The sequence below is a fragment of the Halorubrum sp. FL23 genome, assembly GCF_052439115.2.
GTDB lineage: Archaea > Halobacteriota > Halobacteria > Halobacteriales > Haloferacaceae > Halorubrum > Halorubrum persicum.
Map to the genome: position 1 here is coordinate 164,299 of NZ_JBQVRO020000006.1, position 55,153 is coordinate 219,451.

The window sequence follows — 55,153 nt, forward strand, 5'->3', positions numbered from 1 at the left end:
CCATGTCGTTGAGCCGCTCGGGCAGATAGGTGTCGGTGACGAAGTCGAGCCCGCGGCTCGCGAGCGACTGCTGTTCGGACTTCTTCCCGATGTCGAGCTGGAGCTCGATCTGTTCCTCCCAGTAGTCGGTCTGGAACCGCGGGTCCTCGAGCTCCGATTCGAGGGCGTTCACGTCCGAGTCGGAGAGCGGGTCCGAAGGGAGATCGTACTCGACGATGTCCTCCGGTTGGATCCCGATGAACCGCGCCTCGGGCGTCGCGAGGTACTTCGAGAGGTGGGCGGACTTGATCGAGCCGTACGCGACGGAGCCGTAGATCCGGTAGGACCACGGGTCACCGTCGGTGAACACCACGACCGGGAGGTCGAGCTCGTCGCGGAAGCGCTTCGTCAGCCGGCGCGTGGCGCGGGCGGGCTGTCCGCCGAGGTGAACGACCAGCGCGTCGTGCTCCTCGTCGAACCCGTTCTCGACGAGCCGGTCGCGCATCCCGCCGGTCTCGACGCAGAGGACGAACTCGGCGTCGTTGTCGAGGAACTCGATGGTGTCCGGGTTGTTCGGGATCTGGTAGCCGCCCTGCCCCACGTCGAGCTGACAGTGGATCTCGCGTTCACCGCGGTTGGTCTGCTCGCGGAGGAGCAGCGGTCCCATCACCTTCGCGCCCGACTCCTCCGGGCGCATGTGGAAGTCCTCGCGGGTGACGCCGGTGACGATCTCCAAGTCCTCGACGAGGTCGTTCGACTCGTCCTGTGAGTTGAACTGCGCCTCGTCGTTGTTCCACGACTCGGAGAGGTAGTACAGCTCACGCAGCGTCGACGAGCGGTCGTCGTCGAGCTGGTTCGCGAGGAACTCGATCGTGTAGGCGGCCTTGAGCAGCTTGCGCGCGCCCCGGACCGAGTTGGCGCTGCGCGTCGAGGTGCGGTCGCCGTAGGTCCAGACGCCGCTCTCCTCGTCGTACTCGATGTTGCTCTTCGTCCGCGTCGGGAGCGTCATCTCCGGAATGTCGCCGGCGGCGAACTGGTCGTAGAAGTCCGCGGCCAGGTCGATCAGTTCGTCTCGTGCGTCGCTTTCTGTCGTCATTTACGCGTTCACCGTGAGTTTCTCCGTCTCCACGCCGCCGACGCTGACCTCGAAGTCGGGGTCACCGTCGACCGCGTACGTCAGTTCCCGCTCGTCGCCCGAGGGCACCTCGGGTTTCCACTGCACGAACCACTCGCCGTCCATGTCCACGACCGTCCCCTCCGAGAGGTCGGTCGGCTCCGCGGAGACGATGTCCGTGATCTCCACCTGCTCGTTCACGTCCGAGTGATTCTCGACGACGAGCGACACCGTCTCGCCGTTCACCTCGCGCTCGACGCTGACGTTGTTCATGATCCGCGCGAGCGCGCCGTCGATGTCGGGTCGCGGGCGCCCCGTGACCTCCGAGACCTTGTCGGCCATCTCCGGGAGGATCTTGCCGAGCACGTCCTGTTTCTCCCGGCGCTGCTGCATCGAGCGCCGCTTGTTGAGGTACGACTTCAGCTCGCGGGCCGCCTCGCGCACCGCCAGCTCGATCTCGTCTTCGATCGCGGGGACGTTCGCGAGCGCGTCCTTCGACTCGCTCGTGAACGGGACGTTCGTGGAGGCGACGTGGATGCTGATGACGGCCGGGCCGTTCGGGAGCCCCGACCCGCCGGGCTGGTCGAGCCCGTAGTTGCGCCACCCGATGTTCTTGATCACGTCGGTCGTGGCACAGGCGCCGCGCTGGTAGACGAGCGGGACCCGGTTCGCGAACCGGAGCAGCTCGACCGACCCCTCGGCCGGGATCTCGCCGCCGTAGGCGATGCCGGCCTCGACGATGAAGGGGTCGCCGCCGTGGACCTCGGCGTCGCGGGTCGCCGCCGCGTAGAAGTCGGCGTCGTACTCCTTGCGCAGCCCGGCCTCGACGAGCTCGGCCGTGATCGGCGCGAGGCAGTCGGTCGGCGGCGCGAGGATGTCTGTCGTCCGCATCGCCTCCAGCAGGTCGGCCGCGGCGTCGCGGCTCCCCGCGATCGCCGCCACCTTCGGCGGGTCGTCCGGGACCGTGCGCGCCCGCGACCAGAACGCCTCGACGACGTTCTCGCGGGCGGTCTCGCCGAAGGTCGCGTCGTGCTGCTCGGCGACGAACGAGGCCGCGTCCGCGACGAGGCGGTCGAGGTCGTCCGAGGTGATCCGGAAGGCGTCGCCGTCGAGGTTCCCGAACCGGCGCGCGAGCGCCTCGGCCATCGCCCGGACCGCGGCGTCGTCCTTCCGCGTCGACGTGGCGTCGTCGACGAGGGCGTACGCGTCGGCGACGAGCGGCGACTCGGTCGCGCGGTCGTTCTCGTCGTCGCTCGCCTCGCCGTCCGTCTCCTCGCCGTCTCCGGCTCCGGTGATCGCTCGCCACGCGGCGTTGACGGCGTTCTCGCGGACGGTCTCGCCGAACGTCTTGCCCGTGTCGTCCGCGACCGTGTCCGCGACGTTGTCGACGATCGCCGCGAGTTCGGACCGGGAGAGCCGGTCGTTGCTCGCCACCGTCTCGGCGACGCCCTCGGAGAAGGCGGTCGTCGCCTCCTCCCCCTTGTTCGCGACGGCGTCCGCGACGGCGTCCGCCACGTCGCGCTCGTCGTGGGCCCGCGGGGGCGACCACGCGAGTTCCCGGCCGTAGTACACGTCGCGGAAGTTGTCGATCACGTTGTCCGCGGTCTTCTTGCCGACCCGCGTGAACTCCCCTTGAAGGAACCCGGAGACCGAGTACGACTCGGTCGCCTCGAGCATCTTGATCAGCGCGCCCAGCTCCACGCCGTGGGGGTGCGGGCGGATCTCCTCCGTCTCCGCCGGCAGCTCGTCGGTCGCGCGCTCGAACTTCATCGGCTCGTCGAGCCCGGGCTCGCGCAGCTCGAGCCGCGCGTGCGGGTTGACGACCGCGGTGTGTTTCACGTAGTCGTGGAGCTGCTGGCGGGCGCGCATGTTCGCCTCCATCTCCAGTTCGATCCGCGTGCCGTGGGGGCGGTCCCACGTCGTCCCCTCGTCGGCCTTGATCTCCGGCTCGTTCGTGTCGGTGTCGATAATGAGCTCGAAGTACTGCGCCCGCGACTGCCCCTTCGGGCGCGAGGTGATCTTGGCGGGCTGGCCCGACGTGAGCTGGGAGTACAGCACCGCCGCCGAGATCCCGATCCCCTGCTGGCCGCGCGACTGCTCGCGCGCGTGGAACCGGCTGCCGTACAGGAGCTTCCCGAACACCTTCGGGAGCTGTTCTTTCGTGATGCCCGGCCCGTTGTCCTCGATGACGAGCCGGTAGTAGTCGCCCACCTCCTCGATCTCGATGTAGATGTCGGGGAGGACGCCGGCCTCCTCGGTCGCGTCGAGGGCGTTGTCGACCGCCTCCTTGACGGCGGTGACGAGCCCACGGGCGCCCGAGTCGAACCCGAGCATGTGTTTGTTCTTCTCGAAGAACTCGGCGATGGAGATCTCGCGCTGGCCCTCGGCCAGCTCCTCCGCGATCCCCTCCTCGTCGCCGATCGTCGACTGGAAGGACGTCATTCGGTGTCTGTCCCTATCCCCGATGCAGGTAAAAACGCACCGGCAGCGGGGCGAAAGTGAATTCCCGGTGGAGCGACCGTCTCGAAGTCGATCATGCAACTCGTTGAGACGGCCACCCCGCGATGGGGACCGGGCTCACACTGATTTCATACGTTCAGCAACCAAAAGAATCGGATATTTTCATATGAGTTGAATATAATGCCCCTCGTGTACCGTTAACAAGCAACACTCGCCGGAACCTCGATGACGAGGAGGAACGCACATGGATGACGACCATTCGACCCCGAGAGCGAACAGCGCGACTGATCGACCGCGGCGGCGGTTCCTCGAGACCGCGGCGGTGACGGTTTCGGCTCTCGCCGCCTCCGGGACGGCCGCCGCCGTCCCCGGCCGAGGCAAGGGAGGCGGCGGCGGAGCGGGGGGCGGCGGCTTCCCGCCGAGCGGGATCACGGCGTACGGCGACGAGGTCGACCTCGGAGCGGGGTCGGTGCGGACGTTCACCACCGAAACGCCGTCGGGGGTCCCGAAGTACCACGGCGTCGAGTTCGACCGGTCGGCCCTGGACGGACTCCCGGACGCCGACGAGCTCGCCGGCGCGCCCGACGAGTACCCGGATAAGTACGGTCCGACCGGCGAGGCGCTGACCGTTCACAGGAAGGCGTCGCTGGAGTTCTTCGTCCCCTTCCCCGACGCGTCGAACACCCCGTTCACGTTCCTCGGGCTGAACTGGAACCCGGAGGGACACCCCGGCGGCGCGGGCGCGTGGCTGACGCCGCACTTCGACATTCACTTTCACACGCTGGCGCCGGCGACGATCGACGCGATCGAGGGGCCGGCCCTCCCGCCGTACGACGAGGTCGTCGAACGGGACGAAAAGGGGCGCCCGACCGCGATCGAGACCGCGCTGGACCGATCGCAGATCCCGTCGGGGTACCAGCGCTCGCCGCCGGTCGCGGCAGGGGAACGGTACATCACCGACATGGGGGAGCACGCGGCGCCGGCCGACGCGCCCGAACTCCCGGACGGGCCGGGCGAACCGGGCGATCCGTCGGCGTTCTCGAACACGCTCATCCAGGGGTTCGTGGACGTCGGCGACGGGGACGATCCGCGGCTGGCGTTCGTCGAGCCGATGATCACCCGCGAGTTCTTCCGAAACCACTCCGGCACCGAACGGTACGACGTGCCACAGCCGGAGACGTACCCGTACGACGGCCCCCAGTACCACCCGACCGGCTACAGCGTCCGCGATGTCCCGAGCAGGGACGCGATCGTCGTCGCCGTGCAGGACTTCGACGCGGTCTGATCGCCGCCGCTGTCGCCGGCGCCGAACGTCTCCTCGGGCCCCCCGTTCAGCTCTCCCCGGCGACAGCTTTCTCCCCGTGACGCCCCTCCGTCCGACCATGTCAGGATGGACCACCGAAGCGATGCCGCGACTGGACGGGAACACGGTGGTCGTCACCGGCGCGAACAGCGGGCTCGGCTACGAGGGGACGCGCGCCTTCGCCGCGCAGGGCGCCACCGTGGTGATGGCGTGCCGGAGCGTCGAGCGCGCCGAGGCCGCGGCCGACGAGCTCCGCGCCGAGGCCGGCGGCGAGGTCGACGGCGACCTCGACGTGCGCGAGTGCGACCTCGCTTCGCTCGACTCGGTGGCGGAGTTCGCCGAGGGCCTGCGAGCGGAGTACGACGCGGTCGACGTCCTCTGTAACAACGCCGGCGTGATGGCGATCCCCCGAAGCGAGACCGATGACGGCTTCGAGACGCAGTTCGGCGTCAACCACCTCGGCCATTTCGCGCTCGCCGGACGGCTGTTCCCGCTGTTAACAGACGCCGAGGGTGTCGGCGGCGACGCGCGCGTCGTCACGCAGTCGTCGGGCGCGCACGAGAGCGGCGAGATAGACTTCTCGGACCTCAACTGGGAGGAGTCGTACGGCAAGTGGAAGGCGTACGGTCGGAGCAAGCTCGCGAACCTCCTGTTCGCCTACGAGCTCCAGCGCCGGATCGACGCCGCGACCCGGGAGGGCGACGCCGACCCCGGCGTCCGCAGCGTCGCCTGTCACCCGGGGTACGCCGACACCAACCTCCAGCTGCGCACCGCCGCGGAGAGCGGCAGCCGGCTCATGACGGTCGGGATGCGGCTGGCGAACGCGGTGCTCGGACAGGACGCCGCGACGGGCGCTCTCCCGATGCTGTACGCGGCCACCGCCGTCGACGTCGGCGGTGCCTACGTCGAGCCCGGCGGCCTCATGAACATGCGCGGGGCGCCGACGCTCGGCCGCTCCAACGACGCCTCCTACGACCGCGAGGACGCGCGCCGGCTCTGGGAGTACTCGACCGAGGCGACCGGCGTCGAGTATCCACTGTAACTGGCCGCAGCGAACTAGTGGAGCGTCCCCTCCCGCACGCGGTCGTCGTGCGCGAACAGCGCGTACCCCACGTCGACGGGCCGGGCGTCCGTCTCCCCGGCGATCTCGCGGATCGGCTCGATCATCGCGACGTAGTCCGCGGCGTCGAAGCGCTCCTTCCGCCCGTCGAGGTAGCCGAGTCGCTCCAGCGAGGCCCACACGCGGGTGTCGACGACCGCGTGGCGGTCGCCGTCGAGCGCGGCCAGCACGCACGACGCGGTCGGGGCCTGAAACCCCGACAACCCGGTGAGAAGGCGGATCGCCGAGAAGTCACCGTCGACCGCGCGGGCGTTGCGGGTCACCTCCCGACAGCGAGCCTCGGGGTTCCGTTCGACGTGATACGCGCTCCGCGTGGACGACTCGTAGGCGATCTCGTACAGCTGCTCTCGCGTCAGGAACCCCTGCGATCGGTAGCGCTCGCCGAACGCGGCGAGGCGCTCGGGGAGCACGCCCTGCGTCTCCGCGTACCGGTCGAGGTTCTCGGCGACGAACGCGTCAAGCTCGGGAGCGTCCATATCCGATCTCGCCGCTCGCCGACCAAAATCCCGGCGCCGCCGCTACGGCGTGTCATATACGCGAGACGCGTTTCGAGAGCTGTCCGCGTCGAACCGACGACGGTTACAGTCGGGTGAGGTTCGCCGCGCGGGGGCCCTTCTCGGACTCCTCGATCTCGAATTCTACTTCCTGTCCTTCCTCGAGGTCTGGGCCGCCGACGTCTTCCATGTGGAAGAACACGTCGTCGTCAGCGTCGTCAGTCTCGATGAATCCATAGCCGCCGGTGTCGTTGAAGAAGTCGACCTTGCCTGTCGCCATCGCGTCTGGACCAACTCCAGACTAACTGATAAGTGTTGTGTGCCACCGACACCCGGCGTGCGTCCCGGCTCAGTGCCCGCCTCAGATCACTGCTGTGCTCTCGCCATCTCCAGAGAGATGAAGAAGCCGAAGTACGCCGGGATCCCGGCGAGCATGAGCATGTACAACACCCACTGCGGCGCGGCCGAAAACAGGAAGTCGTACAGCAGCGACACGACCGTCACCCAGACGACGGCGAACGCGAGATCCTGTACCATCCCGGTGCCGTTCCCCCGAACGTGGGACCGGACTCGGTCGGCGAGGCTCTTGTCCGCATCGGCGTCGTCGATCTGATCGGTGTCGGTCATGGGTGAACGTCCGCGTCGAAATACGTTGGTGTTCCGGAACGGGTCAGTGCCGGCGCGCCCCCGTGTCGGAGCGCGCCCGGCGGTGATTCACTCCTCGTCGAGGTAGTCGACGACGAGGACGGGGACGTGTGTCGAACGCAGCGTGCGTTCGGTGACGCTCCCGAGGAGCGCCCTCCGGACCCCGGCGCGGCCGTGACTCCCCATCACGATCAGGTCGGTGTCGTTGTCCTCGGCGTAGTCGGCGATCACCTTGTGCGGGCGACCGCCCGAGATGTGTTCGACGATCTCGACGCCGCGCTCGGCGCCGCGCTCGGCGACCACGCCGGTCGCCTCGTCCGCCTGCTCTTTCAGCTCTCCCATCTCGTCGAACCGACCCTGTTTGAGCCGGTCGACCTGTTCGGTCCCGAGACTGAAGTTCACGGAGTCGATGTCGACCACGTACAGCGCGTGGACCTCGGCGTCGTACTTCTCCGCGAGGTCGAGCGCGTGGTCGACCGCGGCCTCTGCGACGTCGCTTCCGTCCGTGGGGACAAGAATGCGCTCGTACATTATCGCTCCTCCTCCGCGGTTTCGTCGTCAGCTGCGCGGCCCCCGTCGGTGGCCGCGTCGTCAGCTGCGCGGCCCCCGTCGGTCACAACGTCCTCACCGCCGTCCGCGGCGACGACGTCCTCGGCAGTCTCCTGTTGTCCCATCGGCTCGGGGCTGTGACACTGCCGCACGATCCGCTTCGTTTCGAGGGACGGTTCGTCGGTCGCCAACGAGACGGCGATGGTCACCAGGAACACGATCGGTAGCGTGATGAGCGCCGACCCGATGGCGGGCATCCACTGCGCCAGTCCCGCCGACAGCGGCGCCTCGAGCGACCCGATGTACGTCGGGACGATCTGGTTGATCATCGGGATCGACCAGAGGGTCAGCCCGGTCGTCATGCCGGCGAGCGCTCCCTGCCGGTTGGCGTTCTCCCACCACATGCCGAGGAAGAACATCGGGAACAGCACGGAGCCGGCGAGCGAGAACGCGTATCCGACGAGCGCGGCGATCGAGGACGCGGGGTTGAGCGCGGCCAGGGTGGTCAGCGCGCCCAGCGCGACGATCGAGAGGCGGCCGACGAGGATCTGCTGGCGCTGCGTCGCGTCCTCGTTGATGATGTTCGTGTAGATGTCGTGGCTGATCGCCGAGGAGCCGGCGATGAACAGCCCGGCGACCGTCGCGATCGCCGCGGCGATACCGCCCGCCGCGACGATGCCGACGAACCAGTCCGGCAGCCCCGACAGCTGCGCCGCCAGCACGACGATGACCTCGCTGGCCGCGCCCGTCATTCCGGGATCGCCGTAGGTCGGGCTGACCGTCTGCGAGTAGAGGTCGGTGCCGAACGCCGCGAATGCGGGGGCACTCCAGTACAGGATACAGATGAAGAACAGCCCCCACACCGTCGACCAGCGGGCCGTCCGTTCGCTTTCGACCGTGTAGAACCGAACGAGCACGTGCGGCAGCCCGCAGGTGCCGACGATCAGCGAGAACGTCGTGGCGACCCAGAGGTAGTAGCTCGACGAGGCGAACGGTTCGGAGAACTCGCTGCCGAGCTGGCTGATCAGCGCGCCGTACTCGAGCTGCGGCAGCACCGTGGAGTAGCCGTTGGTGTAGCCGACGACGAACAGCCCGACGACGAACGCGAGGATGAGGATCACGTACTGGACCGCCTGGTTCTTCGTGGCGCCCAGCATCCCGGACAGCGTCAGGTAGCCGACGGTGACGACCATCATCGCGACGACCATCACCTGGTACCCGTCTAAGCCGGGGATGAGGCCCCCGTAATCACCGAAGATGTACAGGCCGACGAGCGCCATCCCCTTCGCCTGCCCGATTGCGTAGACGAAGCCGATGAGGAACGTCGTCACCGCCGCGATGGCGCGCGCGGTGTCGGAGTTGAACCGGTCGCCGACGAAGTCCGGCGCCGTGTACTTCCCGAACCGACGCAGCTGCGCGGCGAGGAAGATAAGCAGGATGAAGTATCCCGTCGTCCAGCCGACGACGTACACCAGCCCGTAGAACCCCGCGAGCGCGATCGATGCCGCCATTCCGAGGTACGAGGCGGCCGACATCCAGTTCGCCCCGATCGCCATCCCGTTCTCGACGTTCCCGATGGATCGACCGGCGACCCACATGTTCTCGGTGTCGGCGACGCGGAAGACGAACCCGATAGTGAGGAACAGCCCCAGCATCGCGATCACGAGGATCGACGGTGCCAGCTTGAACGAGATGTCGAGAGCCTCCGGAAGGAGGTCGCTCTGCAGGAGGAGTGAGCTTCCCATCATTCGTCTGCCCCTCCGTCGGCCGCGGCGACCTCAGCACCGCTCGTGGTCTCCGTGGCGGTGCCGTGTTCGATACCGTACTTCTCGTCGAGCGCGTCCCGCTTACGGGAGTACCAGAACGAGAGAATCAGTGCGCTGGTCGGGGCGCCGAACGCGACGAGGAAGTAGTGGAGCGGGAACTGCAGGATCGGCATCGAGTTCGTCATCGTATCGGGCGCGAGCCGCGTCAGGGTCACCGGTCCCCACACTGCGATGACCCAGATGGCGAATCCCGTCCAGACGATACGGAGGTGATCGCGCATGTACGGCGTACTCGGATTCAGGATGTTCACCTCCGCTCCGAGGTAGTCGGTGTCGTTGTGCTTCTGTGCCGCGCCTGTGGCGACGCCGCCGTCGGTGGCCGCGTCGTTCGCTTCGCGGCCCCCATCGGTCGCCGCGTCGTCGGCTGCGCGGCCACCGTCAGTGACCGCGTCGTCCGAGCTTCGTGAGCTATTGTCTGTCATGTGTTGTGGTGTGTGTTGTCGTGGTGTGTTTATGCGATTTTATCGTGATATTTATTCGCGGTGTCGAGCGCGTCGTCTCTCGTCTAGTGTCTCGAAAACGGTGGTGTGGCGGTCAGTCGTTCTCCGCCTTCCGCTGGATCTCCTCGACGATCTCCGGGTTCCGGAGGGTGCTGGTGTTCCCCAGCTCCTTTCCGTCGGCGATGTTCTCGAGCAGGCGACGCATGATCTTCCCGGAGCGCGTCTTCGGCAGGTCGGGCGTGAACACGACCTGCTCTGGCCGGGCGATCGGGCCGATGGCGTCCTCGACGCCCGCGACGATCGCGTCGCGGAGCTCGTCGTCGCCCTCGTACCCGTCCTCGGTGGTCACGTAGGTGTAGACGGCCTCACCCTTGATGTCGTGGTTGCCGCCGACGACGGCGGCCTCGGCGACCCCTTCGACGCCGACGATCGCCGACTCGATCTCCATGGTCCCGAGCCGGTGGCCCGAGACGTTGAGCACGTCGTCGACGCGTCCGAGGACGGTGATGTAGCCGTCGTCGTCGATCTTCGCCCCGTCCTCGGGGAAGTACACCCAGTCGTCGGGGTCGTCGCTGTCGGTGTCGGAGTACTCCGCCCAGTACTCCTCGATGTAGCGCTCGTCGTTGTTGTACAGCGTCCGGAGCATGCCGGGCCACGGCTTCTGTACCGTGAGGTAGCCGGCCTTTCCGGGATCGACCTCGTCGCCGAGCGTGTCGAGGATCTGTACGTCGAGCCCCGGGATCGGCGGCCCGGCCGCCCCGGGCTTCATGTCCTTCACCCCGGGCAGCGTCGTTACCATCATCCCGCCGGTCTCGGTCTGCCACCAGGTGTCGACGATCGGGCACTCCTTGTTCCCGATGTGCTGGTAGTACCACTTCCACGCGCGGGGGTTGATCGGCTCGCCGACCGTGCCGAGCAGCCGGAGCGAGGAGAGGTCGTGTCGGTCCGGGAACTCCGCGCCCCACTTCATGAACGCCCGGATCGCGGTGGGCGCCGTGTACAGCTGGGTCGCCTCGTGGTCTTCGACGATCTCCCAGAGTCGGTCGCGCTCGGGGTGATCGGGCGTCCCCTCGTACATCACCGTCGTCGTCCCGAGCGCGAGCGGCCCGTAGACGATGTACGAGTGCCCCGTGATCCAGCCGATGTCGGCCGAACAGAAGTACGTGTCATCCGGCTTGATGTCGAGGACCGACCGCGAGGTCCACGACACCCACGAGAGGTAGCCGCCGGTGGTGTGTTTCACTCCCTTCGGCTTCCCGGTCGTCCCCGAGGTGTACATGAGGAACAGCATGTCCTCGGCGTCGCGCATGACCGGCTCGACCTCGGCGCCCTCGTGGTCCGCGACGAGGTCGTCGTAGTCGAGCTGGTCGTCGCCGAGGTCGTGACCGAAGCCGTCGCCGTTCGGACCGAGCCGGTCGACGACGACCGTGGTCGTGTCGTGCTCGACGCCCGCGAGCCCCTCGTTGGCCTTGTCCAGGTGGTCGAGGGGGTCGCCGCGGCGGTAGTAGCCGTCGCAGGTGACGAGATACTCCGAGTCCGCGGAGTTCATGCGGGTCGCGAGCGCGTCCGCCGAGAACCCGGCGAAGACGACGCTGTGGGGCGCGCCGATGCGGGCGCACGCCAGCATCGCGATCGGCAGCTCCGGAATCATCGGCATGTACATCGTCACCACGTCGTCCTCTTCGACGCCCTGCGCTCGGAGCGCGGCCGCGAACTCGTTCACTTCGCGGTGCAGCTCCTCGTAGGTGTAGGTCCGATCCTCCTCGTCGACGGGCTCGCCGACCCACTCGATCGCGGCCTCGTCGCCGCGGTCCTCGAGGTGTCGGTCGAGGCAGTTAGCCGACGCGTTCAGCTCGCCGCCCGTGAACCACTCATAGAAGGGAGGGTTGCTGTCGTCGAGCACCTGGTCGTACTCCGTCTCCCAGTCGAGCAGATCGGCGGCCGCCTCCCAGCACTGCGGCCAGTTCTCGTCGAACTCGTCGTAGACGCCGGGATCGGACACGTTCGCCTGCTCGACGAACGACTCCGGCGGCTCGAACACCTCCTGCTCTTCCAACCTCGCTTCCAGTTGACCGTCTCCCTCTGTCATGGTACGGGCATACCCAACCGATCTCACCATATAAACGCTGGCGCTAAATACGAAAAATCGTGAAGGATTCAGGGCGTGATTCGGCGCATCTCGGTCGTTTCACTCCTGTGTCGGGTGCCGGGCGCGCCGGGCGTCCTCGAAGAGCTCGTCGAGCAGCCTGCGCTGCGCCTTTCGGAGGTGATTGTGGAACGTCGGCGAGGAGACGCCCATGGCGTCGGCCACTTCCTCGGCCGTGCTCCCCCGCGGCCAGTCGAAGTATCCGCCGTGGTACGCGGCCGACAGCGCGGCCCACTGCCGGTCCGTGAACCGGTCCGTGACCCCCTCCCGCAGCGAGTCCTCGCTCCGCGGCGACCGCGGGACCGACTCCTTGCTGGCGAGCCGCGCGTCGGCGAACGCGGCCCGGAACCCGTCGGCGACGGGCCGGACGTCGGCCCCCTCCGGGAGGTCCGCGACGACCCGTACCAGTCCGTCCTCGGCGGTCGCGTCGCGGACGGTCGCGCCGTGCTCGGTGAGCGTCCGGACCGCGGAGCCGCCCTCCACGCGGGCGGACACGTCGCAGCCGTCCTCGCGCGTCTCGATCACGCGGAGGTCCGAGACGCCTGACGCGTCGGCGGCCACGTCGGCGAGCGCCTGGGGGTGCGCCCCCTCGACGGAGAGGTAAAAGCGAGAGGCGTCGTCGTCGACCGCCACCGTCGAGGCCAGCTCGATCCGACAGCCGAGCGCCGCGCTCGCTCGGGCGAGGAACGCCCCGTCGTCGCCGGTGTGGAACTCCACCTCGGTCACCGCGTCGGAGTGGAGCAGGTTTCGCCACCGCCCCGCGGTCACGGCCCAGCCGAGACACCGACCGAGTGCCGCGATCTCGCGCCGTTCGACCGGCGAGACGGGTGAGACGGCGGAGGCGGACGATCCCTCGTCGGCGACGACACACAGCGTGCCGTGAGTCACGTCGCGGTAGCGGACGGGAACCGCGACTGCCGGCCGGCCGGCGGTCGCGGTCGCCCCCTCGGTCGCGACCGGTTCCCCCGCCTCGGCCGCGTCTCGGCACAGGCCGTCGCCGCCGACGCCGCGGTCGACCAGCGTCTCCCGGTCGACGCCGGCGACGCCCGCGATCTCGACGCGATCGCGGTCCTCCATCCCGCGGATGACCCACGCCTCGGCCCAGCGGTCGGACGCGACCACGCCGCCGGGGACCGCCGTGAGGGGCGTCGACCGGTCGTCTCCGCTCGCGAGCGCCTCGAACCCCTCGAGGGCGGTCGGCGCTGCGTCCGCGGTGGGCCCGTCCGACGAGTCGGCCCGACGGCCGGCGATCGCCGAGGCGATCGCGTCCCCGTCGAGGGGTCCGAGGTAGCCGTCGAGCGTCGCCATCGTCTCCCAACCGCCGGCCTCGCGGACCGCGTGGGGGTCCACGCCGCGGTCGACGAGGAGCCGCCGCGCGAAGGTCCGCCGGAGGTCGCGGGGTGTCGCGTCGGGATCGACCGCCCCGTCGGTTCGCGCGGCGGCGCGCTCCGCGGTCTCGCTCACGATCATCTGGACCCGCCGGGGGGACACGTCGACGAACGGCTCCGACTCGTCGAGGTCCGCGCTCTCCGCGTACCGTCGCAGCTCAGCCGCCAGCGACGCCGGAATCGTCGTCTCGCGGTCGATCTCGCTCCGGTCTCTCGACGGAGGCTTCGCCTCGCCCTCGCCGCCCGCGGCCCCGGTTCCCGTGTCGTCAGCCGGGACGGCGAGGAGAGCGAGGTCCGCGTCGCTCTCCGTCTCTCGGAGGTGTCGCGGGGCGACGCGGGTGATCTCGCCGGTCCGGAGTCCGGCTTCGCCGCCGAGGCGGACGACCAGCGCGGCGCGGTACGTCTCCGCCGCGGTCACGAGCGCGTCGTACGCGTCGGCGTCCAACCCCTCTACCATACGTTTCGTATTCACACAGAGACACGAAGTAAATCTTTTGCTGAGAACGGACGATTTGCGGGTTTTGGCGGTCGCGCCGAGGTTGGGAGCGATCTACCGGCCGTGTCACGCCGCGAGAGCCGTCGAAACCGTTTCGCGTTTTCGAAGAAAGCCGAAACGAAAGCGGCACCGAACGGCGAACCGGGAGCACACCGCCCGTTACTCCCCGCGAACCGCCGACTCGATCTCGCCGACGACCTCGGGATTGCGGAGCGCGCTCACGTCGCCGAACTCGTCGCCGCGCGCGATGTCCTCCAGCAGGCGCCGCATGATCTTTCCGGAGCGCGTCTTCGGCAGGTCGGGCGTAAACACGACCCGGTCGGGGCGCGCCACGTCGCCGACCGCTTGCGCCAGTCGCTCGCCGATCGCGTCGCGGATCGACTCGTCCGGGTCGACGTCGCCCCGAGTCGTCACGTACGCGACGATCTGTCCGTCGCCGTCGCCGACGACCGCGGCCTCGGTGACGCCCTCGGCCTCGACGATGGCCGACTCCAGCTCCCCGGTGTTGAACCGGCGGGTGCGGACGTTGATCACGTCGTCGACCCGGCCGAGGATCGTCACGTAGCCGTCCTCGTCGACGGTGGCGCCGTCGCCGGTGCGGTACCGCCACCCGTCCTCGCCGTCCAGCCAGTACTCCCGTCGGTACCGCTCGTCGCCCTCGCGGAGCCCGCGGAGCATGCCGGGCCAGGGCGCGGCGATCGTGAGGTATCCCGGATCGCCGGGATCGACCGGCTCGCCGTCCTCGTCGACGACGCGCGCGTCGATCCCCGGCAGCGGCGGCCCGACCTTCCCGGGCTTCATCGGGGCGATCCCCGGCAGCGTCGCGAGGGAGATGGCGCCCGTCTCGGTCTGCCACCACGTGTCGACGATCGGCGCCTCCCCGCCGCCGACGTGCTCGCGGTACCAGCGCCACGCCTTCGGCGTGATCGACTCGCCGACGGTCCCCAGCAGCCGGATCGAGGACAGGTCGTGGCCGTCGGGGTACTCCGCGCCCCACTTCATGAACGACCGGATCGCGGTCGGCGAGGTGTAGAAGACGCTGACGGCGTTGCGCTCGATCAGGTCCCACACGCGGTCGCGGTCGGGGTAGTCGGGCGACCCCTCGTAGAGGACGCTCGTGGTCCCGACGGAGAGGGGACCGTACACGCCGTAGGAGTGCCCCGTGATCCAGCCGATGTCGGCCGCGCACCAGTAGGTGTCGTCGGGGCGCACGTCGAGCACGTTCCGGGTCGTCCACGCGACGTGCGCGAGGTAGCCGCCGGTCGCGTGCTCGACGCCTTTCGGTCGCCCCGTGGTCCCCGAGGTGTACATCACGAAGAGGAGGTCGGTGGCGTCGCGCGCGACCGGCTCGACCGTCTCCCCGTCGTGGGCGTCAACGATCGCCTCGTACTCGTGTTCGTCGTCGCCGAGGGGAACGTCGAGCGCGTCGCCGAGCCGGTCGACGACCACCGTCGCCGACAGGTCGGCGTCGGCCCGGAGGCGGGCGTTGTCCGCCTTCGACTTCTGGTTGAACGCGTCCTCCCGGCGGTAGTAGCCGTCGCAGGTGACGAGGTACGACGAGTCGGCGGCGTCGATCCGGGTCGCGAGCGCCTCCGCCGAGAGCCCGGCGAACACGACGTTGTGGGGCGCACCGATGCGGGCACAGGCCAGCATCGCGATCGGGAGCTCGGGGATCATCGGGAGGTACAGCGTGACCACGTCGTCCTCCTCGACGCCCAGATCGCGGAGTCCGGCCGCGAGCGCGTTCACCTCCCGGTGGAGGTCGAGGTAGGTGTACGACCTGCGCTCCCCGCGCTTGCCGAACCAGCGGATCGCGAGCTGGTTCCGGCGCTCGTCGAGGTGGCGGTCGACGCAGTTCGCCGCGGCGTTGAGCCGCCCGTCCGGGAACCACTCGTAGAACGGCGGGTCGCTGTCGTCGAGGACGGTCTCGTAGGGGCGATCCCAGTCCAGCAGGTCGGCGGCGCGGTGCCACGCCGACGGCCCCTCCTCGGCGAAGGCCTCGTACAGCTCCGGATCGCTCGCGACGGCCCGATCGCTGAACGCGGTGGGCGGCTCGACAGCCTCGTCGTCGCCGGCGGCGACCCCGTCCATCCGCCGGCCGTCGACTCCGGCGTAATCCATGATACTACCTCGCAATCGAAGGAATGTATACTTTGTCCGCGACCGCGGCACGCGAGCGGAGCCGAGGAGCGGCCCGTGGGATTACGTCGACTCCGCGGGGGCCAGCCCGGCCGCCTTCGACCGGGCGCGGGCGACGATCGAGGGTTTCGCCTCGAAGTCGAGGGTGACCTGATCGTCCGCGTACGCCTCCTCCTCGACGTGGCCGTGGTCGTGGATCCACGAGACGAGGCTCATGGCGTCGTCGGAGAGGGGGAGGACGAGGCGCTCGCGCTCCCAATCGGGGAGTTCGGACTCGACGCGGTCGCGGAGCTCCGCGACGCCGGCGCCCGTCTTCGCCGAGACGGCCACCGGGTCGGGAGCGACCCCCGAGAGCGCGGCGCGCTTGTCCGCCAGCTCGCCCGGGGCCAGCCGGTCGACCTTGTTGAACACGGTGACGATCGGGGCCTCGTTGCGCTCGTAGAGGGTGTCGTGACTCGTGACGAGCTTCTCGCGCATCTCCTCGACGGACTCGCTGGCGTCGACGACGAGCAGCACGAGGTCCGCGCGGTACACCGAGTCGAGCGTCGACTCGAACGACTCCACGAGCCAGTGGGGGAGGTCGGCGATGAAGCCGACCGTGTCGGTTAAGAGTACGTCGCGCTTCTCCATCTCGGCCCGGCGGGTGGTGGTGCCGAGCGTCGTGAACAGCATGTCCTGCGACTCGGCGGTCGTGTCGAGGTCGGGGTGTCGCTCGGCGTTCTCGTCGACGTCGATCTCGGCCGCGAGCCGGCGCATCAGCGTCGACTTGCCGGCGTTGGTGTACCCCGCGAGCGCGACCAGATCGAAGCCGGAGTCGCGGCGCTGCTCGCGGCGGGACTCCTCCTTCTCCGCGATCGACTCCAGCTCGTCGCGGATCTCCGAGATCTGCCGCTTGATGTCGCGCTCGACGCTCTCGTCGTACTCGCCGAGCCCCATGAACCCCGGGCGCTCGTCGCGCTTCGCGAGGCTCGCCTTCGCCTCGGCGCGCGGGAGCTCGTAGCGGAGCTCCGCCAGCTCGACCTGGAGCTGTGCCTTTCGGGTGTTGGCGCGCTGGCCGAAGATCTCGAGGATGAGCGTGAACCGGTCGATCACCTCGACGCCCTCGGGGAGCTCGCCCCCGATGTTGAACGTCTGGTAGGGCCCCACGTCGTTGTCGATGACGACGGCGGTCGCGTCGGTCCGGCGGACCAGGTCGCGGAGCTCGGCGACCTTCCCCTTCCCGAACATGAACGCGGCGTCCTCGGTGCGGGTCTGGGTGAGCTCGCCGACCACGTCGTAGCCCGCGGCGGCCGCGAGCTGCGTGATCTCGGTCAGGTCCGCCGATCCGGACTCGACGCGTTTGGCGACGACGGCGCGTCGCTCGGCGGCGCTCGGCTCGGTGTCGGTGGTCCTCCCCTCGACGCCCCCGGTCATAGCAGGAGGTCGCGAGCGGCGTACGCGGCGTGGTGTGCTGCCTGCACTGTTTCGCGTTCCCCTATGCTCTCGACGTATTTAAAGTCGGGTTGGAAGCTCAGCCCCACCCGATCCGCGGGCTCCTCGTAGAACTCGCCGCCCTCCGCGACGATCGGTCCCTCCGGCGGCTCCGGAAGGTTCCCGACCGCCTCGGCGGTGAGCGCGACGGTCGCCTCGAGGGTCGGCCCCTCGCGGACGGCGGCGAAGCCCATCCCTTCGACCGACCGGATCCGCGCCGAGTCGATACGCGCGTGGACCGCGGCCGCGACCATCAGGTACTCGCCCGCCTCCTCGTGGCGACCGCTGATGTCGACGCCGACGACCTCAGGGGCGGGCGCCCGCCACCTCAGTTCGATCGGGACGGGGATTCGTTCCGGCGGCTATCGGGTCCATACGTCCCCGTAGACCGCCCGTCGAATTGAACGTTTCCGTGGTCGACGTCGTCGCTCCCCCGGCGAGAGTGGCCACAAACATCTTCACCGGAGGCCGGTCAGTGTGGGTATGGTCCGCCGAATCCGAGGTCCCCTCCCCGCGGTAGCACTGGTTCTTGTCGTCCTCTTGGCTGGCTGTTCCGGGTTGCCTGCCACGGACCGACAGGAATCGGCTTCCGAACCGACGGTGGAGAACTTCTCGTATCCGTCGGGGTGGTCACAGGACGGGATCGCAGACGTCCCTGTCGCGCTGGAAACGCACGAGGCGACGGTGAACAACACCTCCCGCAGAAGTCGGTTGAGCATTATCGACGAGGACAGCAATCGCACGACGGTGAGAGCGGTAGACACCGAGTCCGGCACCGCCTCAGTGCGATGGAGCGATACGCTGTTCGGGAGCGACGTTCACTCCTACTACAGCGCCGAGGGCGTGTTCGAGTACGACCGAACGACGGGAGAGCTGACCCGGCGCCTCGACGAGAATTGGACACAAGACCGCGTCGCCTCGCACGAGCGGTTGCGACTGCAACGATCCCTCTCGGAACTCGAAGCGAACGCGACCGAGACGGTCACCGTCGAGGGGACGACGGCCGTCCGGTACAACGTGACCGGTATCAAGGACCCGCTCCGAGTCCCGGCCCACAACGCAACCGGGAACGTCGTCGTCACCGAGAAGGGATACATCGCGGAATTCAATATCACGAGGGGTAACGACGGGTTCACCCGGCAGACGAGACACGACGTTTCCGAGTTCGGAAACGCGACGGTGACCCGGCCCGCGTGGATGCCGGAGGAGTAGCGCTCGACTGCGTCAGGCGAGTCCGCTCCGGCTTACGCCGGATCGAACACCGACCGACTCCGTCGGTCGAGCACGACGAGGCTTACGCCTCGTCAAACAACGTCTCGCCCTCGACCATGTGCTCCTCGACGGTGTCCATGTCGAGCGTGAGGCCGATACCCGGCTTCTCCGGCACCTCGATGTAGCCGTCCTCGATGACGTCCTCCTCGACGAGGTCCTCCCACCAGCCGAGCTCGTAGGAGTGGTACTCGATCGCGAGCGAGTTCGGGATGGAGGTGCCGACGTGAGCCGCCGCCATCGTCGCGATCGGGGAGGCGACGTTGTGCATCGCGACCGGGACGTAGTACTGGTTCGCCACGTCCGCGATCTTGCGGGTCTCGCGCATCCCACCGACCTTCGGCAGGTCGGGCGCGACGATGTCGACCGCCTGGTTCTCGATGAGGCGGCGCTGTTCGGTGACGCGGTAGCGGTTCTCGCCGACAGCGATGGGCGTGGTCGTGCTCTTGGTGACCTCCTCCTGCACCTCGAGGTTCTCCGGCGGCACGGGGTCTTCGAGCCACCACACGTCGTGCTCCTCGATGGCGTCCGCGAGGCGCTTCGCGGAGCCGCCCGAGAACGTCCAGTGGCAGTCGAAGGCCACGTCGGCCTTATCCTTCACGCGCTCGGTGACCTGCTCGACGATCTCCGCCTTGTGGCGGATCTCGCCGGGGCGGAGGTGCCGGTTCGCGCGGTCCTTCTCGAAGCCGCTCGGCACGTCGAGGTCGAACTTCAGGGCGTCGTAGCCGAGCTCGTCGACGACGCGCTCGGCCTCGTCGGCGCACGCCTCGGGATCGGCCTCCTCCTCGGTGTGGCAGTCGCAGTACACGCGCATCTTGTCGCGGTACTTGCCCCCGAGCAGCTGGTAGGCGGGCACGTCGAGGATCTTGCCGGCGACGTCGTGCAGCGCCACCTCGATCCCGGAGATCGCGGTGACGGTGACGCCCTCGACGGAGCCCTCGCCCGACATCTTCTGGATGAGGTGCTCGTACAGCCGGTCGATGTCGAGCGGGTTCTCGCCGACCACGAACGGCTTCATGCGCTCGATGAGCTCCGGCACGCCGGCGCCCCAGTACGCCTCGCCGGTGCCGACGACGCCCGCGTCGGTGTACACGCGGACCAGCGTCCACGGGAAGTTCCCGTCGACCATCGTCGTCTGCACGTCAGTGATCTCGACGTCGCGCCCGCCGCCGCGCGAGCCCGTCGCCCCCATCGTCTCGGCGGAGAGCTCTCGCATCGTGTACTCCGCGTTCGGGTCGTGGAGTGACTCGTAGTTCCGGCTCATAGCACCCGATTTATTCGTAACAGGGTAAACGTTTATGTTCTTCCGGGGTCGGGTCTGGAGCCGTCGCGAACGCCGCGTTCCGCCGGCTACCTAAATAGGGAGTTTTTCATTGACGTACCCGCAACGGTCTGCATGGTCGAACTCACCGATTCGCTGAAGTGTCTCTTTACTGGAACCGTCGAAAAGCGCGGCGGCGAACACGTCGTCACGATCCCCGCCACCGAGATCGACCACGGCACGGTCGAGGCGGGCGAGTCGTACCGGGTCGCGCTCATCAAACGCGAGGGCGACGGCGGGTCGGCGGCGACCGTCGCGACCGACGGGGCCGCGGACCGAGCGGTCTCCGGCGACGGTGCGGGGGGATCGCCGGCGTCGACGACGCGACCGGCGGACGACGCCGGTGCCTCCGGCCCGCCGGTCTCCGAGGGCGACGTGCGAGAGGTGACGATCGAGACCCTCGGGGACAAGGGCGACGGGATCGCGAAGATCGAGCGCGGCTACGTCGTCATCGTCCCCGACTCCGAGCCGGGCGACGAGCCGACCGTCGAGATCACGAGCGTCCGGGAGAACGTCTCGTTCGCGGAAGTCGTTCAGGAGTAGGCAGCGCGGCTCGCCGGCGAGCGCTACCGCGGCGCGTCCGCGGGATCGCTCCGCGAGAACAGCTTCTTGAGGTGCGCCGGCGAGAAGAAGGAGCTCGGCCGGTCCATGTGCACGCCGATCTCGCCCGACAGCGCCCACAACCCGGCCCGCTGCACCGGCTCGGGGAGGGAGTAACACCGGCGGATCGCCGAGCCGAGCCGGATCTCGGTGCCGATCGCGTCGCGCCACCCCGACTCGTACGCGGCGAGCGTCGCCGGGTCCGCCGGGTCGATCGCCTCGGCCGCCACGTCGGCCGCGGTCATCCCGTAGCAGATCCCGCCGCCGGTGAACGGCTTCGTCTGCGCGGCGGCGTCGCCGATGAGGAACGCCCGGTCGGTCGTCACGCGGTCCGGCGGGCCGACCGGAATCGCCCCCGAGCAGAAGCGGTCCGTCGTCACGTCGTACGCGTCGGTGAGTCGGTCGAACATCGCGGACACGTCGTCGCTCGGCGGCGCGGCGAGCCCGTACTCGACGCCCGCGTCGCCGCGGGGGATCCGCCACGCGAAGAACGTCGGCGCGGTGAGGTGGACGTCGACGAGGTCGCCGTCGTCGGGCGCGTCGTCGAACGCGAGCACCCCGTGGAGGAGCTCGTCCGGCTCGGGGAGATCGAGCGACCGCCTCACGCGCGACGTGGGGCCGTCGCAGCCGGCGACCATCCGCGCCTCGACTTCCTCCACGTCGCCCGCTGGCGTCCGGACTTCGACGACGACCCGGTCTGAACGCTCCTCGACGCCGACGACCGTGTGGTTCTCCCGCACGTCCGCGCCGGCGTCGCGCGCGCAGTCGGCGAGCGCGCGGTCGAGCCCGACGCGGTCGATCACGTTCGAGACGGGCTCCGGCTTGTAGAACGGGTACGCTCGCGACTCCGGTCCCCCGACGTGGAACCGCGCGCCGTACACCCGATTCTGGAGGAGTTCGTCGCGGGCGTCGTCGGGGACGTACTCCCACACGTCGTCGGAGACGTGCCCGGAGCAGGCCAGCGGGGTCCCGACCGACCCCTTCTCGAAGACGACGACATCGCGGCCGGCCGCGGCGGCGCGCCGGGCGAACCGCGACCCCGGCGGTCCCGCGCCGACGACGACGAAATCGTGCATGGACGGAGCGTGGTGACGCGGCCTTATAACGACGACGCGGCTTACTCGCGCCGCTCCGCCAGCCACTCCAGCGCCGCGTCCAGGTCGGTCTCCGGAGGCGAGCACGTCCGCCCCTCGCAGACGTAGGCGGTCGGCTCGCCGTCGACCGCGTCGCGAGCGGCCCAGATCGGCGGGGCGTCGTCCATGCCGAGCCGGTCGAGCCACGCCGCGAGACCGTCTTCGGTCGGCGGTCGGGGGGCGACGAGGGCGCCCGGCAGGTAGCGCTCCCCCAGCGCCTCGCGCCACGCGTCCGGCACCGCGTCGGCGGCGACCGTCACCTCGACGCCGCCGGACGCGACGCGGTCGGCCGCGCGCACCAGCGAGACGTGCTCCAGCGGGCTCGCGCGGATCCGGTCCGCGTGGGTCGTCACGACCCGTTCCGCGACGTCGGCGAACTCGCGGTCGGTCCGGAAGCCGTCGAGCGCCGCGAGCGTCTCCGCCGCCACGCCGAGGCTCGACGGGGTCGATCGGTCGGTGAACTCCTGCGGCCGGGCGAAGAGCGTGTCGTCGTCATCTGCGGCGACGTCCGGGTCCCGCGTGAAGTAGATCGTCCCGTCGTCGGCGTCGTAGAAGTCGTCGACGACCGTCGCCGCCAGATCGAGCGCGAACCCGAGCGCCTCGGGGTCGCCGGTGGCCGAGTAGGTATCGAGAGCACCGCGCGCGAGGAACGCGTGGTCGTCGAGGTAGCCCGGCCCCCGCACGTCGCCGTCGAGCCAGCGCCGGGCGAGGTCGCCGGTCTCCTCGTCGTACAGGCGCTCCCGGCAGAACGCGAGCGCCTCGGTCGCGATCTCGGCGTACGGCCCGCCGAGGACCCGCCCGGCCGCGGCGAACGCGGAGATCGCCCGCCCGTTCCACGCCGCCAGGACCTTCTCGTCGCGGGCGGGGCGAGGCCGCGAGTCGCGCGCCTCGAAGAGCGCGACGCGGGCCGCAGTGAGGGCCTCTCGGACCCCCTCCGGCGACAGGTCGTGTTCGTCGGCGAGCGCAGAGACCGACATCGCGAGCGTCGGGACGGTCGTGCCGCGCTCGAAGTTCCCGCCGGATTCGATTCCGTACCGGTCTTTCGCGAGGGCGGCCGCCGGCTCGTCGAGGACCGCGTCGACCTCGCCGGGCGTCCAGACGTAGAAGGCGCCCTCCACGTCGTCGTGATCGCCCCCGTCACCGCCCTCGGAGCCCGCGTCCCCGCGCCGGCTCTCGGGCGGTCGGCTTCGGGCGTCGAGCGTGCTGAAGAAGCCGCCGTCCTCGTGGCGGAGTTCGCGGTCGAGGAATCCGAGGGTCTCGCTCGCGACCCGGGCGTACGAGGCGTCGCCCGTGAGCCGGTAGCCGTCGAGGTACGCGAGCGGGAGCTCCGCGTTGTCGTACAGCATCTTCTCGAAGTGCGGCACCGTCCACTGCCGGTCGACCGCGTACCGGTGGAACCCCCCGCCGATCTGGTCGTACATCCCGCCGCGGGCCATCCCGTCGAGGGTGCCCGTCGCGGCCGTGAGCGCGGCGTCGCGCCCGGTCTGCGCGTACGCCCGCAGGAGCACGTCGATCCGACCGGGCATCGGGAACTTCGCGCCGCCGCTCCCGAACCCGCCGTACTCGTCGTCGTACCCGCGGATCGCGGCGGCCGCGGCCTCGTTGAGGAGGTCGGCGCCCGGGGCGCCCGCGTCGCCGTCGTCTCCGGAGACCGCCGGCTCCGGAACTGACTCCAGCTCGTCGCGGGCGCTCGTGGCCCACTGGTCGGCCCGCCGCTTCATCTCCTCGCGCTGTTCCGGGTCCGCCCACGAGTCCGCGATGCGCTCGCAGAGGTCGCGGAACCCCGGCTGGTTCCGGCGCGGCTCGGGCGGGAAGTAAGTCCCCACGTAGAACGGCTCTCCATCCGGTGTACACCACGCGGAGAGCGGCCATCCGCCCCCGCCGGTGACGAGCTGCGAGACGGTCATGAACGTGCTGTCCACGTCGGGGCGCTCCTCGCGGTCGACCTTCACGGGGACGAACTCCTCGTTGAGCACCGCGGCGACCGACTCGTCCTCGAAGCTCTCCTCGGCCATCACGTGACACCAGTGACACGAGGAGTAGCCGATCGAGACGAACACGGGAACGTCGTGCTCGCGGGCGCGCTCGAACGCCTCCTCGCCCCACGGCTGCCAGTTAACGGGGTTGTCGGCGTGCTGCTGGAGGTACGGGCTCGCCTCCCCGTCGAGGCGGTTCCGTTCGGTCGGCTGTGACATACGTCCGATTCGGCCCGGCGCGGCAAAAACCCGTCACAAGCGCCTCGTCGGACAGAGATACGCACGAATATGCACATTAGCGTGTGGATAGAGGGTAAAGTTTACACTACCGTGCAGTCATCGGTCGCACATGACGGAGACCGTACTCTTGGTGGGGGGCGGCGGGCGAGAACACGCGATCGCCCGCGCCGTCGCCGACGACTGCGCGCTGTACGCCTGCGCGAGCAACCGAAATCCGGGGATCCGCCGGCTCGCCGACGGGTTCGAGATGATCGACGAGACCGACGCCGAGGCGGTCGCCGACTACGCCACCGCGGTCAGCGCGGATCTGGCGGTGATCGGACCGGAGTCCGCCCTCGCCGCGGGCGTCGCCGACGCGCTCGACGAGGCGGGCGTGTACGCGTTCGGCCCGCGGGCCGAGGAAGCGCGGCTGGAGACGGACAAGGCGTACCAGCGGGAGTTCATGGACGAGGCCGACATCCCCGGCTGTCCGGACTACGCGGTGTTCGACGACATCGAGGCCGCCTGCGAGTACGTCGACGCCTACGACGGCGACCTCGCGGTGAAGCCGGTCGGGCTCACCGGCGGCAAGGGCGTGAAGGTGATCGGCGATCAGGTGACCGCCGAGGAGGCCAAGACGTACCTTCGCGACTCCGACTACGACCGGGTCGTGTTGGAGGAGCGGCTCGTCGGCGAGGAGTTCACCGTGCAGGCGTTCGTCGCCAACGGCGAGCTCCGCACGACCCCCGCGGTGCAGGACCACAAGCGCGCCTACGAGGGCGACGAGGGGCCGAACACCGGCGGAATGGGGTCGTACACCGACACCGATCTCTCGCTGCCGTTCATGGGCGGGGGCGACTACGACGCCGCCGTCGACGTGCTGGAGGCGGTCGTCGACGCGCTCCCCGACTACAAGGGCGTCCTCTACGGCCAGTTCATGCTCACGGAGGCGGGTCCGAAGGTCGTCGAGTTCAACGCGCGCTTCGGCGACCCGGAGGCGATGAACACGCTCCCGGTGTTGGAGACGCCCTTCCTCGACGTGCTCACGGCCGCGCGCGACGGCGAGGCCCTCCCCGACCTCGCCTTCTCCGGCGAGGCGACGGTCTGTAAGTACGCCGTGCCCGACGGCTACCCGACCGACCCCGACGCGGGCGCGAAGATCGCCGTCGACGAGGAGAGCGCGGGCGACGCGCTCCTCTACTACGCCAGCGTCGACGAGCGCGACGACGGGCTGTACACCACCACCTCCCGGTCGTTCGCGGTCGTCGGTCGCGGCGACTCCATCGCGGCCGCGGAGGCGGAGGCCGAGGACGCGCTCGCCGCGGCGGGCGACCGGGTCCGCATCCGCCACGACATCGGGACGGCCGACCTCGTCGAGCGTCGGATCGAGCACATGGCCGCTCTCCGCGAGTAGCGCCGCCCCGTCAGCGAGCCTTTTACCGGAGCCGCGCGAACACACTCCCGTGACTCACGAGGACGACCGTCTCGGCGCCGCGGAGACCGGCATCGCGGACACCGACACCGCGGGCACCGTGGACGCAGACACCGCCCGCACCGACCGACTGGAGCGCCACGCGACCGGCGGCGCGCGGAACTCCCTGTGGTCGTGGCCCGACGCGAAGTCGCCGCTCGCGGTCGTCCGCAACTACGTCGTGATCGTGCTCGCCCGGATCTGCCCGAGCCTCCGGCTGAAGAACTGGCTGTTGCGCCGGATCGGCGTCACCGTCGGCGCCGGCGTCTCGTGGGGGTTGGAGTCGACGCCCGACGTGTTCTGGCCCGAGCGGATCGCGGTCGGGGACGACGCCATCATCGGGTACGACGCCACGCTGCTCTGCCACGAGTTCCTCCAGGACGAGTATCGCCTCGGCGACGTTGCCGTCGAAGAGGGCGCGATGATCGGCGCGGGCGCGGTCGTCCTCCCGGGCGTCACGATCGGCGAGGGCGCCCGCGTCGCCGCCAACTCGCTCGTCGCCGACGACGTGCCGCCGAGGACGACGGTCGCCGGCGTGCCGGCCGAGGTCGTTTCGCGGGCGAACGAGGGGAGCGGAGCGGGCGGCGAGTAACCCGGCCGTCTCGGAGTTACGCCCCGGCGTCGTCCGCCGACTCGTCGGCGTCCGGAGCGTCCTCGGCGTCCGGAGCGTCCTCGGCGTCGCCGCCGTTCGCCGCGGCGATCGCTTCGGCGTCGGTGATGTGAGCCTCGGTGCTCACGCTCTCCAGGTCGACGCCGACCTCGCGCGCGACCGCGTCGAGGACGGCCCGCTGTTCGGCCATCTCGTTTTCGAGCTGCTGGACCCGTTCTGAGGTGTCGATCACCGTCGTCTGCGTCTCCTCGACCTCGTTGCGGAGCTCGTTGATCTTCTGGTACGTGCGCTCCGCCTTGTCGGCGAGCGTCTGGATCTTCTTCGCCGTGTCCCCGAATCCCATACCGGTCGATCGGCGCCGAGATACGTGGGCCTTTCCGTTCGGCGCCGGCTCGCGGTCGCCGTGTCCGCCAGCCCCGGACCGCGACGGTGGACTTTTGGCCGAACCGCCCCGAGGTACCGGTATGAGCGTCGAACGCGTCCTCTTAACGAACGACGACGGGATCGACGCCGTCGGGCTCAGAGCGCTCTACGACGCGCTCGCGGCCGACTACGACGTGGTCGCGGTCGCGCCGACCGGCGACCGGTCGTCAGCCGGTCGCGCCCTCTCGGACGGCGTCGACATCGCGGACCACGAGCTCGGCTACGCGGTCGACGGCACCCCGGTCGACTGCGTCGTCGCGGGGCTCGACACGCTGGTCCCGGACGCCGACGTCGTGGTCGCGGGCTGTAACGAAGGGGCGAACCTCGGCGCGTACACCCTCGGTCGGTCCGGAACCGTCTCCGCCGCGGTCGAGGCCGCCTTCTTCGACGTGCCCGCGGTGGCGACCTCCATGTACGTCCCGGGCGGTGACGACTGGTGGAAGCGGGACCTGGAGCCGGCGGAGTTCTCGCACGCGACCCGCGCGACGCGGTACCTCGTCGCGGAGGCGACCGCGACGGGGGCGTTCGACCGCGCCGACTACCTCAACGTCAACGCCCCGATCGCGGACGGGGGAGGAGAGACGCCGGCGCCGATGCGCGTCACCGCCCCCTCACCGTGGTACGGGATGGAGGCGGCGCACGACGGAAACGGTCGCGTCACCTTCTCGGACCCGATCTGGGGGCGGATGAACGAGGGCGATGTCCCGGACTCGGTCGGCACCGACCGCCGGGCGGTCGTCGACGGCGAGGTCTCCGTCTCGCCGCTGTCGGTCCCCCACGCGGCCGAGCCGGACGCGGGGCTCGACGAACTCGTGGCGGCCTACGGCCAGACGACCGAGAACGCTCGGTGACCCGATCGCCTCGGTCGAGTCTACTCCTCGTCGGCGCTGACGGTGACCTTCGCCTCGCTGACCACGCGGTCGCCCATCTCGTAGCCGGGCTCGTACACCTCGTGGACGGTCCCCTCCGGCTGGTCGCTCTCGACCCGCAACATCACCTGATGGCGAGCGGGGTCGACGGCTTCGCCGGGGTCGGGATCGATGGGGTCGACGCCCTCGTCGGCGAGCACCTCGTCGAACTTCTCCAGCGTCGATTCGACGCCCGGTCGGAGGTCGCTCCCCTCCTCCTGATCGAGCGCGCGCAGGAGGTCGTTGCGGACGGGCGTGATGCGCTCGACGAGGGCCTCCGAGGCGCGCTCGCGGATCTCGTCCTGCTTGCGCTTGGCGCGCTGCTTGTAGTTGCTGAAGTCGGCCTTCACGCGAGCGAGCTTGCTCGTCAGCTCCTCCACTTCCTCCTCGGCTTCGAGGAGGTCGGCGCGCGTCTCGTCGAGATCCGCTTCCAGCGCCGCGACCTCGCGCGCGAGCGCCTCGTCGTGCTCGGCGACGGCGGCGGCCAGCGCCTCGTCACGGGCGCCGCCGTTCGCGTCGGCCGACTCGCCGCTCGTTCCCTCGGCGGTCGCGTCCGCGGTGCCGTTCGTCCGCGCGGCGTCGTCGGGGGACTCGACCTCGACGTCGACGGCGTCGTCGTCGCTCATACCCGATCGAAGTCGGTCGGCGTGCATAAGCGTTGCAGAACGGAGCGACCGTGGCGGCGGCGCGGAGTCCGTCGGAGGGACACGGAAGCCGGCTTCCGACCGAGTTTATGATGCTCCCGGTCGATCGCACGACCCGCATGCCCGCCCGCCCCTCGACCTTCTCGATCGTCGCGCGAGACCCGGAGACCGACGCCGTCGGCGTCGCGGTCCAGTCGAAGTTCATCGGCGTCGGCGCCGTCGTCCCGTTCGCGAGCGCGGACGCCGGCAACGAGGCCGGCGGCGACAAGCGCGGCGAGCAGTCGGCGGCGCTGTACGTCGCCAAGCCGGAGGGCGGGTACGACAGGCGCAACGACCGATGGGTCGACGTGCGCGTCGACGACCACGACGCGCCGATCGACGAGCTGGAGCGGGTGTTCAAGCTGTACGACGTGACCCTGCTGGAGCGCGAGGCGCCCGCGGACACCCGAGAGCTGACCGGCGAGGCCGCCGCGGCGGTGTCGGCCGCGCTCGCGGACCTCGGGTTCCTCGACGAGGGCGAGGCCGCCGCCGACGATTCCGAGGCGTTCGGCGATGCCGAGCGCGAGGCCCTCGAAACGTTCCGCGGGATGAACAACTTCGAGAACCACCCCGTCCCCGTGCTGGAGGACGCGCTCGCTCGCGGGTGGGCCGACGCCGCGGGCGAGGGGGAAGAGCGCCTCGTCGACGCGGTGTGGCACGGGCTCTCGCGACTCGACCGGGAGTAGGCGAACCCGACCGCGCCCGACCCGCGGGAGTATTTAAATCGGGACACCTAAGCGGTCGTCATGACTGCGCCGAACCGGAACACGCTGTGGGCGCGCGCCCTCGTCGACGAGCTCGTCGCCGCCGGCGTCGACGCCGTCGTTGCCTCGCCCGGAAGTCGCTCGACGCCGCTGACGATGGCCGCCGTGCGCAACGACGACCTGCGCGTCTTCTCCCAGTTGGACGAGCGCTCGGCCGCCTACTTCGCGCTGGGACGCGCGCGTCGGACCGGGGCGGTGACGCCGCTGATCTGCACCTCCGGCACCGCCGCCGCCAACTACCACCCCGCCGTGATGGAGGCGAGCGAGGCCCGCGTCCCCCTGCTCGCGCTCACGGCCGACCGCCCGCCGGAGCTCCGCGACTCGGGCGCGAACCAGACCGCCGATCAGGAGAAGCTGTACGGCGACGCCGTCCGGTTCTACAAGGACCTGCCAGAGCCCGCGCCGAACGATCGGGCGCTCCGGTCGCTCCGGACCACCGTCGCCCGCGCGGTCGGGACCGCCGAGGGCGCCGACCCCGGGCCGGTCCACCTCAACGTCCCCTTCAAGAAGCCGCTGGAGCCGACTCCCGTCTCCGACGACGTGCCCGCCGACCTCGATCCGACCGCGGAGCGCGGGCGCGACGGCCCCTACGTCGACGTGACCCCCGGATCGCCCGAGCCGGGCGACGAGGAGCTCCAGCGGCTCGCCAACGAGCTGTCGACGACCGACCGCGGGCTGATCGTCGCCGGCCCCGCGGACCCGCCGGGGCTCGACGCCGAGGCCGTCACCGCGCTGTCGCACGCGACGGGGTTCCCGGTTCTCGCCGACCCCCTCTCCGGCGTCCGGTTCGGCGGGCACACGCGCGTCGCGCCGGTCATCGGCGCCTACGACGCGTACCTCTCGGCGGAGGTCGCCGGCGCGTCCGGGACCGGGGCCGACTGGACCGACCCCGAACTCGTCCTCCGGCTCGGCGCGTCGCCGACCGCCAAGCGCCTCCGCAAGTACCTGGCCGAGACGGGCGCCGACCAGTATCAGGTCGACCCCGCCGGACGCTGGCGCGAGGCGGAGTTCGCGGCGACCGACCTCGTCGTCACCGAACCGAGCCGCCTCTGCGCCCGCCTCTCCCGGCTCGTCGTCGGGGGGAACGGCGACGCCGACTGGCGCGCGCAGTGGGAGGACGCCGACCGGACCGCCGGCGCGATTCACGGCCGGGCGGAGGACGGCGACGACCCCGCGACCGACGACACCCCCTTCCACGAGGGCGACGCGCTCCGCGTCGTCGCCGACGCGCTCCCCGACCCCGCGACGCTGTTCGTCTCCAACTCGATGCCCGTCCGCGACCTGGACCGCTTCGTCGGGCCGACGACGACGAGCGTCACCGCCCTCGGCAACCGCGGCGTCTCCGGCATCGACGGCATCGTCTCCAGCGCCCTGGGCGCCGGGTCGGCGACGACCGACGACCTCACGCTCGTCGTCGGCGATCTGGCGCTGTACCACGACGGCAACGGGCTGCTCGCGCTCGACCGCTGCGACGTGGACGCAACGATCGTGCTGATCAACAACGACGGCGGCGGGATCTTCCACGCGCTCCCGATCGAGTCGTTCGAGCCGGAGTTCACGGAGGCGTTCAAAACGCCGCACGGCATCGAGTTCGAGCCGCTGGCCGACCTCCACGGGCTGGCGTACGCGCGGATCGACGCGCGGCCCGAGGAGCGACCGGAAGCGGCCGAATCCGCCGCGGCCGTCGCCGACGACCTCGCGGACGCGTACCGGCGGGCCCGCGACGCCGACGGCTCGCACCTGATCGAGGTGCGGACCGACGCCGAGACGAGCCACCGCACCCGCGAGCGCCTCGAAGCGGCGGTCGAGCGCGCGGTGCACGGTGACGAACGAGCGTAACCCGGCCCGCTCACTCGACCGCGGCCGTCGCGGTCGCGCTCAGGTCGCGCTCCTCGGCGGTCACCTCGCCGACGATGCGGTACTCGCCCGACGGCGGGTCTTCCCACGTTCCCTCGTACGCGGTCGCCTCGCCCGGTTCGAGCGTCTCGCTCCCGAGCACCTGCGTGAACAGTCGCCCGGTGCCGTACCGCCAGACTGGGTCGCCGGCTGTACCGCCACCTCCGCCCTCTTCGTCACTCCCGTAGGCGGCGAAGTCGGCGCGCTGGCCGGTCCGGAACCGCAGCGTCTCCGGCGCGTCTCCGACGTTGCGCACCGTTAGGGCGAGGACGATCCCGTCGCCGTCGTCGGTGGCGTCGACGGCGAGCGCGGCGTCGAGCATGGACGGGCATCGCGCGGGAACCGGGTTAAAAGCACGTGGCGGCCGGCTCGTCGCGCGGCGGGACCGTCACGGGAGGCCACACCTGACCGGTCCGGCGACGACGCGCCTAAGTCGCGGCTCCCCGTACGAGAGCGCGTGCAGGTCGTCGGCTACGAGTCGGGCGAGGGGTTCACCGTCGCCAGCGGCGGCGCGGTCGAGTTCGTCGAGGCGACCCCCGGGACGGAGCTCGCCTTCGGGCTCGGCGAGCGCCGCTGTGCGGGAACGGTTCACGACGGCGAGCACGTCGCCTGCGACGCCGACGACGCCCCGTACTGCGACGCCCACCGACACGTCTGGGTCTGCGCTCGCTGCACGGGGTCGTGTCTGAAAGACGAGATGGACTGCCACGAGGCGCACGCGGTGTACCTCGCGGCGTTCGCGCCCGACGTGCTGAAGGTGGGCGTCACGCGCCTGTGGCGGCTGGAGACCCGTCTCCGCGAGCAGGGGGCCGACCGCGCGGCCCACGTCCGAACGTACCCGGACGGGCGGGTCGCGCGCGAGGTTGAGGCCGAACTGGCGACGCGCGACGGCCTCGTCGACCGGGTGCGCGTTCCGACCAAGCTCTCGGAATTCGGGCGCGGCGTGGACGCGGCGGCGTGGGAGGCGCTGCTGGACGGGTTCGATCCGATCGAGCGGTTCGCGTTCGACTACGGCCTCGACCTCGACGACCGTCCCGTCGCCGAGACGATGGCAGCGGGGACGGTGCGCGGCTGGAAGGGGCGCGTGCTCGTGCTCGACCGCGGCGGGTCGACGTACGCGGTCGACGCCAGGGAGCTGGTGGGGTACGAGCTGACCGAGGAAGTTCCGAACCGCGAACTGCAGTCGAGTCTGGGCGCGTTCGGCGAGTGAACCCCCGAGGAACCGACGCGCTGGCCGCCGCTCACTCGGCGCGCTCGAACCGGTGTCGCACCACGTCGGCGTCGTCGTCCCAGTCGAAGTTACCGCCGTGCGCGCGCACCATTCGCTCCTTGTACGCCTCCAGCGACGGCGACCCCTCCCGTTTCGCGTCCTCGTCGGTCATGTCGCCGAGGGTGCGCTCGGTCACCGCGGTGAGTTCGAAGGTCACGCCGTCGATCTCGAACGTGTCGCCTTCCTCGCCGTACCGGTTCCCGCGGTGAAGCTGGGTCACGTCGCCGTCGAGCGCGCTCTGTTTCACGCGGTCGTTCGGCAGCAGGTCGGCCGGGTCGTTGGCGGCGTCGTCCGCCGCGTCGTTCTCGGACATACCCGTCCGTTGGGCGCGGATCGGTTTATACGCGTGGCCGGGGGCGCCGCCGGAGCGATCCGTGCTGACGCGCCGCGCGTTCTGCGAATCTCGAAGCCGTCGACGGCGACCGTATCCACGGACGTGAACACCCGCGTCGGCGGCCGAGCCGAGGGATTCAAGATACTGCCGGTCCCCTTCTCGGACGATGCGTCAGGACCACCTCATCACCGCGACGCAGCTCTCGCGGGATGACATCGAGGCGGTGCTCGACCGGGCCCGGGCGGTCGCCGACGACCCCGCCGCCTACGCGGACCGGCACGCCGGGCGCGTGCTCGCGCTCTGTTTCTTCGAGCCGAGCACGCGCACCCGGATGAGCTTCGACAGCGCGGCCAAACGCCTCGGCATCGACACCATCGACATGGGCGACGTGGACTCCTCGTCGGTGTCGAAGGGGGAGTCGCTCACGGACACCGTGCGCGTCATCGAGGGGTACGCGGACGCCCTCGTCCTCCGCCACCCGAGCGAGGGCGCCGCGACGCTGGCCGCGGAGCACGTCTCCGTCCCGGTCGTCAACGCCGGCGACGGCGCCGGCCAACACCCCTCTCAGACCCTCCTCGATCTCCACACGATCCGCGAGAACCACGGGCTCGACGACCTCACGGTCGGCATCATGGGCGACCTGAAGTACGGTCGCACGGTGCACTCGCTCGCGGCGGCGCTCACGGAATTCGACGCCAACCAGCACTTCATCAGCCCGGAGTCGCTGCGGCTCCCGCGCTCCGTGCGCTTCGACCTCCACGAGACCGGCGCGCAGATCCGCGAACACGAGGAGCTGGAACCGGTGCTCGAGGAGCTCGACGTGCTGTACGTCACCCGGATCCAGAAGGAGCGGTTCCCGGACGAGAACGAGTATCACCGCGTCGCCGGCGAGTACCAGATCGACGCCGAGACGCTCGAAGACGCGTCCGACGACCTCACCGTGATGCACCCGCTCCCGCGCGTCGACGAGATCGCGCCCGACGTGGACGAGACCGACCACGCGACCTACTTCGAGCAGGCGCACAACGGGATCCCGGTGCGGATGGCGCTGCTCGACACCCTCCTCGAAAACGCCGAGGCCACCGAGGGGATGGAGGTGGACCGATGAGCGACCACGAGCTGCGGGTCTCGAAGATCCGCGACGGCACCGTCATCGACCACGTCGAGGGCGGGCAGGCGCTCAACGTGCTCGCCATCTTGGGCATCGACGGCTCCGAGGGGTACGGGGTCTCGGTGGGGATGAACGTCCCCTCGGACCGGCTCGGCCGCAAGGACATCGTGAAGGTGGAGGAGCGAGAGCTCTCGCAGTCCGAGGTCGACGTGCTCTCGCTCATCGCGCCCGAGGCGACGATCAACATCGTCCGCGACTTCGAAGTGGTCGAGAAGAACCGCGTCACGCGCCCCGACAGCGTGACGGGCGTGCTCTCGTGTCCGAACCGGAACTGCATCACGAACGCCGACGAGCCGGTCGACACCCGGTTCGACGTGGTCGCCGACGGCGTTCGCTGCGACTACTGCTCGACGATCCTCCGCGCCGACATCGCCAACCACATCGACGTGTGACGGCCGGCGGCTCCCGGCCGCGATCGGCGAGGCTCCGGTAGATTTTAGCGGCCGCCGCCCGACGCGTCAGGTATGAGCAAGAAACTGAAGCTCGTCCTGGTCCTGTCGTTGGTCGCCCTCGCGTACTTCCTGTTCGCCGGCGACAAGGAGCCGGTCGAAGTCGAGTAATCGGACCGCCGCGCGACCCGCCGCCGAAGCGTTCGCCGACCACTCCTCGCGGGCGGATGCCCGCCGTTTTTACCCGTCAGTCACGTAGCGGCGCACATGTACGGGGTCGTCACGCGAAACGCCGACGAGGTCGAGATGGAGCCGTTCGACCTCGGCTTCTACGAGGTGAAAGACGTCACGGGGCGGGCGGCCGCGCCCCTGCCGAACGCCGTGAACATGGTGTCGTGTTTCGGCGACAACGCCGCGGCGAGCGAGAACCCCGAGCTCGTCCCGGTCGACGAGCGCGGCGAGCCGGCGACCCGCGACCGCGACTACTTCGACTGGGCGTACATCTGCCCCACCCACCCGGAGTACCGCGAGGGACTGCTGGAGATCATCGAGGACTGCGCCGCCGAAAACGAGGACGTGCGCCTCGACGACGTGGGGTTCCCGCGGGAGGGGTTCTGTCACTGCGATCGCTGCGAGCGGCGCTTCGCCGAGAGCGACCGCGACGACTGGACCGACTGGCGCGCCGACGTGATCACCGAGTTCGTCGCCGACGCCGCCGAGCGCGTGCCCGGTCGCGTGCTGCTCACGCTGTACCCGGACCCCTACCCCGACCACCTGCGAGCGCGGGCCGGCCTCGACTTCGATCGGCTCGCCGAGCACGTCGACGAGTTTGTGGTCCCGCTGTACGACACCGAATACGCCACGACCTACTGGCTGGAGACCATCGCCCGCGGGTTCCGCTCGCGGCTCGGCGGCGACTACGACGTGCACGGCGCGCCGCCCGAGACGCCGTTCTCGCTGGAGCTGTACGCGGTGGAAGTCGACGTCGACGACCTGATCCACGCCACGGAGGTCGCGGAGCGCTACGCGAAGGACGTGTTCTTCGGCTACGACGCCAACAACGCCGCCGCCGCGCTCCGCCGGAAGGACGCCGACGAGCGCGAGGGCGAAGTCCACCGACCCGACTGATCAGGTCGTCGGAGCAACACCGTCTCCGGTGACCGCCTCCGGCAACCCACTCACCTGTCCGACCGCCTCCGCCGGCGCACTCACCCGGACCCACTGTCTCTGTCGCTCACCCGGCCCGACCGGCGCCGCACGAACGAGGGTTTAAGTATCGGAGCGGCTGACCATTACTCGACCGGCCGCCGGTGTGCGACACCACTGGTCGTCTCGCGTTCGCGTGAGGCGGCCACCTTTCAACGTCCGCACCGTAGCGGCGGTCGTCCTACACGCTGAGCCGACGGCTCGTCGGTCGAGTCGCCGAACGCGAACGGCGCATTACCTGCCGCAGAGACGTGGATACGCGCTGACGACGACAGTTACGCCAGCTCCGCGACCGCGTCGCCGATCCGATCGATCGCGGCGTCGACGTCGTCCCCGTCGACGTCGAGGTGCGTGGTGAACCGCGTCGTGTGCTCGGCGAACTCCACGCCGCCGACGCCGGCCTCCTCGCAGGCCGCCACGAGGTCCGCGGCCGCGATTCCGCTGTCGTCGGTGTGGGCGACGACGATGTTGGTGTCGGGCTCGGGCGCCCGGACCCCGTCGAGCGCGTCGAGGCCGGTCGCCAGCCGCTCCGCGTTGGCGTGGTCGTCGGCGAGCCGGTCGACGTTCTCCAGCGCGAGCAGGCCCGGCGCGGCGATCATCCCCGCCTGCCGCATCCCGCCGCCGAACAGCTTGCGGACGCGCCGAGCCTCCTCGACGAACGCCTCGTCGCCGGCGACGATCGAGCCGACCGGCGCGCCGAGCCCCTTGGAGAGGCAGAACGTGACGGTGTCGACGGGATCGACGATCTCGCTCGCGTCGACGCCGAGCGCGACCGCGGCGTTGAACACGCGCGCCCCGTCGAGGTGGACCGGTACGTCGGCGTCGCGGGCGACCTCGGCGGCCGCCGCGATCTGCTCGACCGGGACCGCCGTGCCGCCGCGGTAGTTGTGGGTGTTCTCCAGCGAGAGGAGCCCGGTCCCGGGGCGGTGGAGGTCCTCCTCGACGAGCCCCTCTCGGACGGCCTCCGGCGTCGGGACGCATCGGTCGCCCGCGTCGATCGTCCGGGTCTGGGCGCCAGAGAGCTTCGCCGCGCCCGCCAGCTCCCATCGGTAGATGTGGGACTCGCGTTCCAGGAGGAGCTCCTGACCGGGCTCGGTGTGGACGTGGACGGCGATCTGGTTGGCCATCGTCCCGGAGGGGACGTACAGCGCGGCCTCCGTCCCGACCGCGTCGGCGGCGCGGCGCTCCAGCTCGTTGACGGTGGGGTCGTCGCGGTACACGTCGTCGCCGACCTCGGCGTCGCGGGCGGCCTCGCGCATCGCCGCTGAGGGCGCGGTGACGGTGTCGGATCGCAGGTCGATGAACGCGGCGGCTTCGGACATTCGTTGGTATCGGTTCGACGGCCGGTGGGAAATAGGTCGCGCTCCGGACGGGGTCGACCGTCATCACGCGGCGGGTGAGGATCGCGTCCGGTCCCTTCTTAACCGACGCGGCCGTTCTCCGGCGCATGGCAACGGAAGTCGCCGACGACGCAGCCGACGCCCCCGACGCGTACGACGCCCTCCTCGACCGCGTTCGACGCTGGAACACGGTCGGGAGCGCCGCCGGCGTGCTCGGGTGGGACCAGCAGGTGATGATGCCCGAGGGCGGCACTCCCGCCCGGTCGAAGCAGCTCTCGACGCTCTCGTCGCTCCGTCACGACCTCCTCACCGACGAGGAGACGGGTGACCTGCTCGACGAGCTCGCCGACGCCGAGCTCACCGACGAACAGGCGGCGGTCGTCCGCGAGGTCCGTCGCGAGTACGAGCGCGCCGACGCCGTCCCCGTCGAGCTCGTCGAGGAAATCTCCGAGGCGAGCACGGAGGCGCTGCAGGCGTGGGAAGCGGCGAAAGCCGAGGACGACTTCGACGCGTTCGCGCCGCACCTGGAGAAACACGTCGAGCTGAAGCGCGAGTACGCCGAGCACATCGACCCCGACCGCGACCCCTACGAGGTGTTGTTCGAGGAGTTCGAACCGTGCCTCTCGATGGAGCGCGCGGAGTCGATCCTGACCGAGCTCCGCGAGACGCTCGTCCCCATGATCGACGCGATCCGCGAGTCCGACGCCGACCTCGCCGTCGACACCTTCGAGGGGACGTTCCCCGAAGACGAACAGGAGGCGCTCGCGCGCGAGACCCTCGAACTGGTCGGCTACGACTTCGACCGCGGCCGGCTCGACGTCTCCTCGCACCCGTTCACCGCCGGGAACCAGTTCGACTGCCGCGTGACCACCCGATTCGACGAGTCCGACCCGCTCGGCGCCGTCAGCTCCACGATCCACGAGTTCGGCCACGCGCAGTACAACCTCGGGCTCCCGCAGGAGCAGTTCGGGACGCCGCTCGGCGAGTCCCGAGACCTGTCGGTTCACGAGTCGCAGTCGCGGCTCTGGGAGAACCACGTCGGCCGCAGCCGAGCGTTCTGGGAGCTGTTCCTCCCGACGTTCAAAGAGCACTTCCCGGAGACCGACGACGCGACCGTCGAGGACGCCTATCAGGCGGTCAACCAGGTCCACGAGGACAACCTCATCCGCGTCGAGGCCGACGAGCTCACCTACCACCTCCACATCGTCGTCCGGTTCGAGATCGAGCGCGACCTGGTTCGCGGCGATCTCGCGGTCGAGGACGTGCCCGAGGTCTGGAACGACAAGTACGAGGAGTACCTCGGGATCCGGCCCGACAACGACGCCGAGGGCTGTCTCCAGGACATCCACTGGAGCCACGGCAACTTCGGCTACTTCCCCACCTACTCGCTCGGCTCCGTCATGGCCGCCCAGCTGTTCGAGGCCGCCGAGAGCGAGATCGACGACCTCGACGCGAAGATCGCCGACGGCGACTTCGACGACCTCCGCGAGTGGCTCTCGGAGAACGTTCACCGGCACGGCTCCCGCTACGAGACGAACGAGCTGGTCAAACGGGCGACCGGCGACGAATTCGACGCGGACGCCTTCACCGACTACGTCGAGCAGAAGTACGGCGAGCTGTACGGGATCTAGCTCGCGTACGCGGCGGTCGGGGTTTTTAGCGATACGCCGCCACTCGTAGCGCATGCTCGGTCAGGTGTCTCCGCCGGAGTGGGCGACAGACGTCTTCTCGGCGTACGATCAGGTGTTTCCGGAGCTGTTCTGGTTTCTCGTGGGGTTCGGGGTCGTCTACCTCGTCGGTCAGGCGTTTCTCGTTCCCCTCCTGACCCGCGTCGTGAGAGCGCGCAACCTGAACAACCCGACGATCGAGACCGCCGCGAAGACGTACCTACGGGTGCTCTTCATCGGCTTTGCGACCCTCTCGGGCATCATCACCGCCGGCTACGGACGGGTGCTCTCCGACTCGGCGGTCATTATCGCGGCGCTCACGTTCGCGCTCGGGATCGCCGGACAGCAGGTGTTCGGGTCGCTTATCAGCGGGATGTTCCTCGTCGCCGACCCGGATTTCAACGTCGGCGACTGGATCGAGTGGCCGGGCGGGAGCGGCACCGTCGAAGAGGTCGACTTCCGCGTCACTCGGATCCGGACGCCGAACAACGAGACCGTCTCGGTCCCCAACACCGAACTCACGACCAACGCCATCACCCGACCCTACGGTCGGAACACGTACCGAATCACGGAACAGGCGTCCGTCGCCTATTACGAGGACGCCGAGCGGGCCCTGCTGGAGTTGCGACAGATCGCCGCGACGCTCGATCCGATCCTCGGTGATCCGGCGCCGAACGCCCGCCTCGTCGAACTCGGCGACAACGCGATCACGATACAGGCGGAGTTCTGGGTCGACGACCCGAGAGACAAGGACCTGATGACGATTCGCTCCGACTTCCGCCGGGCGGTGAAACGGCGCTTCGACGAGGAGGGGATCACGCTCGCCCCCCCGTCTGCCCAGTTGCTCTCGGGGGAAGTGACCGTGACGGAGCGCCCGCCCGACTCGTCCGCTTCGAGCGGCGAGTGAACGCGAACTCGGCGGCCTCGGGTACCCCGACTTCGACAGAGCCGTTATGCGCCCAGTCGGAGCCCGGTCATCAGGACGATGATCCCGAGCATCGCTGCGGCCTCGAACAGGCCGACGACGAGGTTCTTCTTCTCGATCGCTTCGAGCCGCGACGGGTCGGGGTCCGCCGATCGGCTTTCGTAGTACGCGCTGAGGTGGATCCGGTTCGGCACGAGGAGCCCGAAGACGAACAGGCCCCAGCCCAGGCCCAGAGACAGCGTCGGCCACCGTCCGCCGAAGCCGTAGCCGAGTCCGAATTCAGATCCGAGCAAGAGCGTCCCCGAGATGGCGGTCGTCAGCGAGAAGCCGACCAGGAAAAACACCACCTTGGGGGTGAGCGCCGTCGTCACCGCCGTCGCGGTGTCGCGGTCCAACCCGCCGAGGGCCGGCCCGATCACCGCCGGGAAGATCAGCGCGAACCCGAACCACACCGCGCCGGCGGCGACGTGGGTATAAAAAAGGAGCGTGGTGCTCGACAACAGCACGCTCGCGACCACGAACGACAGCGGCACCGCGATGCTCCCCACCGCGAACGCCGGGTTCGCGGCCGATGCCAGATGCTGAACGCGATCCACTACGCTTCCATCTGTCACGCGACCCTGCTCGTGACTCACAGCCATGGGTCGAGGAAGGGTAACATGTTTGGTAATAGTAACGGTCGGGGCAGTCCTTTGACAGGAATGCGACGCCGACTCCGATCCGGTCGGACGTGTCGTTCTTCGGGAAGGTCACGTCACTCGCCGGCTCGTGAGTGATTGCCCCCGCCGGTCGGCCGCTCGTTTATCATGGCCTCCCCCCGGTCGGCCGCTCGTTTATCATGGCCTCCCCCTGGTCGGCCACTCTGCTCGCGGCTGCGCCGCTCGCAACGGGGCCTCGCATCGCTCGGCCCCGCTACTTCTCGATGATACTTTCCTCAACCGCCTCGCCGAAGTGGCGCGCCACGTCCTCGTAGTAGACGAGCGCCTCGTCGCCCTCCTCGAGGTCGGTGACCGCCTTCTTGCCCTCCGCGGTCGCGACCTTCACCGTCTCGGCGTTCTGGATCAGCGTCTCGACGCGGTCGGTCCCCTCCTCCGTCTCGACCTCCGCCTGTAGCCGGAACATCGGCCGCTTCTCGATCTTCACGCGCCCGACGATCGCCTCGCGGGTGTGCCCGGCGGTGTCGACGATCTGCACCTCGTCGCCGCTCGTCAGCTCCGCGAGGTAGTTGGTGCCGCCCTCGGCGTTGCGGACGTACGCGTGGACCGCGCCGGCGTTCACGCGGAACGGGCGCGACTCGACGTACGGCGACTCCGCGGTCTCGGCGTGGACGAAGAACAGCCCGCGCGACATCGACCCCACGAGCATCCCCTCGTCGTCGTCCATCAGCGAGCCGGTGTCGATACAGACGCGGTCGGCCATCCCGGTGCGCTCGACCGCGGTGACCTCGGCGTGCCGGAGGTCGAGCGTCTCGCGGTCGGCGGCGTCGCGGGCGTCGACCGCCCCGCGGATCTCGTCGGGGGAGTCCGCGTCGAGGAGGACGCCGTCGGCGCCGATCTCCAGCGTCTCGAAGGCGGTCCGGGCCTCGGCGGCGGTCGTCGCGCCCGCGACGAGGTGCGTCTCCTCGCCGACCCGCGCGATCAGGTTCTCAAGCGGGATGATCGACCAGTCCTCGCCGACGATGACCGTGAAGTCGGCGTCGGTCGCGGCCTCCTCGGCGAAGCGCTCGTACTCGGTGCCGAGCACCCGGACGTAGACGCCCTGCGCGCGGTCGTCGCGCCGGCGGACCGTCGTGAGGTCCGCGGAGCCCGACAGGTCCTCGGGCATGTCGATCGTGCCGTCGCCCTCGCCGCCCTTCCCGACGAAGTAGGCGTCGGCCTCGGGGGCGTCCTCGGCGTCGTCGATCACGTCCGCCTCCGAGCGGAACGCGGCGACCGAGATGTCGCCGAGGTCGCGGACGCGCCCCACGTCGGTCTCGTCGACGAGTACCCAGTCCGCGCCGGCCTCGATGGCCGCCGTGATCCGTCGCTTGCGCGCCTCCCAGTCGCCGACGTCGCCGTCGGCCTTCACCCAGACCGTGCGTGTCATTGTCGGAACCTCACGGCGGGCGGGCTTGAAAACTGCGGAAGGGTCGGGCGTTGCGCGTGGCGACGGGGCGCGAAGACGACAACGCACTCATCGCTGATGCCGTGTCGTCCGGTGTACGCTTTCGAGGAGACACGCCGCCTGCTGACGCGCCTGTCGGAGCGGCCGGCTTACGCCTCGACGAACCCGCCCGCGGCGAGCGCCTCATCGACCGACGCGTCGTCGTGGATGACCGCCGACACCGCGCGAGCGATCCCTTCCGGATCCTCGTGTTGGAAGATCGACCGTCCCATCGACACGCCGGCCGCGTCGCCGTCCATCGCGCCGCGCACCATCTCCACCGTTTCGCGGTCCGTCCCCTTCGCGCCGCCCGCGATGACGACCGGGAGGCGGGTCGACTCCGTCACGCGAGCGAAGGAGTCGCCGTCGCCGGAGTAGCCCGTCTTCACCACGTCGGCGCCGAGCTCCTCGGCGAGCCGGACGGCGTGCCCGAGCGACTCCGCGTCCGTGCTGTCGACGCCGGGTCCGCGCGCGTACGCCATCGCGAGCACGGGGAGGCCGAGCCGGTCGGCGTCCGCGGTCAGCTCCGCGAGCTCCTCGATCTGGTCCGGCTCGTGGTCCGACCCGACGTTGATGTGGAACGAGACGGCGTCGGCGCCCGCGCGTACCGCGTCCTCGGCGGTGGCGGTGACGCGCTTGTCGCTCTCGTCGGGGCCGATCGTGGTCGACCCGTTCACATGGACGATGTAGCCCGCGTCGTTCTTGTTCTCGTGGACGCGCGGCGCGATCCCCTTCTGGGTGAGCACCGCGTCCGCGCCGCCGCTCGTGACGCCGTCGATCGTCGACTCGATGTCGACGAGCCCCTCGACGGCGCCCATCGTGAGCCCGTGGTCCATCGGGACGATGAGGTATCGGTCGTTTGTGGAGATGCGGTCGAGTCGTGCTGAGAGTCCTGCTGTCATGATGGTGTCGGTCGTTGTGTGAGTGTGTGGCAATCGTAGGTAAGTGGGTTTCGTTCGGGGTCGTATTGGCTCGAAATCGGAGTCACCGCGACTCCGGCGCCTCGACGCGGGCGGCGTAGCCCCGCTCGGCGCCCCCCTTCAGCTCCCGCGAGAGCGCCTCCAGCCGGTCGGCGACCTCGGCGGTCGACAGATCCTCCTCGACGCCCTCGGCGACGATGTCGACGAGCGCCGACCCGACGATGATCCCGTCGGCGCCGCCCGCGACGATGCGCTCGGCGTGCTCGCCGGCCGAGATACCGAACCCGACGGCCTTCGGCACGTCGTACTCGCGGAGCCGGTCGAGGCTCTGCGTGGTCTGGTCGGACACGTCGCTGCGCGCGCCGGTCGTCCCGAGCCGCGCCTGCACGTAGACGTAGCCGGACACCCGGCTCATGATCCGGTCGAGACGGTCGCCGACGGTGGTGGGCGCGACGATGAACACGAGGTCGAGTCCGAACTCGTCGCACGCCTCGCGCAGCGGGTCGGCCTCCTCCGCCGGGAGGTCGGGGACCACGAGCCCCTCGATGCCGGCCGCGGCGGCGCGCTCGACGAACGGCCTGGGACCGGACTCCTGCCCGTACTGGTAGATCAGGTTGTAGTACGTCATACAGACGAGCGGCGCCTCGACCTCCAACTCCTCCGCGAAGCCGAAGAACCGGTCCGGCGTCATGCCGGCGTCGAGCGCGCGGACCAGCGCCCCCTGAATCGTTGACCCCTCCGCGATCGGCTCGGAGAAGGGGAGTCCGAGCTCGATCACGTCCGCGCCGCCGCGGTCGAGCGCCTCGACGTACGCCTTCGACGACTCGTAGTCCGGATCGCCGACGGCGAGGTACGGAATGTAGGCGGGACCGTCGGCGAACGCCTCGGCGATCGCGGCCGAGTTGCCCGTCTCCACCATTCAGATCCCCCCCGTGAACATCGACATGTCGGGCGCCTCGTCGATGTCGCGTTTATCCGTCTCCTCGATGGCGGCGTCGAGGTCCTTGTCGCCGCGCCCGGAGACGTTCACCACGACGCGCTCGCCGAGGTCCTCATGGTGCTCCTCGAGGAACCCGAACGCGTGCGCGGTCTCCAGCGCGGGGATGATCCCCTCGGTCGAGGAGAGGCGGTGGAACCCCTCGAGCGCCGCGTCGTCGTCGACGGCGACCGGGTTCACCCGCCCCTCGTCGACGAGACACGCGAGCTCGGGGCCGACGCCGGCGTAGTCGAGCCCGGAGGAGATCGAGTGGCTCTCCATGATCTGCCCGTCGGAGTCCTGCAGGAGCTTCGTGCGCGCGCCGTGGAGCACGCCCTCCTCGCCCGTGTACAGCGACGCCGAGTTCGGAGCGACGCCCGCCTCCTCGTTGACCTCCAGGGTCGAGCCGCCCGCCTCGACCGCGTGCAGATCGACCGCCTCGTCGTCGACGAAGTCGGCGAACGCGCCCATGGTGTTCGATCCGCCGCCCGCGCAGGCGACCACGTCGGTCGGGAGGCCGCCGGTCTTCTCGATCGACTGCTCGCGCGCCTCCTCGGAGATGACCGCCTGGAAGTCGCGGACCATCACCGGGAACGGGTGCGGGCCGACGATCGAGCCGATGACGTAGTGGGTGTTCTCGACGGTAGTCGCCCAGTCGCGCATCGTCTCGGAGATGGCCTCCTTCAGCGTCCCCCGTCCCGCGGTGACCGGGTTCACCTCGGCGCCGTTGAGCTTCATCCGGAAGACGTTGGGGCGCTGGCGGTTGATGTCGCGCTCGCCCATGTAGATCTCGCAGGGCATGTCGAGGTGGGCGGCCGCCATCGCGGTCGCGGTGCCGTGCTGGCCGGCGCCCGTCTCGGCGATGATGCGCTCTTTGCCCATGTACTTCGCCAGCAGGGCCTGCCCGAGCGCGTTGTTCAACTTGTGCGCGCCGCCGTGAAGCAGGTCCTCGCGCTTGAGGAACACCTCGCGGTCGTAGCGCTCGGAGAGCCGGTCGGCGCGCTGGAGCGGCGTCGGTCGGCCGCCGAACTCCGCGAGCCGCTCGCGGAACTCGTCCATGAACCCGTCCTCGTTGTTGAGGACGTAGCGCTCGTAGGCGTCCGTGAGCTCCCCGATCGCGGGCATCAGCGCCTCCGGCACGTACTGGCCGCCGTAGCGCCCGAACTTCCCGTCGTCGCGGCCCCGCTCGCGGCCGGGCCGTCGCGTGCTCTCCGTCTCGTCCGTCGTCCGTGTGTCGGTCTCGCTCATGTCGTGTGCTCCGTAGTCACGTCTGGTGTTCCGTCGCGCGCTCCGCCCGCACCAACTCCCGCGTGTTCGCCGTCACGTCGCCGTCCATGATCGCGCTCCCGACGAGGAGCGCGTCGGCGCCCGCCGCGCGCATCCGTCGAACGTCGTCGGGCGAGCCGATCCCGCTCTCGGCGATCAGGGTCACCTCGTCCGGGACGTGGGGCGCCACCGACTCGAAGGTTCCGAGGTCGACGACCAGCTCGGCGAGGTCGCGGTTGTTCACGCCGACGATCGTCGCGCCCGCGTCCACCGCGCGCTCCAGCTCGTCGCGGTCGTGGACCTCGACGAGGACCTGGAAGCCGCGGTCGCGCGCGGCGGCGAGCAGGTCGGGGAGGTCATCGCCGACGAACCGGGCGATAAGCAGGACCACGTCGCTCTCGACGGCGTCGAGCTGCGACTCCGCGACGACGAAGTCCTTGCGGAGGACGGGGACGTCGACCGCCTCGCGCACGCGTTCGAGCACCTCGACGCTCCCGCCGAAGTGCGCCGGCTCGGTGAGCACGCTCAGCGCGGCCGCGCCCCCGGCCACCATGCCCTCCGCGAGCGCGACCGGATCGTCCTCGCGAGTGCCCTCGGTGGTCGGGCTCGTGGGCTTCACCTCTGCGATCACGGGGACGCGCCCGTCGTCCTCGGCCCGGTCGAACGCCGCGCGCAGACCGCGCGGCTCGACGGCGACCTCGCCGGATCGGCCCTCGGCCGCCCGGTCGCGGGCCGCCGACAGGATCGATCTGACCGCCGGGGCCAGCTCGGTTTGATCCTCCATTAGTGTACACTAATGCACGCATCTGTTCATAAGACTTGCGGGCGCGGTCGTCTCCGTGCGGCGAGTCGCCCCCTGGTCGGCCGGTGAGCGACGCTCGCGATCGCGGCACCGGGCGGGCGCTTCCCGGCGATTTAACCGTCGCAACCACGGAGCACGGGTATGAACACGACGGGGACATCGGGCGTCTTCGCCCGCGAGTTCGACGAGATCGAGCGAGCGGTCGAGGTCGGCTTCGCCGGCGGCCGCGTCATCTCGGTGTCGTTCCCGGCGACGGCGCCGGCGGACGCGACCGCGGACCACGAGCTGCTCGATCGGATCGCGGCGTACCTCGGGGGCGAGCGCGAGACGTTCGACGACGTCGCGACCGGGCTCACGGTGCCGACCGACCGCAGGGCGGTCCTCGAAGCGCTCGACACGATCCCGTACGGCGAGGAGGTCTCGGTCAGCCGGCTGACGCGGCTGGCCGCGCTCGACGCCGACGACCCCGACGATCTCGAACTGGTGACCGGCGCGCTCCGCGACAATCCGATTCCGATTCTCTTCCCCGACCACCGCGTGCGGGGCGGGCCGTACGCCACGCCGGGCGACGTGCGCGAGACACTGCGGCGCGTCGAAGGGGTGTAGAGCTGCCGCGCTGTGTCGGCGTGGGTCGCGCCCTACCGCCCGTGCTCTTCGATGTTCTCCCAGACGACGGTCATCAGCTCGCCCGTCTTCTCGACGAGGTCGTCGACGGCGTCGCCGCAGTCGCCCGGCGCGCAGCCGAGGTCCCGGATCGCCTTCGTCGCCGACACGTGATGGACGTGGACCAGATCGTCGCCCTCGCGTTCGTACACGAGCGTGGTGCACGGTAACATTCCCGCGAGCGTCGGATCGATCGAGAGCGCGTCGTGTGCGATCTCCGGGTGACAGACGACGATCAGCGCGGTCCGCTCCACGTCGTCGTGGCCGAGCATCCCCTCGATCATCTCGTCGAGGCGGGTGACGCGGACCGTCTCGAAGTCGGCGAGCTCGTGTTCGATCTGCACGAACGGCACCGCGTCGTCGAACGGCATCTCGAGGGTCGTGTGGAGCGCCTCGTCCGCGGTCGGCGCGGGCGATTCGGCCGCAGTGTCGCTCATGGCGGCGTTTCCGGAGGCGGCAGTAAAAACCCACCGCGCCGGTCAACCGCTGCCGCTACCTCGGACGAGACGCGTCGCTTGCCGGTCGAGACGGACTTATCGGGCGGAGCCGTCAGGGTTCACCCATGATCGAGCTCTCTCGGGCGGTGTACGACGACATCGTCTACCACGCGTACGGCGGCGGCGAGGCGGAGATCTGCGGCGTCCTCGCGGGTACTTACGGTGACGACGGGGAGCCGAGCGTCGTCACCGACACGTATCGGGCCGAAAACGTCGCCGAAACGCCCCAGATCCGATACCTGATCGACCCCGAAGAGCAGTTCGAGCTCATCGAGACGATCGAAGACGACGGGCTCGACGTGGTCGGGTTCTACCACTCGCACCCCACCGGCCCGACCCACCCGAGCGAGACCGACGCGGCGCGGGCGACGTGGCCCGACCACTCGTACGTCATCTGCGCGCTGGACGGCTACCCGTTCGTCGGCTCCTGGCGCTGGCGCGGGGACGACGACGAGTTCGAACAGGAGACCGTCTCGGTTCGGAGCGAGCGGTAGGACGACCCATCGTCGATGCCGATCCGCGCGGAGACCGTCAGCGACCGGGGCCCGTCCGCGTTCGCGGCGCCGCCTCCGCGACGAGCGCCTCGAAGTTCTCGAACACCTGCCCCGGCGTGACGTCGTCGAAGGAGAACCGTTCGGGGGCCCAGTCGAACTGTTCGCGCAGGGTCTCGCGGTGTTCGGCGGTGATCTCCGGGTGGAACTGGACGGTCCACAGCGGCGCGGTCCGGTGACGGCTCCCGAATATCCGGGCGTGGTCCGCCGAGGCGATCGCCTCCATACCCGCTCCCAACTCGGTCACCGCGTCGCCGTGGAGCGAGACGACCACCGGATCGACCCCGTCGAACAGGGGGTCGTCGTCTAGGCTCGCCTCGACCAGCGTCGCGGTGGTCCCGACCTCCTCGACGGTGCCGCCGAGCGCGCTGTTCACCACCTGATGCCCGAAACAGACGCCGAGCGTCGGGATCTCTCGATCGACGAGTTCGCGCACGAGCGCCTCCTGGTCGGCGATCCACGGGCGGCTCTCCGCCTCGTAGACGCCCGCCGTGCTTCCGGTCAACACGACGCCGTCGGCCTCGTCGAGCGGGACCCGTTCGCCCGCGACGAAATCGATCTCGGTGGCGGTCGGGAACCGCGACGCGAGCGCGTCGCAGTGGTACTCGCAGTCGGGGTTCACCTCGCTGCGAACCACGTACAGGTCGGGCGGGTCCGCGTCGGTGGCAGGCATACGTCCCGCAAGTTGTCGTCGGAAGGGCCTCAGCGTTTCGGCCAGGCGAACGGGTGAGTCGGGCGGACAGGGGAAGAGTCGGGCGGAGCAGGGGGGCAGTCGGGCGGAGCAGAGGATGAGTGAGCCCGAACGGTCCCGATTCACGCTCCCCGATCTCGCACCTCAGTCGCTGGCTTCGATCTCGGGATTCGTCTCGTCGCCGTCTTCGTCGCCGCCGACGTCGATGGCGCAGGAGGCGGAGTACTCCACGTCGTGGACCGACTCGATGGCGGGGTCGTCGCCGCAGACGGGACAGTCGTCGCGCTTGGGGATCTCCACCTTGTCGAACTCCATGTCGAGCGCGTCGAAGAAGAGCATAGATCCGTCGAGCGTCTCGCCCTCGCCGATGATGTGTTTGACTGTCTCGGTCGCCTGCAGACAGCCGACGGTGCCGGGAAGGACGCCGAGGACGCCGGCGGTCGCGCAGTTCGGGACCATCCCGGCCGGCGGCGCCTCGGGGAACAGACAGCGGTAACACGGCGAGTCGTCGTCGCCCGCGAACGTCGTCACCTGCCCCTCGAACTTGAAGATGGAGCCGTGCGAGAAGGGGACGCCGGCGAGCGTGCAGGCGTCGTTGACGAGGTACCGCGTCGCGAAGTTGTCCGTGCCGTCGACGACGAAGTCGTAGCCCTCGATCAGCTCTTCGATGTTGTCGGGCCGGACGCGCAGCTCGTGTTTCCGCACGTCGATGTCCGGGTTGAGCTGCTCGACGAAGTCGGCGGCGGAGTCGACCTTCTTGCGCCCCACGTCGTCGTTCCCGTGGATCACCTGCCGCTGGAGGTTCGACAGCTCCACCTCGTCGTCGTCGGCGATCCCGAGCGTGCCGACGCCGGCGGCCGCGAGGTACTGGATGATCGGCGCGCCGAGCCCGCCCGCGCCGAGGACGAGGACCTCGGCGTCGAGCAGGGCCTTCTGTCCCTCCGGCCCCACGTCGTCCATGATGATGTGTCTGGAGTACCGGTCGAGCTGGGTCGGATCGAGGTCGAGATCGCTCATTTGGAGCCGTTACACACCGGATCCTGATAAGGCGGCCGTCCGTCAGAGGTACTGCCGCCTTCTCGGAGATGCGATCGCCGCGCACGACCGGTCGGCGGAGCCTCACGACGGGGCGACCCCGCCGCGCGTCGCCGTCTGTCGGCGGAGCCGACCGATGCGTTCCGTTTCCCCGCCGAACGTCGCGTGTTAGACCGGGGTGGAGCTTGCCGTCGACGGACCCCTTTTTCAGTCGGATGGCGAACTGCGGGTATGGCTACGATTAAACTGCCGGCCGTGCTGGTCGGAGGATCCTCGACGTCGGAGGTCGAAGTCGACGGCGAGACGGTCCGCGAACTGTTCGAGAACCACGCGGCGGAGCACGGCTCGGAGCTCAGAGACAGCGTCATCGAGGGCGGCGAGATCAAGGAGTTCATCAACGTCTACGTCGAGGGAACGCCGGTCGACAGCCTCGACGCCGACGTACCCGACGACGCGCAGGTCCGGGTCATCCCCGCCGCCAGCGGCGGCCGGTAGACGACCGGGAGAAGACCGGTAGGCGGGGACCGTCGCTGACGACGACCGACCGCCGGCGGCGCTCTCCTATAAGTACTCCTCCCAGAGCGGGATGTCCGCGTACTTGTCGCCGCGGTCGCAGAGCATGAACACGACCACGTCGTCGTCCGCGAGCGCGCCGGCCTCGTCGAGCCCCGCGACCGCGGCGGCGCCCCCGCCGGCGGACGTGCCCACGACGAACTGGTCGTCGACTCGGAGGTGGTCGCGGACCGTCGGCTCGTCGTGCTGGCCGAGGTCCGCGATCGCGATCTCGCGGTCCAGATAGCGCTCTCGGAGTGCGCGCGCGCGGTCGTACGCGTCCCCGGTCGTGACGTACTCCGTCCGGTCGAGGACCGACTCGTCGTACGTGTCGGGGTGGTAGTGATCGCCCGACTTGAGGTATTTCAGCCCGTCGATGGCGTGCAGCCGCTCGTCCGGCTCGAAGCCGACGATCTCGACCGCGCCGTCGGTCAGTTCGGTCAGCCCGCGCCCGGTTCCGGTGATCGTCCCGCCGGTGCCGACGCCGGCGACGAAGTGGGTCACCTCGCCGCCGGTCGCCTCGTATATCTCGCGGGCGGTCGTGCGCTCGTGCGTGCCGGGGTTGTCGGGGTTCTCGTACTGGTTCGGTCGGTAGTAGGCGTCGGGGTCCGCGGCGACGATCTCCTCGCAGCGCTCGATCACCGCGTCGTACCCGCGGTTGGCGTCGACGAAGTGGATCTCCGCGCCGGCGTCGCGGACCGCGTCGACCTTCCCGCCCGCGGCGTTGTCCGGCATGACGATCTCCACGTCGTACCCCCGGGCGCTCGCGAGCCGCGCGACCTCGCTACCCGTGTTGCCCGAGGTCGGCTCGATAACGGTGTCGCCGGGGTCGAGGGCGCCGCGCTCCTCCGCGCCGTCCAACATCCCCTTCGCGATCCGCGATTTGATCGAACCGCCGCCGTGCGGCGCGTCGTAGAGGTTGAACCACTCGGCTTTCGCGTACACGGCCGCGTCGGACTCGATGTCGAGATCGAGCGCCAGGAGCGGCGTCTCGAAGATGGTCGATTCGTCGACGGCGTACTCGCTCATGGGTCTCGTAGCGCGGTCCTCAATAAGAGTCCGACGGAAACGGCGTTCCCGGCGGCTATCGCGGTCGTTCGGGGCGATCGGCCGTCAGAGATACGGGAGAAGCCTGCCGGTCACGAAAGGGGTTACCGAGGCAGATGCGTACCCGTTTCGCATGAGTCAACCATCGTGGGACGACGTCGTCGAGATGCCCGACGAGCTCGACGACGAGACCGCCGAGGCGCTCGTAGACGACGCGACCGAGATACAGGACATGACCGGCGAGGTCTGTCCGTATCCCCAAGTCGAGGCGAAGAAGTCCATCGCGGGGCTCTCCCCCGGCGACGTGCTGGTCCAGGAGACCGACCACGTCCCGAGCACGGAGAACGTCCCGAAGGCGGTCGGCGACGACGCCACCGCGAAGGTGTGGAAGTCCGGCGACGGTCGCTACCGCATCTTCCTGCGGAAGGAGTAACCATGGTCGAGGAACTCACCCCCGAGGAAGTCCACGAGCGCGTCGAGGAGGGAGACGTTCGCGTCATCGACACGCGACCGCCCGCGCAGTACGAGCAGGGTCACATCCCGGGCGCGATCAACGTCCCGCTGGGCGATCTCCCCTCGCGCGTCCCCGACGTCGACTGGGACGACACCGACGTCGTCTGCGCGTGTCCGGTCGGTCAGTCGTCGAAGCAGGCCGCGATGCTGATCAGCAGCTACGAGGGCGTCGAGGACGGCGTGCTCGTCGCCAGCATGGCCGGCGGCTACGAGGAGTGGGACTTCGAACTCGAGGAAGGCGCCGCGGCGGACGCCTGAGCGACGGTCGGCTCTCTCGCCGTTTTCTCACCGTCGAGTGGCTTCCCGGCCGGACGGCGCCGACGCTGGGTCAGTAGTGATACCGCGGTGCGGTGCTGCGGGAGCGGGGCCCGAAGCGCCCCATAGCTCCGACACCCGCGCAGCCGCCCGATCGGCCAAGAAATCCGACGCCGATCGAGAGCGCTGGTTAAATCGCGCAGCCGACCTCGCGGTACATGTAGTGGGTCATCGCGTAGACGCCGAGGATGATCCCGGCGCCGGCGAGGAAGGAGTGCACGGAGAGCAGCGCGATCCCCGAAAAGAGGTTCGCGATGTTGCAGCCGGCGGCGAGCCGCGAGCCGACGCCCATCAGGAGGCCGCCGATCGCGTAGTTCGGTACCCGGTTCAGCTTCGGCTTGCGAATCCGGAAGTCGCCGGAGGCGTACGCCGCGATGAACGAGCCGACGATGAGCGACGCGATCATCACCATGTCGATCGTCAGCGAGATGTCGCCGTCGCGGAACAGGATCGAGCCCCAGTACTCGACGCTCGCCACGTCGAAGCCGGCCCCCGCGAGCAGGTAGCCGGCCCAGCGCGCCTCGCTGCCGGTGATCGCCCAGTGGCCGTGCACGGCGAACCAGAGGCTCGCGACGAGCGCCATCGCCACGCCGGCGGTCCGCGCGTCCCACGAGTCGCGGAGCCGGACCTTCAGCGGGCGGTCGTCGTCGCGGAGCGCGCGGACGTATTCGACGGTCCCGTCGGCGATGCCGCGCAGCCCGACGGAGACGGCCGAGAGGGTTCGGGAGGCGCCGATCGCCGCCTGCGCGCGGGTGTCGGCGCCCACGCCGGTCCCGCCGGAGGGATCGTCGGGGAGCTGACTGCGACCCGTCACGAACGCGTACGCGATGGTGCCGACCCCCACGGCGCCGACCCCGGTGGCGGCCGGCGAGAACGGCAGCGAGAGGTACAGCGTCCGCCCCTCGAACGGGTTCAGCGTCGCGAAGTAGTACGTCTCGGCGACGGGGAACGCGAACGCGAACAGGACGTAGCCGACGAACATGAACAGGAGCACGAGCCAGAACTGGAGGTACCCCTGCCCGGCCCGATAGAGGGTCCCGGAGGCGCAGCCGCCGGCGAGGGTCATCCCGAGCCCGAAGACGAAGCCGCCGAACAGCGAGCCGAGCCCCCACGCGGGCGTCCAGAAGCCGCGGAAGTAGCCGAACGTGGCCTGCACGCTCCAGAACACGGTCATCACCGCGATTCCCGCGAGCAACCCCTTCAGGACGCGGGTGTCTTTGAACGCGACGAAGTCGCGGAAGGCGCTGACGAAACAGAACCGCGCCTTCTGTAACAGGACCCCGAACGACAACCCGACCGCGATAGAGACGCCGACGTAGGCGACGGGCGACAGCAACATTGTCCGTCAACACCGCTCCCGGCCCTAAAGGGCCGCCGGAGACGGTAACGGCTCCCTCGGGTCGGAGCCTGCCGTAACACTTGCCCCTACGAGGGACACGGGGCAACGAACGAGGCGTCCGGGGAGGCTTTAGCCGTGAGACGCCTCGCGGCGGTATGAGCGACCACTGCTACTGCGGGTAGATGACGGGGAAGGATTCATCCCCCGACGGCGGCGACTCCGCCCCCGCCGAGGACCCGACCCGACGCGGCCTGTTGCGCGCGGCGGCCGGCGCGACCGTCGCGGGGGCGGCGAGCACGGCCGGCTGTCTCGGCGTGACGACCCCCGCCGACGTGGCGGCGCGAAGCGAGGTGTCGGGGAACGTGGGCCACTTCGTCGGGCCGAGCTGGCTCGCCGACAACCGCGACGAGGCCGTCGTGCTCGACGCTCGCGACGCCGAGCGCTTCCGCGAGGAGCGCATCCACCGCGCCCGGCGCGTGCCGTTCGAGGCGATCACGGCCCGCGAGTCGACCGACGCGGGCGACGCGCCCGACGCCGACGCGATCGCGGCCGCCTTCGGCGAGATCGGCGTGGCCCCGGACGACGACGTGCTCGTCTACGGCGCGAGCGTGGGGTCGCGGGTCACCCGCGTCGCGTTCGCGCTCGCCGCGATCGGACACGAGGGGTCGATCCGCGTTCTCAACGGGGGGCTCTCCGCGTGGAACGGCCGGCTCGGAACGGGATCGCGAGACCGCGTCTCACCGACCGACTACGACCCGGATCCCGCGTCGTCGACGTGGGTCACCCGCGAGTGGCTCGCCGACCGCGTCGGGACGTTCAACGGCGACGGGCCGGGGCTCGTCGACGTGCGAGTGCCGGAGGCGTACCTCGCCGCCCCTGGCTCGGACGCCCTGCGCGAGGACCACGACCGGCACGGCCACCTCCCGGGCGCGGTCGACGTGCACTGGGTCGGGAACGTCGCGGGCCGGCGGATGACCGACCCCGGTCGGCTCGTCCGACTGTACGAGGTGGAGGCCGAGCTGGACCGGAGCGGGACCGTCGTCGTCTACGGCGACGACAACGTGGACCCGACCTCGACGTGGCTGTCGCTGAAGGCGATCGGCTTCGAGGACGTGCGGCTGTACGACGGCGGCTTCGGCGAGTGGGCGAACGCCGACGGCGACCGCGGGCGGTACCCCGTCGAGACGGCGACGGACGTCGTGGTCGAGACCGAGGGGAACGTCGGCGGCGACGACGGCGGCGGCGACTTCTCCTGTACGGGATGACCGGGACGGACGCCGGACCGGAGGGGCGCGGGGACGACGCGCCCGTCGACCGCGTCCTCGCGGTCCCCTGCGAGGGGGACGACCTCCTCGCGCTGTTCGCGCTCGACACCGGAGAGCGGCTCGGCGAGGTCCCGGTGGGGAGCCACCCGGTCCACGCGACCACGTGTCGGGGGCGGACCGTCGTCGCGACCATGGGGGAGCGCGCCGTCACCGCGGTCGACCCGAACGGCGAGGTGGCCCGAGTCGACACCGGCGTGTTGGGGCCGTCGCACTTCGCGACCGCGAACGGCGAGCTCTACGTCTCCTGTTCCGCCGGCGACGCCCTCGCCGTCATCGACCCCGAGTCCCTGACGCTCGTCGACCGCGTCGCCGTCGGCGCGGAGCCGCACGAGATCGCGGTCGCCCCGAGCGGCGATCGGCTCTACGCCGGAAGCCGCCGCGAGGGCGTCGTCGACGTCGTCGACACCGGCCGCCGCGAGCGGGTCCGCGCGATCGACGCCGGCCCGGACGCCCGCGTGCAGGGCGTCGCGCTCGCTCCCGACGGGAACCGCGGCTACGCGGTCGACCAGCGCGGCGCTCGCGTGGTCGCCTTCGACGTCGGAGAGGGGTCGGCTTCGCCCGCCGCCGCGCCGATCCGCGACGAGGCGACGGTCGGCGCCGACCCGTACGACCTCGTCGCGACCGCGGACCGCGTGCTCGTCCCCGGCCGCGGCGACGGCGTCGTCCACGAGCTCGACCGGAGCCTGAAGCCGATCGCGGTCCACGAGGGGTTCTCGCGCCCCGTCGACGTCTTCGACATCGGCGGCGAGTGGTGGGTGCTCGACGCGGGCGCCGCCGGGCTCCGATCGATCGACGGCGCCGTCGTCGAGACGCCGGCGCCCGGATTGGTCGCGACCCCGGTGGGCGAGGGGAAACTCGCCGTCTCTCACTACGACGACGACCGCGTGTCTCTCGTCGACATCGGCTCTGGGACCGTCTGGACCGCGACTTCGCCGGCGTACCCGTTCGGGTCCGTCGTGGTCTGAGCGCCACCGGCGGGGGTCGCCGAGTTCGACCACACCGACGAGCACGGTCGCGAGCGCTCCGAGCCGACGGGGACGGCGGAGCGCGGGGCAGTCGCCTCAGATCTCGAAGTCGGGCGTGTCGAACGCCCCCTCGTCGGACTCCACGTCGTACCCCTCGATCGCCGTGAGCGCCAGATCAAGCGTCGCCTCGGCGTCCCAGCGCCCCGTGTTGATCGCCAGGTCGTAGATGGAGCGGTCCGAGAGGTCGATCCCGTAGTACGACTGGTAGCGCTGCTCTTCGATCACCTCGCGGACCTGCATCTCCGAGGTCATCTCCTCGCGGTCGAGGGTGCGGTCGGCGCGCACCTCGTCGGCGGCGTCGAGCCAGATCCGGATGTCGGCGCGGTTGCCGGCGATCCAGCCGGCGAGCC

Annotated in this window: 55 protein-coding genes (2 of these 55 running past the window's edge); 22 read left to right on the forward strand and 33 right to left on the reverse strand. The window is 70.0% G+C overall.

The features are described from left to right. Positions 1-1,075: the 5' portion of a DNA topoisomerase IV subunit A gene (locus ACT4MF_RS09600; RefSeq protein ID WP_099254633.1), read on the reverse strand. It extends 11 nt beyond the left edge of the window; the window shows 1,075 of its 1,086 coding nt (coding positions 1-1,075); the start codon lies at positions 1,073-1,075; its stop codon lies beyond the left edge, outside the window. Then, positions 1,076-3,535, reverse strand: coding sequence for a DNA topoisomerase VI subunit B (locus ACT4MF_RS09605; protein WP_444682422.1), 2,460 nt, complete (start codon positions 3,533-3,535; stop codon positions 1,076-1,078). Positions 3,536-3,797: 262 nt separating this feature from the next. Here ACT4MF_RS09605 and ACT4MF_RS09610 point away from each other — a divergent pair, with 262 nt between their 5' ends. Both ACT4MF_RS09610 and ACT4MF_RS09615 read left to right on the forward strand, forming a co-directional pair. Beyond that, the gene (locus ACT4MF_RS09610) at positions 3,798-4,838 is read left to right on the forward strand and encodes a hypothetical protein (RefSeq protein ID WP_444682421.1); all 1,041 of its coding nucleotides are present in this window, start codon (positions 3,798-3,800) and stop codon (positions 4,836-4,838) included. Positions 4,839-4,935: 97 nt separating this feature from the next. After that, on the forward strand, positions 4,936-5,898 hold the full coding sequence (locus tag ACT4MF_RS09615) for an oxidoreductase (protein ID WP_444682420.1): 963 nt from the start codon (positions 4,936-4,938) through the stop codon (positions 5,896-5,898). Positions 5,899-5,912: 14 nt separating this feature from the next. On the opposite strand, the gene ACT4MF_RS09620 is transcribed toward ACT4MF_RS09615, so the two are convergent. The 11 genes from ACT4MF_RS09620 to ACT4MF_RS09670 form a co-directional block, all read right to left on the reverse strand. Continuing rightward, positions 5,913-6,452 carry a hypothetical protein gene (locus ACT4MF_RS09620; protein WP_444682419.1) on the reverse strand — a complete coding sequence of 180 codons (540 nt, stop codon included), beginning with the start codon at positions 6,450-6,452 and terminating at the stop codon, positions 5,913-5,915. A gap of 103 nt (positions 6,453-6,555) precedes the next feature. Further along, positions 6,556-6,750, reverse strand: coding sequence for a cold-shock protein (locus ACT4MF_RS09625; protein WP_099254637.1), 195 nt, complete (start codon positions 6,748-6,750; stop codon positions 6,556-6,558). Between the two features lie 86 nt (positions 6,751-6,836). Then, entirely contained in the window at positions 6,837-7,097 is a 261-nt protein-coding gene (locus ACT4MF_RS09630; protein ID WP_444682418.1) for a DUF8119 family protein, read from the reverse strand. An 87-nt stretch (positions 7,098-7,184) separates the two neighbouring features. After that, a complete protein-coding gene (locus ACT4MF_RS09635; protein WP_444682417.1) occupies positions 7,185-7,646 on the reverse strand; it encodes a universal stress protein in 462 nt (153 codons plus the stop codon). Further along, positions 7,646-9,412: a VC_2705 family sodium/solute symporter gene (locus tag ACT4MF_RS09640; RefSeq protein WP_099254640.1), complete on the reverse strand. Its 1,767-nt coding sequence runs from the start codon at positions 9,410-9,412 to the stop codon at positions 7,646-7,648. The genes ACT4MF_RS09635 and ACT4MF_RS09640 overlap by 1 nt, the downstream gene beginning before the upstream one ends. Beyond that, the gene (locus tag ACT4MF_RS09645) at positions 9,409-9,912 is read right to left on the reverse strand and encodes a DUF4212 domain-containing protein (RefSeq protein WP_444682416.1); all 504 of its coding nucleotides are present in this window, start codon (positions 9,910-9,912) and stop codon (positions 9,409-9,411) included. Before ACT4MF_RS09645 ends, ACT4MF_RS09640 begins: the two co-directional genes overlap by 4 nt. Positions 9,913-10,024: 112 nt before the next feature. Next, positions 10,025-12,019, reverse strand: coding sequence for an acetate--CoA ligase (gene acs / locus ACT4MF_RS09650; protein WP_444682415.1), 1,995 nt, complete (start codon positions 12,017-12,019; stop codon positions 10,025-10,027). 99 nt (positions 12,020-12,118) lie between these two features. After that, positions 12,119-13,921, reverse strand: coding sequence for a bacterio-opsin activator domain-containing protein (locus ACT4MF_RS09655; RefSeq protein ID WP_444682414.1), 1,803 nt, complete (start codon positions 13,919-13,921; stop codon positions 12,119-12,121). Between the two features lie 198 nt (positions 13,922-14,119). Further along, positions 14,120-16,081 carry an acetate--CoA ligase gene (acs, locus tag ACT4MF_RS09660; RefSeq protein ID WP_444682413.1) on the reverse strand — a complete coding sequence of 654 codons (1,962 nt, stop codon included), beginning with the start codon at positions 16,079-16,081 and terminating at the stop codon, positions 14,120-14,122. A gap of 81 nt (positions 16,082-16,162) precedes the next feature. Next, on the reverse strand, positions 16,163-17,512 hold the full coding sequence (gene hflX, locus ACT4MF_RS09665; protein ID WP_444682412.1) for a GTPase HflX: 1,350 nt from the start codon (positions 17,510-17,512) through the stop codon (positions 16,163-16,165). Continuing rightward, on the reverse strand, positions 17,509-17,859 hold the full coding sequence (locus ACT4MF_RS09670; protein ID WP_099254646.1) for a DUF2209 family protein: 351 nt from the start codon (positions 17,857-17,859) through the stop codon (positions 17,509-17,511). The genes hflX and ACT4MF_RS09670 overlap by 4 nt, the downstream gene beginning before the upstream one ends. Before the next feature lie 193 nt (positions 17,860-18,052). Between ACT4MF_RS09670 and ACT4MF_RS09675 the strand changes: the two genes are divergently transcribed. Then, positions 18,053-18,781: a DUF7537 family lipoprotein gene (locus tag ACT4MF_RS09675; protein ID WP_444682411.1), complete on the forward strand. Its 729-nt coding sequence runs from the start codon at positions 18,053-18,055 to the stop codon at positions 18,779-18,781. An 82-nt stretch (positions 18,782-18,863) separates the two neighbouring features. On the opposite strand, the gene ACT4MF_RS09680 is transcribed toward ACT4MF_RS09675, so the two are convergent. Beyond that, positions 18,864-20,102, reverse strand: coding sequence for a mandelate racemase/muconate lactonizing enzyme family protein (locus ACT4MF_RS09680; protein ID WP_099254648.1), 1,239 nt, complete (start codon positions 20,100-20,102; stop codon positions 18,864-18,866). Positions 20,103-20,234: 132 nt separating this feature from the next. Between ACT4MF_RS09680 and ACT4MF_RS09685 the strand changes: the two genes are divergently transcribed. Next, on the forward strand, positions 20,235-20,702 hold the full coding sequence (locus ACT4MF_RS09685) for a TRAM domain-containing protein (protein WP_099254649.1): 468 nt from the start codon (positions 20,235-20,237) through the stop codon (positions 20,700-20,702). Positions 20,703-20,725: 23 nt separating this feature from the next. Here ACT4MF_RS09685 and ACT4MF_RS09690 read toward each other — a convergent pair whose 3' ends face one another. After that, positions 20,726-21,835, reverse strand: coding sequence for a geranylgeranyl reductase family protein (locus ACT4MF_RS09690; RefSeq protein WP_444682410.1), 1,110 nt, complete (start codon positions 21,833-21,835; stop codon positions 20,726-20,728). Positions 21,836-21,876: 41 nt separating this feature from the next. Next, the gene (locus ACT4MF_RS09695; protein WP_444682409.1) at positions 21,877-24,087 is read right to left on the reverse strand and encodes a thioredoxin domain-containing protein; all 2,211 of its coding nucleotides are present in this window, start codon (positions 24,085-24,087) and stop codon (positions 21,877-21,879) included. Between the two features lie 130 nt (positions 24,088-24,217). Between ACT4MF_RS09695 and purD the strand changes: the two genes are divergently transcribed. Both purD and ACT4MF_RS09705 read left to right on the forward strand, forming a co-directional pair. Continuing rightward, positions 24,218-25,501 (forward strand): phosphoribosylamine--glycine ligase, encoded by a 1,284-nt coding sequence (gene purD, locus ACT4MF_RS09700; protein ID WP_444682408.1) that lies wholly within the window; start codon positions 24,218-24,220, stop codon positions 25,499-25,501. 91 nt (positions 25,502-25,592) lie between these two features. Further along, positions 25,593-26,150 (forward strand): acyltransferase, encoded by a 558-nt coding sequence (locus ACT4MF_RS09705; protein WP_444682522.1) that lies wholly within the window; start codon positions 25,593-25,595, stop codon positions 26,148-26,150. 16 nt (positions 26,151-26,166) lie between these two features. Here the strand turns inward: ACT4MF_RS09705 and ACT4MF_RS09710 are convergent, their stop codons facing one another. After that, complete coding sequence (locus tag ACT4MF_RS09710; RefSeq protein WP_099254653.1) at positions 26,167-26,511, reverse strand: DUF5798 family protein; 345 nt, start codon at positions 26,509-26,511, stop codon at positions 26,167-26,169. Between the two features lie 121 nt (positions 26,512-26,632). On the opposite strand from ACT4MF_RS09710, the gene surE reads away from it, so the two are divergent. Beyond that, positions 26,633-27,442, forward strand: a complete 810-nt coding sequence (gene surE / locus ACT4MF_RS09715; RefSeq protein ID WP_099254654.1) for a 5'/3'-nucleotidase SurE — start codon at positions 26,633-26,635, stop codon at positions 27,440-27,442. Between the two features lie 20 nt (positions 27,443-27,462). On the opposite strand, the gene ACT4MF_RS09720 is transcribed toward surE, so the two are convergent. Then, the gene (locus ACT4MF_RS09720) at positions 27,463-28,125 is read right to left on the reverse strand and encodes a nucleotide exchange factor GrpE (protein WP_444682407.1); all 663 of its coding nucleotides are present in this window, start codon (positions 28,123-28,125) and stop codon (positions 27,463-27,465) included. 137 nt (positions 28,126-28,262) lie between these two features. On the opposite strand from ACT4MF_RS09720, the gene ACT4MF_RS09725 reads away from it, so the two are divergent. Continuing rightward, on the forward strand, positions 28,263-28,868 hold the full coding sequence (locus ACT4MF_RS09725; RefSeq protein ID WP_444682406.1) for a DUF1028 domain-containing protein: 606 nt from the start codon (positions 28,263-28,265) through the stop codon (positions 28,866-28,868). A 60-nt stretch (positions 28,869-28,928) separates the two neighbouring features. Beyond that, positions 28,929-30,785 carry a 2-succinyl-5-enolpyruvyl-6-hydroxy-3-cyclohexene-1-carboxylic-acid synthase gene (gene menD, locus ACT4MF_RS09730; protein ID WP_444682405.1) on the forward strand — a complete coding sequence of 619 codons (1,857 nt, stop codon included), beginning with the start codon at positions 28,929-28,931 and terminating at the stop codon, positions 30,783-30,785. A gap of 10 nt (positions 30,786-30,795) precedes the next feature. Here menD and ACT4MF_RS09735 read toward each other — a convergent pair whose 3' ends face one another. Further along, the gene (locus ACT4MF_RS09735) at positions 30,796-31,164 is read right to left on the reverse strand and encodes a BsuPI-related putative proteinase inhibitor (RefSeq protein WP_444682404.1); all 369 of its coding nucleotides are present in this window, start codon (positions 31,162-31,164) and stop codon (positions 30,796-30,798) included. A 135-nt stretch (positions 31,165-31,299) separates the two neighbouring features. Between ACT4MF_RS09735 and ACT4MF_RS09740 the strand changes: the two genes are divergently transcribed. Continuing rightward, positions 31,300-32,052, forward strand: a complete 753-nt coding sequence (locus ACT4MF_RS09740) for a DUF2797 domain-containing protein (protein ID WP_444682403.1) — start codon at positions 31,300-31,302, stop codon at positions 32,050-32,052. Between the two features lie 31 nt (positions 32,053-32,083). Here the strand turns inward: ACT4MF_RS09740 and ACT4MF_RS09745 are convergent, their stop codons facing one another. Next, positions 32,084-32,425 (reverse strand): ASCH domain-containing protein, encoded by a 342-nt coding sequence (locus ACT4MF_RS09745; RefSeq protein WP_444682402.1) that lies wholly within the window; start codon positions 32,423-32,425, stop codon positions 32,084-32,086. Between the two features lie 187 nt (positions 32,426-32,612). Here ACT4MF_RS09745 and pyrB point away from each other — a divergent pair, with 187 nt between their 5' ends. From pyrB to ACT4MF_RS09760, 3 genes are all read left to right on the forward strand, one after another. Continuing rightward, positions 32,613-33,554 (forward strand): aspartate carbamoyltransferase, encoded by a 942-nt coding sequence (gene pyrB / locus ACT4MF_RS09750; protein ID WP_444682401.1) that lies wholly within the window; start codon positions 32,613-32,615, stop codon positions 33,552-33,554. Next, the gene (gene pyrI, locus ACT4MF_RS09755) at positions 33,551-34,009 is read left to right on the forward strand and encodes an aspartate carbamoyltransferase regulatory subunit (RefSeq protein ID WP_444682400.1); all 459 of its coding nucleotides are present in this window, start codon (positions 33,551-33,553) and stop codon (positions 34,007-34,009) included. The genes pyrB and pyrI overlap by 4 nt, the downstream gene beginning before the upstream one ends. A 264-nt stretch (positions 34,010-34,273) precedes the next feature. Beyond that, positions 34,274-35,134: a glycoside hydrolase family protein gene (locus ACT4MF_RS09760; RefSeq protein WP_444682399.1), complete on the forward strand. Its 861-nt coding sequence runs from the start codon at positions 34,274-34,276 to the stop codon at positions 35,132-35,134. A gap of 353 nt (positions 35,135-35,487) precedes the next feature. On the opposite strand, the gene ACT4MF_RS09765 is transcribed toward ACT4MF_RS09760, so the two are convergent. Beyond that, positions 35,488-36,534, reverse strand: coding sequence for a threonine aldolase family protein (locus ACT4MF_RS09765; RefSeq protein WP_444682398.1), 1,047 nt, complete (start codon positions 36,532-36,534; stop codon positions 35,488-35,490). A gap of 125 nt (positions 36,535-36,659) precedes the next feature. On the opposite strand from ACT4MF_RS09765, the gene ACT4MF_RS09770 reads away from it, so the two are divergent. Both ACT4MF_RS09770 and ACT4MF_RS09775 read left to right on the forward strand, forming a co-directional pair. Beyond that, positions 36,660-38,183, forward strand: coding sequence for a carboxypeptidase M32 (locus ACT4MF_RS09770; RefSeq protein ID WP_444682397.1), 1,524 nt, complete (start codon positions 36,660-36,662; stop codon positions 38,181-38,183). Between the two features lie 52 nt (positions 38,184-38,235). Then, positions 38,236-39,126, forward strand: coding sequence for a mechanosensitive ion channel family protein (locus tag ACT4MF_RS09775; protein WP_444682396.1), 891 nt, complete (start codon positions 38,236-38,238; stop codon positions 39,124-39,126). Between the two features lie 44 nt (positions 39,127-39,170). Here ACT4MF_RS09775 and ACT4MF_RS09780 read toward each other — a convergent pair whose 3' ends face one another. The 6 genes from ACT4MF_RS09780 to trpC form a co-directional block, all read right to left on the reverse strand. Then, a complete protein-coding gene (locus ACT4MF_RS09780) occupies positions 39,171-39,785 on the reverse strand; it encodes a hypothetical protein (RefSeq protein WP_444682395.1) in 615 nt (204 codons plus the stop codon). A gap of 271 nt (positions 39,786-40,056) precedes the next feature. After that, on the reverse strand, positions 40,057-41,229 hold the full coding sequence (locus ACT4MF_RS09785; RefSeq protein WP_444682394.1) for a 3-dehydroquinate synthase II: 1,173 nt from the start codon (positions 41,227-41,229) through the stop codon (positions 40,057-40,059). 167 nt (positions 41,230-41,396) lie between these two features. Beyond that, a complete protein-coding gene (locus ACT4MF_RS09790; protein WP_099255716.1) occupies positions 41,397-42,188 on the reverse strand; it encodes a 2-amino-3,7-dideoxy-D-threo-hept-6-ulosonate synthase in 792 nt (263 codons plus the stop codon). Between the two features lie 82 nt (positions 42,189-42,270). Further along, on the reverse strand, positions 42,271-43,125 hold the full coding sequence (gene trpA, locus ACT4MF_RS09795; protein WP_444682393.1) for a tryptophan synthase subunit alpha: 855 nt from the start codon (positions 43,123-43,125) through the stop codon (positions 42,271-42,273). Beyond that, positions 43,126-44,430, reverse strand: a complete 1,305-nt coding sequence (gene trpB, locus ACT4MF_RS09800) for a tryptophan synthase subunit beta (protein WP_444682392.1) — start codon at positions 44,428-44,430, stop codon at positions 43,126-43,128. A 16-nt stretch (positions 44,431-44,446) separates the two neighbouring features. Next, the gene (trpC, locus tag ACT4MF_RS09805; protein ID WP_444682391.1) at positions 44,447-45,232 is read right to left on the reverse strand and encodes an indole-3-glycerol phosphate synthase; all 786 of its coding nucleotides are present in this window, start codon (positions 45,230-45,232) and stop codon (positions 44,447-44,449) included. 159 nt (positions 45,233-45,391) lie between these two features. Between trpC and ACT4MF_RS09810 the strand changes: the two genes are divergently transcribed. After that, entirely contained in the window at positions 45,392-45,856 is a 465-nt protein-coding gene (locus ACT4MF_RS09810; protein WP_099255292.1) for an MGMT family protein, read from the forward strand. 32 nt (positions 45,857-45,888) lie between these two features. Here the strand turns inward: ACT4MF_RS09810 and ACT4MF_RS09815 are convergent, their stop codons facing one another. Continuing rightward, a complete protein-coding gene (locus ACT4MF_RS09815; protein WP_099255291.1) occupies positions 45,889-46,350 on the reverse strand; it encodes a DUF302 domain-containing protein in 462 nt (153 codons plus the stop codon). A 125-nt stretch (positions 46,351-46,475) separates the two neighbouring features. Between ACT4MF_RS09815 and ACT4MF_RS09820 the strand changes: the two genes are divergently transcribed. Beyond that, on the forward strand, positions 46,476-46,904 hold the full coding sequence (locus ACT4MF_RS09820) for a desampylase (RefSeq protein ID WP_099255290.1): 429 nt from the start codon (positions 46,476-46,478) through the stop codon (positions 46,902-46,904). A 37-nt stretch (positions 46,905-46,941) separates the two neighbouring features. Here ACT4MF_RS09820 and ACT4MF_RS09825 read toward each other — a convergent pair whose 3' ends face one another. Beyond that, a complete protein-coding gene (locus tag ACT4MF_RS09825) occupies positions 46,942-47,634 on the reverse strand; it encodes a type 1 glutamine amidotransferase (RefSeq protein WP_099255289.1) in 693 nt (230 codons plus the stop codon). Between the two features lie 162 nt (positions 47,635-47,796). After that, on the reverse strand, positions 47,797-48,669 hold the full coding sequence (gene ubaA, locus ACT4MF_RS09830) for an SAMP-activating enzyme E1 (RefSeq protein ID WP_099255288.1): 873 nt from the start codon (positions 48,667-48,669) through the stop codon (positions 47,797-47,799). 249 nt (positions 48,670-48,918) lie between these two features. Here ubaA and ACT4MF_RS09835 point away from each other — a divergent pair, with 249 nt between their 5' ends. After that, positions 48,919-49,182: a MoaD/ThiS family protein gene (locus tag ACT4MF_RS09835; RefSeq protein WP_444682390.1), complete on the forward strand. Its 264-nt coding sequence runs from the start codon at positions 48,919-48,921 to the stop codon at positions 49,180-49,182. Positions 49,183-49,248: 66 nt separating this feature from the next. Here the strand turns inward: ACT4MF_RS09835 and ACT4MF_RS09840 are convergent, their stop codons facing one another. Beyond that, entirely contained in the window at positions 49,249-50,268 is a 1,020-nt protein-coding gene (locus ACT4MF_RS09840) for a PLP-dependent cysteine synthase family protein (RefSeq protein ID WP_099255286.1), read from the reverse strand. 151 nt (positions 50,269-50,419) lie between these two features. Between ACT4MF_RS09840 and ACT4MF_RS09845 the strand changes: the two genes are divergently transcribed. Next, entirely contained in the window at positions 50,420-50,719 is a 300-nt protein-coding gene (locus tag ACT4MF_RS09845; protein ID WP_099255285.1) for a sulfurtransferase TusA family protein, read from the forward strand. Between the two features lie 2 nt (positions 50,720-50,721). Next, entirely contained in the window at positions 50,722-51,057 is a 336-nt protein-coding gene (locus ACT4MF_RS09850) for a rhodanese-like domain-containing protein (protein WP_444682389.1), read from the forward strand. Positions 51,058-51,244: 187 nt separating this feature from the next. Here the strand turns inward: ACT4MF_RS09850 and ACT4MF_RS09855 are convergent, their stop codons facing one another. After that, a complete protein-coding gene (locus ACT4MF_RS09855; protein WP_444682388.1) occupies positions 51,245-52,453 on the reverse strand; it encodes a YeeE/YedE family protein in 1,209 nt (402 codons plus the stop codon). Between the two features lie 182 nt (positions 52,454-52,635). On the opposite strand from ACT4MF_RS09855, the gene ACT4MF_RS09860 reads away from it, so the two are divergent. Together ACT4MF_RS09860 and ACT4MF_RS09865 are read left to right on the forward strand one after the other, a co-directional pair. After that, positions 52,636-53,718, forward strand: a complete 1,083-nt coding sequence (locus ACT4MF_RS09860) for a sulfurtransferase (protein ID WP_444682387.1) — start codon at positions 52,636-52,638, stop codon at positions 53,716-53,718. Further along, positions 53,715-54,743, forward strand: coding sequence for a YncE family protein (locus ACT4MF_RS09865; protein WP_444682386.1), 1,029 nt, complete (start codon positions 53,715-53,717; stop codon positions 54,741-54,743). Before ACT4MF_RS09860 ends, ACT4MF_RS09865 begins: the two co-directional genes overlap by 4 nt. A gap of 96 nt (positions 54,744-54,839) precedes the next feature. Here ACT4MF_RS09865 and cmk read toward each other — a convergent pair whose 3' ends face one another. Then, a protein-coding gene (gene cmk, locus ACT4MF_RS09870; protein ID WP_099255280.1) for a (d)CMP kinase crosses the window boundary here: on the reverse strand, positions 54,840-55,153 show its 3' portion. The gene runs 301 nt beyond the window's last position; the window shows 314 of its 615 coding nt (coding positions 302-615); its start codon lies beyond the right edge, outside the window; its stop codon occupies positions 54,840-54,842.

Coding starts and splice junctions, on each gene's coding strand:
- ACT4MF_RS09605 (WP_444682422.1), bottom strand. CDS start 3,535: ATGACGTCCTTCCAGTCGACGATCGGCGACGAGGAGGGGATCGCGGAG.
- ACT4MF_RS09610 (WP_444682421.1), top strand. CDS start 3,798: ATGGATGACGACCATTCGACCCCGAGAGCGAACAGCGCGACTGATCGA.
- ACT4MF_RS09615 (WP_444682420.1), top strand. CDS start 4,936: ATGTCAGGATGGACCACCGAAGCGATGCCGCGACTGGACGGGAACACG.
- ACT4MF_RS09620 (WP_444682419.1), bottom strand. CDS start 6,452: ATGGACGCTCCCGAGCTTGACGCGTTCGTCGCCGAGAACCTCGACCGG.
- ACT4MF_RS09625 (WP_099254637.1), bottom strand. CDS start 6,750: ATGGCGACAGGCAAGGTCGACTTCTTCAACGACACCGGCGGCTATGGA.
- ACT4MF_RS09630 (WP_444682418.1), bottom strand. CDS start 7,097: ATGACCGACACCGATCAGATCGACGACGCCGATGCGGACAAGAGCCTC.
- ACT4MF_RS09635 (WP_444682417.1), bottom strand. CDS start 7,646: ATGTACGAGCGCATTCTTGTCCCCACGGACGGAAGCGACGTCGCAGAG.
- ACT4MF_RS09640 (WP_099254640.1), bottom strand. CDS start 9,412: ATGATGGGAAGCTCACTCCTCCTGCAGAGCGACCTCCTTCCGGAGGCT.
- ACT4MF_RS09645 (WP_444682416.1), bottom strand. CDS start 9,912: ATGACAGACAATAGCTCACGAAGCTCGGACGACGCGGTCACTGACGGT.
- acs (WP_444682415.1), bottom strand. CDS start 12,019: ATGACAGAGGGAGACGGTCAACTGGAAGCGAGGTTGGAAGAGCAGGAG.
- ACT4MF_RS09655 (WP_444682414.1), bottom strand. CDS start 13,921: ATGGTAGAGGGGTTGGACGCCGACGCGTACGACGCGCTCGTGACCGCG.
- acs (WP_444682413.1), bottom strand. CDS start 16,081: ATGGATTACGCCGGAGTCGACGGCCGGCGGATGGACGGGGTCGCCGCC.
- hflX (WP_444682412.1), bottom strand. CDS start 17,512: ATGACCGGGGGCGTCGAGGGGAGGACCACCGACACCGAGCCGAGCGCC.
- ACT4MF_RS09675 (WP_444682411.1), top strand. CDS start 18,053: ATGGTCCGCCGAATCCGAGGTCCCCTCCCCGCGGTAGCACTGGTTCTT.
- ACT4MF_RS09680 (WP_099254648.1), bottom strand. CDS start 20,102: ATGAGCCGGAACTACGAGTCACTCCACGACCCGAACGCGGAGTACACG.
- ACT4MF_RS09685 (WP_099254649.1), top strand. CDS start 20,235: ATGGTCGAACTCACCGATTCGCTGAAGTGTCTCTTTACTGGAACCGTC.
- ACT4MF_RS09690 (WP_444682410.1), bottom strand. CDS start 21,835: ATGCACGATTTCGTCGTCGTCGGCGCGGGACCGCCGGGGTCGCGGTTC.
- ACT4MF_RS09695 (WP_444682409.1), bottom strand. CDS start 24,087: ATGTCACAGCCGACCGAACGGAACCGCCTCGACGGGGAGGCGAGCCCG.
- purD (WP_444682408.1), top strand. CDS start 24,218: ATGACGGAGACCGTACTCTTGGTGGGGGGCGGCGGGCGAGAACACGCG.
- ACT4MF_RS09710 (WP_099254653.1), bottom strand. CDS start 26,511: ATGGGATTCGGGGACACGGCGAAGAAGATCCAGACGCTCGCCGACAAG.
- surE (WP_099254654.1), top strand. CDS start 26,633: ATGAGCGTCGAACGCGTCCTCTTAACGAACGACGACGGGATCGACGCC.
- ACT4MF_RS09720 (WP_444682407.1), bottom strand. CDS start 28,125: ATGAGCGACGACGACGCCGTCGACGTCGAGGTCGAGTCCCCCGACGAC.
- ACT4MF_RS09725 (WP_444682406.1), top strand. CDS start 28,263: ATGCCCGCCCGCCCCTCGACCTTCTCGATCGTCGCGCGAGACCCGGAG.
- menD (WP_444682405.1), top strand. CDS start 28,929: ATGACTGCGCCGAACCGGAACACGCTGTGGGCGCGCGCCCTCGTCGAC.
- ACT4MF_RS09735 (WP_444682404.1), bottom strand. CDS start 31,164: ATGCTCGACGCCGCGCTCGCCGTCGACGCCACCGACGACGGCGACGGG.
- ACT4MF_RS09745 (WP_444682402.1), bottom strand. CDS start 32,425: ATGTCCGAGAACGACGCGGCGGACGACGCCGCCAACGACCCGGCCGAC.
- pyrB (WP_444682401.1), top strand. CDS start 32,613: ATGCGTCAGGACCACCTCATCACCGCGACGCAGCTCTCGCGGGATGAC.
- pyrI (WP_444682400.1), top strand. CDS start 33,551: ATGAGCGACCACGAGCTGCGGGTCTCGAAGATCCGCGACGGCACCGTC.
- ACT4MF_RS09760 (WP_444682399.1), top strand. CDS start 34,274: ATGTACGGGGTCGTCACGCGAAACGCCGACGAGGTCGAGATGGAGCCG.
- ACT4MF_RS09765 (WP_444682398.1), bottom strand. CDS start 36,534: ATGTCCGAAGCCGCCGCGTTCATCGACCTGCGATCCGACACCGTCACC.
- ACT4MF_RS09770 (WP_444682397.1), top strand. CDS start 36,660: ATGGCAACGGAAGTCGCCGACGACGCAGCCGACGCCCCCGACGCGTAC.
- ACT4MF_RS09775 (WP_444682396.1), top strand. CDS start 38,236: ATGCTCGGTCAGGTGTCTCCGCCGGAGTGGGCGACAGACGTCTTCTCG.
- ACT4MF_RS09780 (WP_444682395.1), bottom strand. CDS start 39,785: ATGGCTGTGAGTCACGAGCAGGGTCGCGTGACAGATGGAAGCGTAGTG.
- ACT4MF_RS09785 (WP_444682394.1), bottom strand. CDS start 41,229: ATGACACGCACGGTCTGGGTGAAGGCCGACGGCGACGTCGGCGACTGG.
- ACT4MF_RS09790 (WP_099255716.1), bottom strand. CDS start 42,188: ATGACAGCAGGACTCTCAGCACGACTCGACCGCATCTCCACAAACGAC.
- trpA (WP_444682393.1), bottom strand. CDS start 43,125: ATGGTGGAGACGGGCAACTCGGCCGCGATCGCCGAGGCGTTCGCCGAC.
- trpB (WP_444682392.1), bottom strand. CDS start 44,430: ATGAGCGAGACCGACACACGGACGACGGACGAGACGGAGAGCACGCGA.
- trpC (WP_444682391.1), bottom strand. CDS start 45,232: ATGGAGGATCAAACCGAGCTGGCCCCGGCGGTCAGATCGATCCTGTCG.
- ACT4MF_RS09810 (WP_099255292.1), top strand. CDS start 45,392: ATGAACACGACGGGGACATCGGGCGTCTTCGCCCGCGAGTTCGACGAG.
- ACT4MF_RS09815 (WP_099255291.1), bottom strand. CDS start 46,350: ATGAGCGACACTGCGGCCGAATCGCCCGCGCCGACCGCGGACGAGGCG.
- ACT4MF_RS09820 (WP_099255290.1), top strand. CDS start 46,476: ATGATCGAGCTCTCTCGGGCGGTGTACGACGACATCGTCTACCACGCG.
- ACT4MF_RS09825 (WP_099255289.1), bottom strand. CDS start 47,634: ATGCCTGCCACCGACGCGGACCCGCCCGACCTGTACGTGGTTCGCAGC.
- ubaA (WP_099255288.1), bottom strand. CDS start 48,669: ATGAGCGATCTCGACCTCGATCCGACCCAGCTCGACCGGTACTCCAGA.
- ACT4MF_RS09835 (WP_444682390.1), top strand. CDS start 48,919: ATGGCTACGATTAAACTGCCGGCCGTGCTGGTCGGAGGATCCTCGACG.
- ACT4MF_RS09840 (WP_099255286.1), bottom strand. CDS start 50,268: ATGAGCGAGTACGCCGTCGACGAATCGACCATCTTCGAGACGCCGCTC.
- ACT4MF_RS09845 (WP_099255285.1), top strand. CDS start 50,420: ATGAGTCAACCATCGTGGGACGACGTCGTCGAGATGCCCGACGAGCTC.
- ACT4MF_RS09850 (WP_444682389.1), top strand. CDS start 50,722: ATGGTCGAGGAACTCACCCCCGAGGAAGTCCACGAGCGCGTCGAGGAG.
- ACT4MF_RS09855 (WP_444682388.1), bottom strand. CDS start 52,453: ATGTTGCTGTCGCCCGTCGCCTACGTCGGCGTCTCTATCGCGGTCGGG.
- ACT4MF_RS09860 (WP_444682387.1), top strand. CDS start 52,636: ATGACGGGGAAGGATTCATCCCCCGACGGCGGCGACTCCGCCCCCGCC.
- ACT4MF_RS09865 (WP_444682386.1), top strand. CDS start 53,715: ATGACCGGGACGGACGCCGGACCGGAGGGGCGCGGGGACGACGCGCCC.